General features: G+C 42.8%; 55 protein-coding genes and 2 pseudogenes (1 of these 57 running past the window's edge). 28 read left to right on the top strand and 29 right to left on the bottom strand.

Annotated features, from left to right (window positions below; genetic code table 11):
* Positions 1-485 (top strand): RNA-guided endonuclease TnpB family protein (locus CUN85_RS10140; protein WP_205804425.1); only part of this gene is annotated, 485 nt, incomplete at its 5' end.
* A 243-nt stretch (positions 486-728) separates the two neighbouring features.
* Here the strand turns inward: CUN85_RS10140 and CUN85_RS10145 are convergent.
* The 7 genes from CUN85_RS10145 to CUN85_RS10170 form a co-directional block, all read right to left on the bottom strand.
* Positions 729-2,066, bottom strand: a complete 1,338-nt coding sequence (locus CUN85_RS10145; protein WP_135390212.1) for an RNA-guided endonuclease InsQ/TnpB family protein — start codon at positions 2,064-2,066, stop codon at positions 729-731.
* A gap of 151 nt (positions 2,067-2,217) precedes the next feature.
* Complete coding sequence (locus CUN85_RS10150) at positions 2,218-3,477, bottom strand: ATP-binding protein (protein WP_135390213.1); 1,260 nt, start codon at positions 3,475-3,477, stop codon at positions 2,218-2,220.
* Positions 3,478-3,649: 172 nt separating this feature from the next.
* Complete coding sequence (locus CUN85_RS10155) at positions 3,650-6,544, bottom strand: TOTE conflict system archaeo-eukaryotic primase domain-containing protein (RefSeq protein ID WP_135390214.1); 2,895 nt, start codon at positions 6,542-6,544, stop codon at positions 3,650-3,652.
* Positions 6,545-6,608: 64 nt separating this feature from the next.
* A complete protein-coding gene (locus CUN85_RS10160) occupies positions 6,609-7,583 on the bottom strand; it encodes an ATP-binding protein (protein WP_135390215.1) in 975 nt (324 codons plus the stop codon).
* Between the two features lie 82 nt (positions 7,584-7,665).
* Positions 7,666-7,896, bottom strand: a complete 231-nt coding sequence (locus tag CUN85_RS10165; protein WP_135390216.1) for a hypothetical protein — start codon at positions 7,894-7,896, stop codon at positions 7,666-7,668.
* Entirely contained in the window at positions 7,896-8,063 is a 168-nt protein-coding gene (locus CUN85_RS13015; protein ID WP_167848856.1) for a hypothetical protein, read from the bottom strand. The genes CUN85_RS10165 and CUN85_RS13015 overlap by 1 nt, the downstream gene beginning before the upstream one ends.
* Entirely contained in the window at positions 8,060-8,398 is a 339-nt protein-coding gene (locus tag CUN85_RS10170; protein ID WP_135390217.1) for a hypothetical protein, read from the bottom strand. The genes CUN85_RS13015 and CUN85_RS10170 overlap by 4 nt, the downstream gene beginning before the upstream one ends.
* 140 nt (positions 8,399-8,538) lie before the next feature.
* Between CUN85_RS10170 and CUN85_RS10175 the strand changes: the two genes are divergently transcribed.
* Positions 8,539-8,760, top strand: coding sequence for a hypothetical protein (locus CUN85_RS10175; protein WP_135390218.1), 222 nt, complete (start codon positions 8,539-8,541; stop codon positions 8,758-8,760).
* On the opposite strand, the gene CUN85_RS10180 is transcribed toward CUN85_RS10175, so the two are convergent.
* The 4 genes from CUN85_RS10180 to CUN85_RS10195 all read right to left on the bottom strand — a co-directional run bounded on the left by CUN85_RS10180 (position 8,751) and on the right by CUN85_RS10195 (position 11,466).
* Positions 8,751-8,951: a hypothetical protein gene (locus tag CUN85_RS10180; protein ID WP_135390219.1), complete on the bottom strand. Its 201-nt coding sequence runs from the start codon at positions 8,949-8,951 to the stop codon at positions 8,751-8,753. The genes CUN85_RS10175 and CUN85_RS10180 overlap by 10 nt on opposite strands.
* A 126-nt stretch (positions 8,952-9,077) precedes the next feature.
* A complete protein-coding gene (locus tag CUN85_RS10185) occupies positions 9,078-10,094 on the bottom strand; it encodes an isocitrate/isopropylmalate family dehydrogenase (RefSeq protein ID WP_135390220.1) in 1,017 nt (338 codons plus the stop codon).
* Positions 10,095-10,098: 4 nt separating this feature from the next.
* Positions 10,099-10,962 (bottom strand): DUF7714 family protein, encoded by an 864-nt coding sequence (locus CUN85_RS10190; protein ID WP_135390221.1) that lies wholly within the window; start codon positions 10,960-10,962, stop codon positions 10,099-10,101.
* 9 nt (positions 10,963-10,971) lie between these two features.
* Entirely contained in the window at positions 10,972-11,466 is a 495-nt protein-coding gene (locus CUN85_RS10195) for a 3-isopropylmalate dehydratase small subunit (RefSeq protein ID WP_135390222.1), read from the bottom strand.
* Positions 11,467-11,756: 290 nt separating this feature from the next.
* Between CUN85_RS10195 and CUN85_RS10200 the strand changes: the two genes are divergently transcribed.
* Positions 11,757-12,920: an RNA-guided endonuclease InsQ/TnpB family protein gene (locus CUN85_RS10200; protein WP_135390223.1), complete on the top strand. Its 1,164-nt coding sequence runs from the start codon at positions 11,757-11,759 to the stop codon at positions 12,918-12,920.
* 137 nt (positions 12,921-13,057) lie between these two features.
* Here CUN85_RS10200 and CUN85_RS10205 read toward each other — a convergent pair whose 3' ends face one another.
* Positions 13,058-15,511, bottom strand: a complete 2,454-nt coding sequence (locus CUN85_RS10205; protein WP_135390224.1) for an oligosaccharyl transferase, archaeosortase A system-associated — start codon at positions 15,509-15,511, stop codon at positions 13,058-13,060.
* Positions 15,512-15,592: 81 nt separating this feature from the next.
* Positions 15,593-16,516 carry a glycosyltransferase gene (locus CUN85_RS10210; protein ID WP_135390225.1) on the bottom strand — a complete coding sequence of 308 codons (924 nt, stop codon included), beginning with the start codon at positions 16,514-16,516 and terminating at the stop codon, positions 15,593-15,595.
* A 189-nt stretch (positions 16,517-16,705) separates the two neighbouring features.
* On the opposite strand from CUN85_RS10210, the gene CUN85_RS10215 reads away from it, so the two are divergent.
* The 6 genes and pseudogenes from CUN85_RS10215 to CUN85_RS13400 all read left to right on the top strand — a co-directional run.
* Positions 16,706-17,692 (top strand): glycosyltransferase family 4 protein, encoded by a 987-nt coding sequence (locus CUN85_RS10215; protein ID WP_135390226.1) that lies wholly within the window; start codon positions 16,706-16,708, stop codon positions 17,690-17,692.
* 276 nt (positions 17,693-17,968) lie between these two features.
* Entirely contained in the window at positions 17,969-18,907 is a 939-nt protein-coding gene (locus tag CUN85_RS10220) for a hypothetical protein (RefSeq protein ID WP_135390227.1), read from the top strand.
* Positions 18,908-18,977: 70 nt separating this feature from the next.
* Positions 18,978-19,121: a transposase gene (locus tag CUN85_RS10225; RefSeq protein WP_135390228.1), complete on the top strand. Its 144-nt coding sequence runs from the start codon at positions 18,978-18,980 to the stop codon at positions 19,119-19,121.
* Positions 19,122-19,127: 6 nt separating this feature from the next.
* Positions 19,128-19,346 carry a transposase gene (locus tag CUN85_RS10230; protein WP_135390229.1) on the top strand — a complete coding sequence of 73 codons (219 nt, stop codon included), beginning with the start codon at positions 19,128-19,130 and terminating at the stop codon, positions 19,344-19,346.
* 14 nt (positions 19,347-19,360) lie between these two features.
* Positions 19,361-19,831 (top strand): transposase, encoded by a 471-nt coding sequence (locus tag CUN85_RS10235; protein ID WP_235856293.1) that lies wholly within the window; start codon positions 19,361-19,363, stop codon positions 19,829-19,831.
* A 25-nt stretch (positions 19,832-19,856) separates the two neighbouring features.
* Positions 19,857-20,039, top strand: a pseudogene (locus CUN85_RS13400) (hypothetical protein); the annotation flags it as partial.
* 116 nt (positions 20,040-20,155) lie between these two features.
* Here the strand turns inward: CUN85_RS13400 and CUN85_RS13020 are convergent.
* Both CUN85_RS13020 and CUN85_RS13025 read right to left on the bottom strand, forming a co-directional pair.
* A complete protein-coding gene (locus CUN85_RS13020) occupies positions 20,156-20,689 on the bottom strand; it encodes a group II intron maturase-specific domain-containing protein (RefSeq protein WP_167848855.1) in 534 nt (177 codons plus the stop codon).
* A 182-nt stretch (positions 20,690-20,871) separates the two neighbouring features.
* Positions 20,872-21,180 (bottom strand): annotated as a pseudogene (locus CUN85_RS13025) (transposase); the annotation flags it as partial.
* Positions 21,181-21,329: 149 nt separating this feature from the next.
* On the opposite strand from CUN85_RS13025, the gene CUN85_RS13660 reads away from it, so the two are divergent.
* Both CUN85_RS13660 and CUN85_RS13665 read left to right on the top strand, forming a co-directional pair.
* Positions 21,330-21,704 (top strand): hypothetical protein, encoded by a 375-nt coding sequence (locus CUN85_RS13660; protein ID WP_394346222.1) that lies wholly within the window; start codon positions 21,330-21,332, stop codon positions 21,702-21,704.
* Positions 21,701-22,150 (top strand): transposase, encoded by a 450-nt coding sequence (locus CUN85_RS13665; protein ID WP_394346223.1) that lies wholly within the window; start codon positions 21,701-21,703, stop codon positions 22,148-22,150. The genes CUN85_RS13660 and CUN85_RS13665 overlap by 4 nt, the downstream gene beginning before the upstream one ends.
* Positions 22,151-22,194: 44 nt before the next feature.
* Here CUN85_RS13665 and CUN85_RS10255 read toward each other — a convergent pair whose 3' ends face one another.
* Genes CUN85_RS10255 through CUN85_RS10270 form a run of 4 tightly spaced genes read right to left on the bottom strand, consistent with a single transcriptional unit; the run spans position 22,195 to position 27,284 of the window.
* Positions 22,195-23,190: a glycosyltransferase family 2 protein gene (locus CUN85_RS10255; RefSeq protein WP_135390231.1), complete on the bottom strand. Its 996-nt coding sequence runs from the start codon at positions 23,188-23,190 to the stop codon at positions 22,195-22,197.
* Positions 23,174-24,397, bottom strand: a complete 1,224-nt coding sequence (locus CUN85_RS10260; protein WP_135390232.1) for a polysaccharide pyruvyl transferase family protein — start codon at positions 24,395-24,397, stop codon at positions 23,174-23,176. Before CUN85_RS10260 ends, CUN85_RS10255 begins: the two co-directional genes overlap by 17 nt.
* A 3-nt stretch (positions 24,398-24,400) precedes the next feature.
* Positions 24,401-25,774 (bottom strand): Coenzyme F420 hydrogenase/dehydrogenase, beta subunit C-terminal domain, encoded by a 1,374-nt coding sequence (locus CUN85_RS10265; protein ID WP_135390233.1) that lies wholly within the window; start codon positions 25,772-25,774, stop codon positions 24,401-24,403.
* Complete coding sequence (locus CUN85_RS10270; RefSeq protein WP_235856290.1) at positions 25,758-27,284, bottom strand: oligosaccharide flippase family protein; 1,527 nt, start codon at positions 27,282-27,284, stop codon at positions 25,758-25,760. Before CUN85_RS10270 ends, CUN85_RS10265 begins: the two co-directional genes overlap by 17 nt.
* A 573-nt stretch (positions 27,285-27,857) precedes the next feature.
* Here CUN85_RS10270 and CUN85_RS10275 point away from each other — a divergent pair.
* Entirely contained in the window at positions 27,858-28,919 is a 1,062-nt protein-coding gene (locus CUN85_RS10275) for a glycosyltransferase (RefSeq protein ID WP_235856291.1), read from the top strand.
* 63 nt (positions 28,920-28,982) lie between these two features.
* Entirely contained in the window at positions 28,983-29,618 is a 636-nt protein-coding gene (locus CUN85_RS10280; protein ID WP_135390236.1) for a class I SAM-dependent methyltransferase, read from the top strand.
* Between the two features lie 66 nt (positions 29,619-29,684).
* On the opposite strand, the gene CUN85_RS10285 is transcribed toward CUN85_RS10280, so the two are convergent.
* Positions 29,685-31,058 carry a mannose-1-phosphate guanylyltransferase/mannose-6-phosphate isomerase gene (locus CUN85_RS10285; protein WP_135390237.1) on the bottom strand — a complete coding sequence of 458 codons (1,374 nt, stop codon included), beginning with the start codon at positions 31,056-31,058 and terminating at the stop codon, positions 29,685-29,687.
* 426 nt (positions 31,059-31,484) lie between these two features.
* On the opposite strand from CUN85_RS10285, the gene CUN85_RS10290 reads away from it, so the two are divergent.
* The 8 genes from CUN85_RS10290 (at position 31,485) to CUN85_RS10325 (ending at position 43,936) form a co-directional block, all read left to right on the top strand.
* Positions 31,485-32,327: a sulfide/dihydroorotate dehydrogenase-like FAD/NAD-binding protein gene (locus CUN85_RS10290; protein WP_135390238.1), complete on the top strand. Its 843-nt coding sequence runs from the start codon at positions 31,485-31,487 to the stop codon at positions 32,325-32,327.
* The gene (gene gltA / locus CUN85_RS10295; RefSeq protein WP_135390239.1) at positions 32,327-33,712 is read left to right on the top strand and encodes an NADPH-dependent glutamate synthase; all 1,386 of its coding nucleotides are present in this window, start codon (positions 32,327-32,329) and stop codon (positions 33,710-33,712) included. The genes CUN85_RS10290 and gltA overlap by 1 nt, the downstream gene beginning before the upstream one ends.
* 98 nt (positions 33,713-33,810) lie before the next feature.
* Positions 33,811-35,799, top strand: a complete 1,989-nt coding sequence (locus tag CUN85_RS10300) for a phosphoadenosine phosphosulfate reductase domain-containing protein (protein ID WP_135390240.1) — start codon at positions 33,811-33,813, stop codon at positions 35,797-35,799.
* Between the two features lie 105 nt (positions 35,800-35,904).
* Positions 35,905-36,993: an AI-2E family transporter gene (locus tag CUN85_RS10305; protein ID WP_135390241.1), complete on the top strand. Its 1,089-nt coding sequence runs from the start codon at positions 35,905-35,907 to the stop codon at positions 36,991-36,993.
* A gap of 111 nt (positions 36,994-37,104) precedes the next feature.
* The gene (locus CUN85_RS10310; RefSeq protein ID WP_135390242.1) at positions 37,105-39,015 is read left to right on the top strand and encodes a threonine--tRNA ligase; all 1,911 of its coding nucleotides are present in this window, start codon (positions 37,105-37,107) and stop codon (positions 39,013-39,015) included.
* Positions 39,016-39,036: 21 nt separating this feature from the next.
* Positions 39,037-39,339 (top strand): acylphosphatase, encoded by a 303-nt coding sequence (locus tag CUN85_RS10315; protein WP_135390243.1) that lies wholly within the window; start codon positions 39,037-39,039, stop codon positions 39,337-39,339.
* A 104-nt stretch (positions 39,340-39,443) separates the two neighbouring features.
* A complete protein-coding gene (gene thiI, locus CUN85_RS10320) occupies positions 39,444-40,613 on the top strand; it encodes a tRNA uracil 4-sulfurtransferase ThiI (protein WP_135390244.1) in 1,170 nt (389 codons plus the stop codon).
* 461 nt (positions 40,614-41,074) lie between these two features.
* On the top strand, positions 41,075-43,936 hold the full coding sequence (locus tag CUN85_RS10325; protein WP_135390245.1) for a FlaD/FlaE family flagellar protein: 2,862 nt from the start codon (positions 41,075-41,077) through the stop codon (positions 43,934-43,936).
* 121 nt (positions 43,937-44,057) lie between these two features.
* Here the strand turns inward: CUN85_RS10325 and CUN85_RS10330 are convergent, their stop codons facing one another.
* The 3 genes from CUN85_RS10330 to CUN85_RS10340 form a co-directional block, all read right to left on the bottom strand.
* Positions 44,058-44,636: a hypothetical protein gene (locus CUN85_RS10330; RefSeq protein WP_135390246.1), complete on the bottom strand. Its 579-nt coding sequence runs from the start codon at positions 44,634-44,636 to the stop codon at positions 44,058-44,060.
* 120 nt (positions 44,637-44,756) lie between these two features.
* The gene (locus tag CUN85_RS10335; RefSeq protein ID WP_135390247.1) at positions 44,757-45,245 is read right to left on the bottom strand and encodes a type IV pilin; all 489 of its coding nucleotides are present in this window, start codon (positions 45,243-45,245) and stop codon (positions 44,757-44,759) included.
* A 26-nt stretch (positions 45,246-45,271) separates the two neighbouring features.
* Entirely contained in the window at positions 45,272-45,478 is a 207-nt protein-coding gene (locus CUN85_RS10340; RefSeq protein ID WP_023844559.1) for a DUF5371 family protein, read from the bottom strand.
* A gap of 430 nt (positions 45,479-45,908) precedes the next feature.
* Here CUN85_RS10340 and CUN85_RS10345 point away from each other — a divergent pair, with 430 nt between their 5' ends.
* From CUN85_RS10345 to CUN85_RS10355, 3 genes are read left to right on the top strand one after another with little or no spacing between them, the layout of a single operon-like run.
* Positions 45,909-46,187, top strand: coding sequence for an ACT domain-containing protein (locus CUN85_RS10345; protein ID WP_135390248.1), 279 nt, complete (start codon positions 45,909-45,911; stop codon positions 46,185-46,187).
* Complete coding sequence (locus tag CUN85_RS10350; RefSeq protein WP_394346224.1) at positions 46,153-47,562, top strand: PFL family protein; 1,410 nt, start codon at positions 46,153-46,155, stop codon at positions 47,560-47,562. The genes CUN85_RS10345 and CUN85_RS10350 overlap by 35 nt, the downstream gene beginning before the upstream one ends.
* Before the next feature lie 58 nt (positions 47,563-47,620).
* Positions 47,621-48,145 (top strand): shikimate kinase, encoded by a 525-nt coding sequence (locus tag CUN85_RS10355; RefSeq protein WP_135390249.1) that lies wholly within the window; start codon positions 47,621-47,623, stop codon positions 48,143-48,145.
* A 34-nt stretch (positions 48,146-48,179) separates the two neighbouring features.
* On the opposite strand, the gene CUN85_RS10360 is transcribed toward CUN85_RS10355, so the two are convergent.
* From CUN85_RS10360 to CUN85_RS10380, 5 genes are all read right to left on the bottom strand, one after another.
* Positions 48,180-49,037 (bottom strand): class I SAM-dependent methyltransferase, encoded by an 858-nt coding sequence (locus CUN85_RS10360; RefSeq protein ID WP_135390250.1) that lies wholly within the window; start codon positions 49,035-49,037, stop codon positions 48,180-48,182.
* Between the two features lie 36 nt (positions 49,038-49,073).
* Entirely contained in the window at positions 49,074-49,835 is a 762-nt protein-coding gene (locus CUN85_RS10365; RefSeq protein WP_135390251.1) for an ABC transporter ATP-binding protein, read from the bottom strand.
* On the bottom strand, positions 49,832-50,902 hold the full coding sequence (locus CUN85_RS10370) for a FecCD family ABC transporter permease (protein ID WP_135390252.1): 1,071 nt from the start codon (positions 50,900-50,902) through the stop codon (positions 49,832-49,834). The genes CUN85_RS10365 and CUN85_RS10370 overlap by 4 nt, the downstream gene beginning before the upstream one ends.
* 51 nt (positions 50,903-50,953) lie before the next feature.
* Positions 50,954-52,114, bottom strand: a complete 1,161-nt coding sequence (locus CUN85_RS10375) for an iron ABC transporter substrate-binding protein (RefSeq protein WP_135390253.1) — start codon at positions 52,112-52,114, stop codon at positions 50,954-50,956.
* Positions 52,115-52,411: 297 nt separating this feature from the next.
* Entirely contained in the window at positions 52,412-53,050 is a 639-nt protein-coding gene (locus CUN85_RS10380; protein WP_135390254.1) for an FmdE family protein, read from the bottom strand.
* Between the two features lie 484 nt (positions 53,051-53,534).
* On the opposite strand from CUN85_RS10380, the gene purC reads away from it, so the two are divergent.
* Both purC and CUN85_RS10390 read left to right on the top strand, forming a co-directional pair.
* Positions 53,535-54,302, top strand: coding sequence for a phosphoribosylaminoimidazolesuccinocarboxamide synthase (gene purC, locus CUN85_RS10385; protein ID WP_167848857.1), 768 nt, complete (start codon positions 53,535-53,537; stop codon positions 54,300-54,302).
* A 37-nt stretch (positions 54,303-54,339) separates the two neighbouring features.
* Positions 54,340-54,630 (top strand): sugar-specific transcriptional regulator TrmB, encoded by a 291-nt coding sequence (locus CUN85_RS10390; RefSeq protein ID WP_135390256.1) that lies wholly within the window; start codon positions 54,340-54,342, stop codon positions 54,628-54,630.
* Between the two features lie 51 nt (positions 54,631-54,681).
* Here CUN85_RS10390 and purE read toward each other — a convergent pair whose 3' ends face one another.
* Complete coding sequence (purE, locus tag CUN85_RS10395) at positions 54,682-55,161, bottom strand: 5-(carboxyamino)imidazole ribonucleotide mutase (RefSeq protein WP_135390257.1); 480 nt, start codon at positions 55,159-55,161, stop codon at positions 54,682-54,684.
* A 313-nt stretch (positions 55,162-55,474) separates the two neighbouring features.
* On the opposite strand from purE, the gene ppcA reads away from it, so the two are divergent.
* Both ppcA and carA read left to right on the top strand, forming a co-directional pair.
* Entirely contained in the window at positions 55,475-56,923 is a 1,449-nt protein-coding gene (gene ppcA, locus CUN85_RS10400) for a phosphoenolpyruvate carboxylase (RefSeq protein ID WP_235856292.1), read from the top strand.
* Positions 56,920-57,671, top strand: the 5' portion of a protein-coding gene (gene carA / locus CUN85_RS10405; protein ID WP_328591266.1) for a glutamine-hydrolyzing carbamoyl-phosphate synthase small subunit. The gene runs 352 nt beyond the window's last position; the window shows 752 of its 1,104 coding nt (coding positions 1-752); it begins with the start codon at positions 56,920-56,922; the stop codon falls past the right edge of the window. The genes ppcA and carA overlap by 4 nt, the downstream gene beginning before the upstream one ends.

Raw genomic sequence — 57,671 nt, forward strand, 5'->3', positions numbered from 1 at the left:
AACTAAAAAACCGTGAAAGTAGAATTGTCCGTGATATTAACCACAAAATCAGCAAGAAAATAGTGGATAATGCCTATGAAAATGGCTACGGAATCAAGCTCGAAGAACTCAAAGGTATCCGTAATAACAAGAACCAAGTAAAGTCATTCCGTTATTCCTTGAATAGTTGGTCTTTCTATCAACTTCAAATGATGATAGAATACAAAGCCAAACTACTTGGAGTTCCTATCGCTTATATCGACCCTGCATATACTTCTCAATCATGTAGCAGATGTGGTCATATAGGGAACAGAAATGGCAAAAACTTCCAGTGTCCTTCTTGTGGACACGTTGAACATGCGGATGTTAATGCTGCTTTCAATATCGCATTATCTCCAAACATAGTTCGATTTGTTACAGAAAGTGATGTAGCAAAGGGGAATACTGGCATCCCCAAAGCGGCAATGGTTAGAAAGCAATCAACCGTAGAACTCCACGCACTTTAGTCGTGGGAGTGTGTCAGTTTACAGTTGTACTCTTGTGTACAATTGTATGCAATTAATATTGCACAGATCATCTTTGTCTTGTCCTGATAAGAGCTGAGAGGTCCAGTTTCCGTATTCTTGTTGTTAAGCTTTAACAAAGCGCATACAAGAGGGGATACACGGCTCTGGTTATTGTTCTCTCGTGAACTACTCCTCCCTGCCTGCTAACGCAGTCGAGGGAGGAGCTTCTTACGAGTATCTACATCATTTTAGTATCATTCCCTTTGGAATGATCCCAATCCATAGACCTGTTTGTCGCAGTTTACCAACGAGATGTTGATAGCTCGTCCACAGAGCATTATGTTCGTAATACCTCAACAGAATGTTCACTGAACTGTTGTAATCCCTATCGAGAATGTTTCCACAGATCGGACATATATATGTTCGCACATCAAGTCCAATGTCCTGTCTACTTTTGCAAACACAGCAATCTTTTGAAGTATATGATTCATCAATTCTTGTTACTCTCTTACCCAGCCTTTCGGCTTTATAGGTCAAGAATTGAGCAAATCTTCCCATATGTCCAGAGTTATGGGTACCTCTGTTCTGACTTCGTTCTTTCCTACTTGATCTAGGCTTCTTCGAAGCCATTTGTTTTATATCAAGTTTACCCATGATGATATCATTGACATCGTTATTTTCAACGATATGCCTGGTTATCTTGTGTTGATTATCTTTTAACTGGTTAGATGATTTTCTCTTCATCCTGACCAGATTTGCATTCAATCGTGTCCATTTCCTGCTATGTTTACGGCAATGGTCACGTTTTGACTGAATGGACTGGATCTTAGGCTCCCAGTACTTATCAGGACGACGATTCACCAATTCTGTGAATTTGCCATCTGAATCAACCATTGCTTGTTTACCAACACCAATATCAATGGCCAGGTACGAACCAACATGATTGTATCTAACTATAGGCACTTCGTAGGTAATTGATATATAGAAATCCTTGTTGTCTTTTTGATACAGATTAACCTGTTTGATACCAGTAGCATCCTTGAGTATTTGGTTGCTGAACACATCAACAGGTAGCTCAAACTTCAAAGGTATCCTCGATGGATGTTTATGTGAAAAATTAATGTAGATTTTATCCTGGTCCGAATATACCGCACCGGGCGTATGAATACAGGTATCCATGGATTTACTTATGATAACATTATCATCTGAATCGGATATCTCAAATCCAGACTGATTGAATATCATCGTGGTAAAATACTGTTTACCTTTGAACTTAGGTGTTCTTGCTCTGATGTCCTTGTTCTTTCGCAAATTGAAAAAAGATTTGTAATCATTGTCAAGACACTTAAGGGCTCCCTGTAATACTTTGGAATATACCCAATTATATTCAGGAAATCTTTGTTTAAGATTAGGTAGATCATCCTGTTGTTTTCGGTAACTGATTTTAATTTTGTTTTTATATGCATCCTTACGTTCACTTAATCCAAAATTATATACAAGCCTGCATTTTTCAGACAGGTCCCACATAACAGGTTCCTGTTCTGGAGTAGGCTGTATTTTGACTGGTAAGGTTAACTGCATATGATATACCTATTTTATATAACGTACACAATATATTTAAAAGTTGGTATCTGATACTGTTTGCATATGACCTAGAACGCTTTCATCCCCCACCTGTCGCTCCGCTCCGAGGAGGGGGACTTCCCGCTCTAAAAGTTAAATATCAGATCATCTACTCAAGCAACCATTTCCAGATAGGCATCACAATTATTTTCCGACCACCCTTTTCGAACACATCTTCAGTGTCTTCCGTGAGTATAAGACCTTCCTGAAGTTTGTATCTGTCCATGGCTTCCATAAGACCCCCAACCTCTCTTCTTTCATTAGACTCCTGTAATATCTGAGTCACCTGAATTGCCTTTGTGATACTTTGCTTTTCCATTATTATGAAATCACATTCGTTCTTACCTGCATGATAATAAACATCATGTTCTCTGTTCTTCAGCTCAAGGAATACTATGTTCTCAAGCATTTTGCCGATATCCCTTGAAAATTTGAATGCAAGGATGTTCATAAGACCTGTATCGATCACGTAGACCTTCTTCTTTGAGTACATCTGCTTTTTAAGAGAATAGTCAAAAGCATTTATGGTAAATATCAGGTAAGAGTTCTCCAGATGATCAATATAATTCTTTACTGTGGTCTGACTACCAATATTGAGAACATTTTTCAGTCGATTATAACTTATCTCAGTTGCGGGATTGGTTATGATATAATTTGCAAGCGACCTTATTGCAGCCTCATCCTTTATTCCATACCTTACGATAATATCCTTATATAGAATATTATCATAAAGATTTCTTATTATATCCTTGTTCCTGTAAATATGGTATTCGGGAATTCCACCATTTTCAAGGTACTGAACAAACTCTTTTTTTATCCTTGCTCTTTCCTCGGTAAGATAGAACTCCTTCCCTGTCTCAATACCCTGCGATGCTATCAGCTCTTTGAATGAGAACGGATAAAGCTCAAATTTCACATGTCTTCCCGTAAGTTTTGTTCCAAGTTCCCTGCTCATCAATGAAGAATTAGACCCTGTGATATAGAACTTGAAACCACGGTCATACATTCGCCTTACAAATGCTTCCCAATTAGATATGTTCTGTATCTCATCAAAGAAGAATATCCTGCTCTCCTTTGATACTTCCAGAAATGATTCGTAAAGGGTATTAAAGTCACTAACATTAAAGTCAAGCAGTCTTTCATCCTCAAAGTTCATATAATATACACTTTCTTCCGGATAATACTGCTTTTTTATTTCCTTTAGAAGAGTACTTTTTCCAGCCCTTCTAAGACCAGTAATAAGCACAATGTGGGGGATCTTGGACAAACTATCTATCTTTTCGATCTTCTGACGTCTTATTATCGGCTTTTCCCTTTCAAATTCATGTTTTTGTTCTACTATAAGTTCCTTCATCTGTCTCGTATCCATGAATAGTATTTAACAATAAAAACATATATAACTTTTCATTACAAATGGAGATTTTATGCATTAAATATCCACCAATATTGGAGATTTTGCGCAAAATACCTCTATTGGAAATAGAAACTATGTCAACTACCACCTTACTCATAGGGTGTTGTTCACGATACCGGAGTGGAGGTCATTGTACTCCCTTGCAATCGAACCTATCGCAACTCTCGCAGTTTAAATACTGGGGACATCTTTCAAGCAGGGTCTGTTGGGGCCAGACATTGTACTCTTTTTCGATGACCTTGTTGACATGGTACTCTGCTTTGTCGTATCTAAAATCAGCTTGGCCTCTGAACATATCGATGAGCTGTTGCTTATCTTTCATACCAAAATTGTAGAACTCCCGAACAATAGCCACTCTCATCTTATTGCCCTGCTCCCCGGACAACTCCTTTTCAAGGGCTGCCAGGATGCATGGTCTGACACCTTTGAGCTTTATGTTAAAGGGTTTTGCAGATCTGCTCCTGTTCTTTCTGACCTTTGGGATCTCGATATCTGAGATATCATAGACGCCAATGTTCATTGTTTCACCTTCCCATCCATGAATATACGAGAATACGTTGTGTTTTCTGTGCAACGCAAAAGGCAGCTTCACAAGGTTGCCATACTGGTTCTTCCTGTTCCATGTCCTCTGTTTAGGGTTCACCTCGCCATCAAAACCTGCCTCCTTGGCAATTGCATTGGCAAAGTAGTAGGCCTTCTCAACCTCCACCTCCTTTATGAGCAACCATACATGGTACGAATGAGGAGAACCGGAGGACTCTACCAGGTACTTTAGCTGCATACGGTCCATGAAGGATGTCAGGTTCTGCAGGTCATCCTCGGCCTTTATCTCCTTTTGGATAGCATCCTCTTCTGTATCATCGTTTTTCCTATGGGCATCAATATCAAAACATATCCACTTGCAAGTACCGTTTTCACTCGTTGAATACGCTCCGATTGTAACTTTGCCTTTGAGATGGTTCTGGATCAAGGTCTTTGTCACAGGTGCTGATATCCTGAAATAGCTGCCACCAATTCCCTGCTCAGCAAAGGTGTCATGGCGGTTTATCAGGTAACCTTGTAGAAGCTGGAACTTCAAAACATTGTAAAAAATGGTAACTTTTTGCCAGATCTCCCCTATAATATAATTAATAGGGGAGTTCTGGCAATGTTTTGCCATCCTTTCGGTTTTGACAAAATCATTTTTAAATGTCTTATGTGAATTAGCAAGCTCAAGCATTGTCTTAAAATCACGACACTGTGTAACCTTCGGCGACGTTATCACCTGTCTGTCCACACGGACCTTAACAGATCTTCTACGATGATCATCTCCCTGGACAAGTTCTATAGTTCTCCCAAATCCCCACGTGACAACGTTAGCACATTGCTCCAGACTACAACCCAATGCGAACACAAGGCTTGGAACAATACCTGCAGGATCCTTGGCCCTGGACCACGCCTGCCAGGTGTCACAGTGCATGGCCTCCTCTCGCAGGATAAGAGATTCTTCCTTTGTGTTGCATATGGCATCAAAGGAATTACTCGGTTTATCAGCGACCCCCACAGCGATCATGACCCTGGCATCAGAGGAGACCCCCATCATTTCAGGAGCCTTGTAATAGGTCACACGGTGTGGATGGCCGAAAGCCTCCAGATCCTTCTCAAGCTCCATAGCCTCAGCTATGCTAAGTGTAATGATGGTGCAGTCGTCGTCCCCGTACAGATCGAGCAGGGTGCTTATTCTGTCCAATATCTCTCCTTTTTTGTTGTAGCGGGAGTTCCTGCCAATAGATCCATACTTCTTCGAGTCCGCAAGGATAAGCATCTTCGAGTTGGTTTCCATGGGGTCTCCTCCCGTCCCGAAGGTAATGTCATGTGAACGCGTCTTGCCCATGAAATACTGGTCGTAGTCATGGCTGCAGATGGTGGCCGACGTTAATAGTGTGCGTTTGGCTTTATTTTGGATGCTCATGATAAAGGATCTGAGCATGTCAGTGAAGAGCCGGTCCACCGCAACCATCATTATCTTGATGGCTCCCCGGTCACGGGTGCCGTGTATCACGACCTGCTCACTTGTGACAATGTTCATTATCCTGTACAGAGCAAGCACGTCGGGCATGGACAGCTTGTATTCTTTCCTGGCGATTGTGAGCTTGATTATGTCGCTATACACTGCCATAATGAACTTTGTGCTGCTCTCGCCTCCCATGTCACAATAGCAATTCTTGAGGGTCTTGCTCAGCTTGTGCCGGTAATAGTTGTCATCTGCAGCATTATTGTACGTCTGCATCACAGCATTCTGAACGTCTGCCTCGTCCAGCAGCATCCTAAAGGCAACGAGCACTTTGCGTATATGTTCGAAATCGTTCATCAGTGACATGTACTGAGCAGTGTCCAACCATCGATTGCCCTTTCTGGCATCACTGTAGATAGCTATGCCTGTGGACCTTCCGTACTGGATCTCGTGGACCTCATCGAAAACAGCATTGTGAATACGGGATATGTTCTGCAGCACTTGCTCGGCCGTGGTGTTTGGTCTGCTATTTGCTGCCATCATCAAAGCTACCAGCTTCTGATAGGTCAGTGCGATACCATCACATGTTCTGTGTTCGTGAAGTATACGCGTAACAGGACAGGAATAATAGTTCTCACATCCAGGACAACTATCTGCAAGAGGCAGTATCGGCAGACTTCTCAGGTCTGGATATCGCTCACATAGCTCCTGGTTCTTCAGGCATGCATGGTTGGAAGGGATTCGGATGATATTGCATGCATCCCTGTCAGAGTATTTGATGGAGTCCTCTGTAACGGTCTTGTCAGCAATCTTATTAGTCGGGACAACGACTAAAAACCGTTCCTCCCGGTTCAGGGATTCGGCTATTAACGCTGTCGTACAACCGGCACGTGTGGTCTTATGCACCATATACGGTCCTTCCTGATATGCGTTCAGCAGATTGTATGCTGTTGCAATGCGCTTGTCCTGATTTGTGCGGGGAATGACAAGAGGGGGCTGGAAGCGCGATGTCCGGGTGGTGCTTGACATCGGATTCTAGCTCCTTTCATATCCTGTTTAGTTCTTTCTTAACCCACCCTCTATCATGTTAGGCTCAACCCTGCAGCTCCACTCCATTGCTGCTGATCTTCATGTCTGCGATCTTGGTTCTGTGGCCTACTGATCTACTCCTGAATGCGCTGATGCGGATATTGGTGTAAGCAGGCTTGCGGTCCACGATCTCTGTTTTCCAGATCTCCTTGGCAGCGAACTGGCTCTTGTCGCCGAATGGTCGGAGGATATGGTTCGGTGCCTTGTTGAACTCAGACTCTGGCTGGTTGGTGACAAGCACTATACCATTGTTCTTATATGCCCAGCTCTTCAGATCACCAAAAATAGCTATGAGCTTTAACAGAGCGTCTCCTTTTTGTTTGACACTAAGCCTTGCATATGATGTCAGGATAGGAAAGCCGATGGAATCAACAATGATCACGTCCACTGCAGGAAGCTTCTGGCATATGGAATCTATCTCATCGATAATAGGCGTGTATTTGTACTCACATCCTTTCAGACCTGCAATGTCTGTTTCAGTGAGATTCCTCTCGGTGTCGAGATAGAACACCTTCTTTCCAGATGCAATGACCTCCTTTGCAACGGCCATGGCAAACTTTGATTTACCACTGCCAGTGTCTCCGAACACCTCGAGTACATCGTTTCCGACATAGCCGTGGATGAGGTCTAGTAAAGCGTTATTTTCATAAGAGCTGGGTGCATTGTCTTCATTGGTGGGCTCTTGCGGACAATCCTCTCTGCTTTGGTCGGCTAAGGTTTCGTCTTTTGGAGCTTCACCACTTTGCTCTTCAATACTTTCTGCAAGGGTCTTAAGCTCCATGAGAACAGGATCTGCATGTGCGTCATACTCTCGATGGTCTTTTACCCATTTGAAGACCTCGTTCTTCTTGAAGTCCACACCCCAGAATATGGAGTCGCCCGGGTCTTCACTGGCCTTTTTCCAGACATCGGTGTTACCGATCGTGTTATATCCCAATGTTTCAAGGATAGGTACGAGTCTGTCTTTTTCAATCTTCATTTTCTTACCTCAATGCAATTTATATTACCCTTCACACTGTTTTGCACCATATGGAGCATTTGATCACAATACCAGATCACCATCACTGAGCACCTCTTTTGAGGATATCATGAATTGCGATCATTACCTCCTCGATACCCCTGGAAATGTCGGCATGTATCAGCTCTTTGATCTCATCCCCGCTCTCAAGCCTCCTGCATATGCTGATCTGTGCATTCGGCTTGATGTTACCCTTGGAATCAACCTCTGCACCAACCTTTGTAAAGATCTCATAGGCTTGGGTGTAAGCTATACGCGTTTCTGTATCGCTCATCAAACATTTCCCCCGGGATTTCCTGGTAAGACCTTTTCATTACATTCAGGGCAGTAGATGGCTTGGATCCTGTATTGCCAATCAATATTGAACATGTACCCGCAACCGTCACATACACACTCGGCCACTATACTGCCCTCTACAAGAGCCATGTTGTTGATGGTCATAATGTAGCCTCCCTAGCATTGGATTCGATCATCCTCTTGAGATCCTCAGCATAGTATTGGACCATCTTCTCAGGGGTTATTGATCTGGTGAACTGATGCCCACAAACACATCTCCAGTTTGATCGCGCACCAAGGGACTTTGTGACATGTGCCTCGATGCATTTTGCACCCAGGCGTTGACAGACCGGACATATTGTGATCTGGTCTATCGTAAGCTCGCAGAAGTCCATAGCATGATTATATCTGCTTTTTCGATGCCCTTCACTTAGCCAGTAGCGGTCCTTTGTGGATCCTATCGGTCGGCCTTTGTATCCTCCACTTTTAGCTATTCCCATGTTTCAAACCTCTTACTAACAATTACATTACAATTGCTAGTACAAACTGTAAGCATATATAAATTGTCATTGCATAGTATTTGTATAACAATTGTTAGAACAACGTATATATCACAATAGTTTTACAATAGTAATGTAATATGGCAGAAAAAATTAAGAGAAAGAAGAACACGATCTGTGCGACCGTGAGCCCTTATACGAAGAGACAGGTCGATGCTTTGGTCGAGGCCGGGGACTTTTCCAGTATGTCCGATCTTGTGAACGTGGCATTAACGGAGTTCCTTGTTAAATATGAAAGTCTCAAGAAAAAGGAAGCTGCTCCCAAGGACGTGCCTACTTGTATAGAGCATGTCTATGAATAGGCTTTTTTTGGGCTTGGTGAAAACGGTGGGTGAACTACATCTCGGCTAAAGACCGAGACGCTTCCTGCTTCATTCCTTCCTCTTTTAAGGACAAGTCCACAGGCTCTTACCGCTGATGTCCTGGAAACAGTTGATGTCTTGTTCTCGATGAATTCTTTGTTCAGGAAATCTCTATGAAGAACAATCTTCATCCAACCAATTTTAACAGGAATAACAGAAACGCGAAGACACTAAGGTGCAGAGTTAACGTTTCTTGCACCTTTGCGTCTTAAATGGAATATAATACTCGAATAATTAAGGGACATATCCCGGTCAGCTCAATCGGTTCCGTAAGTGTTTTTGAATTTGATTCTGATGTGGTCTACAATGGATTCAGCCACTTCCTCTGTAGTGAAGCTTCCACCAAGATCAGGTGTTTTAATTCCCCGGTTGAGTGTGGATTCTAGGGCCTCTTCAATAAGTGCTGCCTCTGTCATATTACCATGCCATTCAAGGAGCATCTTCAGGCTCAGGATGGCTGCTATGGGATTTGCGAGATCTTCTCCTGCAATGTCCGGTGCGCTCCCATGAACCGGTTCGAAGAACGCATGTCCTGCACCGATGTTTGCACTCGGGAGAAGCCCGAGACCACCCACAAGTGCTCCTGACATGTCGCTCAGGATATCCCCAAAAAGGTTCGTTGTGACTATCACGTCGTACTTTTCAGGGGAGACCATTAACTTATAGGCCATGGAATCCACAAGTTCGTCACCGTATTCAACCTCATGTGCGGCTGCGGTGCTGCGGCATACATCAAGGAAGAGCTTGTCCGATTTCATAACATTGGATTTGTGGACGATGGTCAGTTTGTTCTGCCTGCTCTTTGCAAGTTTGCAGGCATATTCTGCTATCCTTTGCGATCCTTTTCTGGTAACGACCCTCTTCGTATATGAAGCGTCCTCTCCTATCTCTTCGATCCCTGAATAGAGCCCTTCCGTATTCTCACGTACTATGACAAAATTGAAATCGTTCCTGCCAAGGATGCCGTTCACGCAGGGCAAAGGCTTGATGGGGCGTATGTTGGCATACATGTCGAGTTCCTTTCTTATGGTCAGCAGCACACTTTTGTAATCAGGGTCTGGTGGGGTCGTCACAGCTCCGAAGAGAATGCAGTCACAGCTTTTCAGGATATCGATGTCCTGATCGGTAATGGCCGAACCTGTCCTTTCCCATTTACCGTAACCCAGCTCTACGGGAATCTTCTCAACATCCATCCTCAGGGCATCCAGCACTTTGACCGCCGCGGGAATTACTTCCTTTCCTATACCGTCTCCTTCTATTATTGCGAGTTTCATATATTCACCTGTGAGCTGTCCTTTCCCGCAGTTCCTTTACAAGTTCCCATATAGTATTTGCGACATAGAATTCCGATGCTCCCCAGTGGACCACAGCGCCCTTAATGCCGTTGATCGTCACTATCCCTGATTTCTCCGAGCGGCAGCACCTGGTGATAAAGGGCTTCGCTGGCTTGAACACATCAGATTTGAATGGACAGATGTTGATAAATGAATATTCCAGATCAGGAAACCTTGATTCGAAAAGTTCTCTGGATATCTCGCATCCTACAAGCAGTGACCCATCCTCTTTTATCACATCGCAGTCAAGACACTTTCCTTTCAATCCCGAGGATGAACATGGAAAGACCGTATTCTCCCCTTCGAACTGCCGAAGGTCTGTGAGGTTCTCTGAGAATCTGATCGTCAGATCCCCGAACATCCCGCTTTCTTCAAGTCTTCTTAATACACTTGCAAGCCAGGAGGGTTCGGGAGGCACCACATCGACTATCTCTATATCAAGTATATCGTTAAGATCCGGTTTGTGCACAAAGGTCACATGTTTATCTATACCTGTGAATATCACAGTGTTGACTTTCCCTTCACACAGCTTATGCGCGGTTTCAATCAGAAGTGTCCGGTCCTTGATATTGAGTTCTTTATCATACCGGATTATCTCTTCACCGGATGCTAGCTTTTCAAGGTTGGCTATATCTCTTAAGAGCTGTTCTCCGGTATTTTGCACACTGTATAAGGAATAGCCAGTCTCACCTTCCACTATGTCCTCTACAATAAGATATTTAGTAAGAAAATAGATTCGTCTGTCATCAGCATCTTCCGGAATGGCTCTGTTCATTCCTACGTACTTATACTCGTCAGGAAAGATCATGTATCTAAGTTAAATGTTCTCTTGCTTCTGCAACTTTTTCCTGTGTGCCACAAGCCCGCCGTCGGTAAGTATTTCCAGCAGGAAGTCCGGTAACTTATTTCCTTGGCAGGTCTGTCCGTTGACCTCAACGGTGCCCTCAAGAAGGTCTATCTCAACTTCGTCCCCTTCCTGGCATTCCACATCCGCCTCAATCAGGGGAAGGCCGACGTTTATGGCATTCCTGAAGAATATCCTGGCAAAGTACTTCGCGACAACGCAGGAAACCCCTGCGTGCTTGAGTGCCAGGGGCGCCTGCTCCCTGGATGATCCGCATCCGAAGTTGTCCCCTGCGACAATGATATCTCCTTTTTGCACCTTTTGCGGGAAATCCGGATCAACGCCTTCCATGGCATGATCGGCAAACACCTGCATATCCGTTGTGCGGAGGTACTTGCCGGGTATTATTACATCCGTGTCAATGTCGTTACCGAATACCCATGCTTTTCCCTTGATGATCCTTTCCATCTTATCACTTTGACATAGGTTCGATATAATGCTATTTCTAGATAGCGGAGAATCTGCAATCTGCCAGAAGGACTAAAGGCACCATGGAGTCTCCCTGGCCTTTGCATTCATGTATTGGTTCAACAACTAGAGCAGGAGTCCCCCTCCTCGGAGCGTAGCGACAGGTTGGGGAGGAATGCGTCCACCCATCCAACATTTAGGTATTTATAACATAAAAACCATTATTCTAATAACGATTTCCTCCAAAAAAGGCAAACAAGATATTAAATTATCTGAAAGAAGATTGTTGCATGATACTTACTAAAACTGTTATTCTGAAAATAGAAAATCCAGATAACAATCTGGTGGAAACCATGCAAAGATATTCTGAAGGTATGAATCATGCTTCTTCTGTTGTTTTCCATTATGGAAAAACAATTGGTTCTTACAAGCTACAACAAATTGTTTATGGATATCTGAGAGAAACAATCGGTCTGAAATCCCAGATGAGTTGTAATATCCCAAGACAAGTAGCAGGATGCTACAAAACCCTGAAAGAACAGATCAAAGAAGGAAAAGTAAACTGGAAGGAAATAACATTCAGTCCTTATTCGATGACACTTTCTTATAAAAGAGATTTCAGTATCAGTCAAGATTCAGTTGCTATTACAACAATCAACAATGGGAGGAAATCATACAAAATACAAAACTATGATAATGCACAGCAATACTTCGATGGGACATGGAAATTCACAGCATCAAAAGTTCTAAGACATAAAGATGGTAATCATTATTTCCATCTATCCATTGAAAAAGATGTTCCGGAAAAAGAACTGGAAGAAACATCCAATTATATGGGTGTTGATCTGGGAATGAATTATCTTGCTGTTGCATCGACCACTGAAAAGAAATGTAACTTCTTTGCAGGAGGTCATATCAAGGATATCAGGAATCAATACAAGTCAATGCGAACACGTTTACAATCGAAGGGAACTTTATCGGCAAAAAGGATGATCAAACACCTTTCTGATAAAGAGAAACGTCTTATGCGAGATGTAAATCATGTTGTCTCTAAACAAATAATAAAATTCGCTATTGAGAACAATGTTTCCATAATCGGATTAGAGGACCTGAAAGGTATCCGTGAGAACAGAGTAAGGAAAACTCGTAGAAACAATCGATATCATCATAGTAGTTGGGCATACAGACAACTGCAGGATTTCATCGAGTACAAAGCAATAGAAGCAGGGATCAAAATCCAATTTGTTGACCCTGCTCATACTTCGCAGGAATGCAACCAATGTAACCATGTTGCCAAGAACAACAGGAACAGGTTGAACTTTGCCTGTAAGAAATGTGGATATGAGAACAACGCAGACCTAAATGCTGCTATGAATATCGAAAAAAGAACACGAGATATTGGGTATACCTCGTTATCTCAGGGGTGCCTGTCAGCCACCCAGACGAATGCTTGAACAAGACATTCAAGCTCCATCCTCGACAGCCGAAAGCTGGCAGGGTGGAGTAGTTGACTAGGTCTGGATACTGCACAACAGGAATTAACAAAACTAAATAATAAAAAAAAGGATGTGCCAAAAAGGAACGTGACAGATCAGATATCTATCACATTGCCGCTTAGCACGTCAGTCTCACCAACGCTTACTTCTTCTCTTGTGCTACCATAGTTTATGGTGTATGGCCCTGTTGGTGCGGTATCGAACTGTGTCTCACCTTCTATGGGACCCTCTGTGGAATAAGGTACGGTGAAATTATATGTGCCATCTGAGGTTGTCGACTGGGAGTAGACGAACGTGCGTCCCTGGTTCGTCCGGATCGTGTTGCTGATGGTCACGGTCTCGCCTTCGGGTGCTGTGCCTGTTATCTGTGCACCGTCAACATACTCGAATATCTTCACGTAACCAGTATTTATCTCCTCAAGGCTGCCTCCGAAGAGCACGTTATAGACATTTTTATATCCTGGTTCCTGTGTGTTCCCGATAGGTGACTCATGCACCATACGGTACTGTTTCAGACCGTTACCGTCGAATATGTGCAGCCTGGCCTCCATTGAATCATAATACCTCTGCCCAGGCACGTTCTGGTAACCAACATCTGTCTGAACCGGTACGTAATAGTCCGCAGTATCCAGTGTCCATGCCGCCATAGCATAGAACTTGCCTGTAGCCATCTCAACGTCTGAGACAACATAGCGGGCACCTGCCTTATCAGGGTCAGGATGGACTGCTTCAAGGACCGCGGTCGCCTCATCTTCTGACGGGGCTGTGAAGAAGGTTGATGCGCCCGGCCGGTTCTCCTCATCCATACTGTTCCTGCGCCCGCCAACCCCTTGCTGGAACGGATTGGCGTTTGGTATTCGATGTCCTATGACCTCTATCCAGTGGCCGTAATCCCACCAGGACATCACGCCATATGCCTCATCCGGATACTGGTATCTCTCACCAGGTGCAGGCCTCTCGTAGCTTTCGTAGTAATCCAGCCCGGGATCAGGAGTGTTGTACATGAGCCACTGGGTAGCTTCAATCCAGTAACCGTTGGGGCCTCCTGTGCCCTGGTTCTGCTGCATTGCAAGGCTGTATGTGGGGTATATGAGGATAAGCACAATGAACGCAGCTGAAAGGATATGCATCAGTTTAATGTTCTTTGCACTGAACGTCTTTGACCTGATGCTGTCCACAAGATCCCGCCACCCGGAAAGGTCAAGCACCTTGATACCAATCCATGCGCTGAGAATAGCCGCATTCACCGAATAATAATATGCAAAACGGTTCTGCTGCAGCATGGCCCAGATGATCATTAGTGTCCACACAAGCAGGAACGTGTGATCTGGCGTGTTCTTCTGGGTGAATGCCTTATAGATCAGTACTGCAAGTGCGATAAATGAGATGTATCCTAAGGGTCCGAAGTTGTACCAGAGAGGTTCCAGGGAGAACTGACCGCCGACAGATAGGAGGGGGGAGGCTTCTGCGATGGTCAGGCCGCCGCCTGTGCGCATGAAGTAACTGAAGACACTTGTTATGAGGGAATATGCCGATTCTGAGAAGAGTCTTGCTGCAAGGATCACAGCCGTTAACAATACCAGGATTGATACAGGGAAATAATAGCGCTTCAATCCTCTTCTATTTATCTCGATCGATATAAGGGTGAATATTGGGAAGGCGATAATGCCTGCAAGAAATCCCATTATGTACAATGATTTTGTTCCCCCGAGATATGGGGTCACGAGTACCATTAATAGTGCGATGAAAAAAACGACCATTCCACTGATGGCAAGATAATCCGTACTTTTTCCATGCATGTGATTGATTATATGCTGGACGGTTATGTATACGCCAATAATAAAACCGAAAAACAGTGCTCCCTTCCATGCAAGGGTGTATGCTCCCAATGATATGCCTGTGAGTATCAGATATGGGATTGCAGGTTTTATTTGATCTATATTCCTGTTCTTCAGGTCGGAAAAAGCAATTTTCCCATGGTCTGCTTTTCTTATTGCCATTATCAGGAACATCGCTGTTAAAGTGCTCAGTAAGGTTTCAGCTATATGGTGGTCGTTGAATCCTATAATTGATCTTGAGAGGAACTGACCACAGGATATTGCAATAAGAAATGATGCAAGTAAACCAACTTCCCTGTTGAACAGCCATTTTGCAGCAAAATATGTTGGGACTACAACGAGCGCACCCAGAATTACAGGGAAGTAGGCGCTGACAGTGTATATCAGGTTCTGATCAGGATTACCTGCTCCCAATACCCAGATAATCGTGGCCAGTACCATGTCGTAGAGTGGTGCAAATACCTGGTTGGTACCGTTTGGAAATTGCGTATACGCATCGAACCATAGCATGTTTGGGAAGTTATGTATGATTGATTCAACATTTCTTAGATGGTACCAGGGATCGTTACCTCCGAACCTGACAAAGTTGTCGGAGATAAAGACGCCTGCCTTTGGGACTGTTCTGATGTAGAAGGCTATTAGAAATGCACTGATAATGCCTGCTAAATATGGGATACTGTTCTTTATATCGTTCTTTCTTGCATTAGTCATGGATTCCACTCGTGAATTGATTATTTAACATTTCTAATATTCAATATGGTTAGTTCAAGTATTATGAGGAATGGTACAATTTCATCTACTTCTTATTTTAAAGTATTTCTCATAGAAATAGCCAATCGGTTTTATCAGTTTATTTGTTATATCAATTATATATAAAGTAGATTTACTTATTGCAGATATATTGTTCCATGCTTCATTATCTTTTTTAAACGTAAAAAAACTCCATGTTTTATTGCTTTTTCCGGATAATGAACTTGCTATATTTTGGTTCATCTTTTTGTAAATATCTGGATAATAGTATGAAAGCTGATAAAAGCCTCTTCCAATGCGAAATGATTTCTTCATAAGTTGTTTGTAACTTGTTCTTGCAGGATGCTTCATTACTATATCAGAATCATAATGTAATTTATAGCCTGAATTATACACTCTGTTACCAAATTCATAGTCTCCACTTGAAATCAAATTAGAATCGAAAAAACCTATATCGTCAAAAACCTTTTTTCGAACAATTAGGCAGCAAGTAGGTGCAAAATGGCGATTATTAATATATTCTTCAATGGGGAAGCCTGATAATTTGTTGTATGATGCTGATAAGGAATTACTTTCGGAAAAAAGGTCTACTTTGCATGAGAGATAATAGGCATCATACCTATCTATTGATGAACTAACCTTAGTCAACCAATCCTTTTCCACAGACATATCTGCATCTATAAAAGCAATAATCTCTCCTTTTGCAGCCTTTATACCTTTATTGCGGGCGGCATAGGAACTCTGGATTTCGCTTTCAATGACAATTTCCATCAATTTAGGGTATTCTTGCAGAAATCTTTTTGCAACATCTAAAGTTTCATCTATAGAACCATTATCTGCTACGATAATCTCAAAGCTGTCTTGTGGGTAATCCTGTTTAACCAGTGATTGTAATGTGTCTGCAAGACCCTCTGGGTCGTTGTATACGGGGGTGATTACGGATATGAAAAGATTGACTGTCTTCATTTTTCCTCAAAAATTATGATATGTTATTATTAATTATTTGATGAAGTATACATTTCAGACTCAAATGAATGCCTATAGTTTGCCTTATTAATGAAATAGGTCAAAAACGATATAAACATTGGTGTCCTTTAACATTTTTAACCGATTTATAATTTACTAATTAATTGGCAATTGATAGGAGAATATTTAGTGGATAATGCAAAAAATAAAAATAAAGTAAAGATTGCTTATATCTACTACTCATTACAATTTTTTGTAAAACAAGATCGAGATTTGCTTTCAAAACATTTCACAGTTTATGAACTTAATTTTAAATCAATGTTTGACTTGTTTAAGTTGATTTTAGTTATCAGTAAATCTGATATTACATATTCTTGGTTTGCTGGTGGACATGCATTTTTAGCAGTAATTTTATCGAAAATTTTCCGCAAAAAATCAATAGTCATTGCTGGTGGGGGAGATGTTGCATACCTTCCAGAAATTGATTATGGCGCTATGCGAAAATATCAGAGAAGTAGATTTTTTTCTAACTTTGTATTGAAATATGCTGATGTTGTGCTAGCAGTTTCAAACTTTACTAAAGAAGAAGTGCTAAGGTGGCAAAAGCCTAATAAAATGGAAGTTATCTATAATGGAATCGACACAAAAAAAAAACAATGTGTTCATAAAAAGGAAAATATGGTTGTAACAATTGCTAACCGTTACAAACTAAAAGGGATTAAAACTTTTGTTGAAGCATCTGCACATTTTCCAAACTTAGTGTTTGTAGTTATAGGTAGCGCCGGTTATGATATAAAAAATCCTCCAACTAATGTTATTGTCACTGGAAATATAATTAATGATGAAGTTATAAACTGGCTATCAAAATCTAAAGTATATTGCCAGTTGTCCTATTATGAGTCTTTTGGTATGGGACTTGCTGAAGCAATGGCATGTGGTTGTATTCCTGTTGCAACAAACAGGGCTGCACTTCCTGAAGTTGTAGGGGACGCAGGTATTCTTGTTCCTTATGATGATACTTCTGCAGCTGTTGAAGCAATTAAAAAAGCTTTAAATATGGATGGAAATCATGCAAGGAAACGAGTGATTACTAAATTTGAATTGGGAAAAAGGGAAAGCAGATTAGTTGATATAATTACTTTCTTGATGCGGAAATCAACTGAGCCTACGGTATAAACTTAAATAGTATATTTTATAGCCAAGAATAAAAATGCTATAGGATATAGATGTTAAATTATATTTTCTTGGCTCCGTAGAACTCTACTTTATCTTCAATGAACAACAGAAGAAGCATAAAAGTAAACTATTAAATGAATGCATGGTTTTCAACGAACTCTGTGTTTTTCAGTGGTAAGTGGTAATAATTATCCGTTTTCTCGTTTAACGAGAATTTCGACAAAGACCTAGTTAAATTAATTATTAATATTATGTTACTGAGAAAGGAGATAAAAATTGACTGAATTTTATTTTGCTATATCATTAAAACCAAAAGTGAACTCTGTAAACTGGGAGGATGTGTTATCAAATTTAGAAAACACTTTAAAATCCATAAGCAATTCATCAAATCAAAATTATCATATATTGATTGCAACTCGTGATCCCGATGATTTAACTTTATTGATAGATACAAGTAAAACAACTTTAATTACTCCTGATTTTGATTCGCCCACTTCAATCCATGAACGTGATGTAGATAAAATAAAGACTAGACGTTTAATAGGTTCTCATTTGAAAAAAGTAGCAATAAAACCATCTTATGTCATGTTTTTGGATGCAGATGATTTGATTCATAAAGAATTGGTTGATTTTGTATTGTCTGATGATAATCGCCGAGGTTACACAATATTTGAAGGATATGTACTTGATGTTGTTGATGGAGAATTAAGAAGAAAAGATGAATTTAATACTATATGTGGGTCATGTTATATTGGATATTTTTATCCAGAAGAGATGCCGGAATCTCCATATGATATGGAATGCTATTTCTCCAAGCACAGAGGTCACCGTAAACATGTAGAGGTTGCAACTCAAAACGGAAGAAAGCCAGATTCAATTCCTTTTCCAAGTGTAGTATATATTAAAGGACATGATGAATCTTTAGAATCGATTAAAAAGAAGTCAAGGTTAGAGAAAAGCAAAATATTGCGATTATTTTTATTATTGTCTACAGTTGACACAAAATATTATGTGCTTCTAAATAGAATTAGTCCTATTAGATTTAATGACAAATGTGAAGTTGCTAACAAAATGTTATCGGAAAATTTTGGACTATCTACATCTCCTCCTCTAAAAGTAATAATTCTTGCTAAAAGAAGGTTCAGGTTTTTGAGATCTAGATTTAAAAAATACTATGATTATCTATATAAGAAAGTTCAATATTCGGCTCTGTAGAAAATCTATTTACTGAACCCATGTCAAAAGTATAAATACTATCTTCCATAATGGTATTGTGAGGATGTGAATGGAATTCAGAGAACTCTCTGATGAACAATGGAAGTTTATTAAACCACACTTACCACCACCGCCAATAACCGGGAGGAAGAGAGCTGATGACCGCAAGGTCATCAATGGTATTCTCTTTGTCCTGATAACTGGTTGCAGATAGGGAGATATGCCTGAATGTTATGGCTCCTATGCAACTGCATGGAGAAGACTAAAAAGGTGGTCAGAGGAAGGAATATGGAAAGAACTTATGGAATCCCTTCGGGATTCCGCTTATAATGATGGAAAGTTCTCCATTGACATTGTATGTGTTGATAGTACTTTTGTCGAAACTAAAAAAGGGGACAAGATTCCGCATACAACGGTCACAAGAAAAGGAATGGAGTAAAGATCCATGCTTGTATAAGCTGTGAAGGATTTCCTTTGACCATTCAACTATCTTATGGAACAGATCATGATAGGAAACATTTCATTGAAGTAATCGAAGATATCAAGATCAAGACTAACAGAAGATCGAGAACAAGACCCCTAGAGGTACTGGCAGATGCAGCTTACGATGATGTAGACATAAGAAAACATTTAAGGTCTAGAGGAATACAAAGCAACATTCCGATAAATCCTAGGAATACTAAAACAAGAAAAAGAGGAAGACCTACAAGATTCAATCCCGTAACTTATGTTAAAAGAGGAACAATAGAACGATTCTTTGCGTGGTTGAATATGGGATTTAGAAAACTAGCAACTAGGTATGAAAGACTTAACATCGTTTTCAAAGGATTCTTAGATATTGCATGTTTCATGTTGTGCTGGAAAAGAGGATTCAGAGAAGTTATGAAATTGGCTCATTATTTAATTTATTCTGTAGTCGTTTAAAAAAGGTAAAACCCCAAAGTGTTACTTGCCGAAAAACACAAAGGGGAAGAATAGTGTTTTGAGTAACAAGTACTTAAAGTTTGTTGATGCAGCGTTAGCTGCATCAGGAAACTCACATTTGAAGATATACGGTTGTAAATATTCCAAGAAAACTTACACGCAACAGTCGAATAAAAAAGAGCGATTACTCGCTCTCCCTCTTCTAAGAACGGTACGTGAAAGTTTCCCTTCATACCGCTCAAGCATTCTATACCCTTTCTGTATCGGGCAGCGATTCATACTTTAGTTATAGCATTATTAGCAATTCTCTACAATTGCTTTTATTCACTTCAATTGGAATTCAGTTTTCCAGAGAAGCACTGATGCCCCCTTTTTTTTCAAATAATTCCTTCTCCAGTCAAAGTATTCCTTGTCTAAATAAGGATTCTTGTCCAATTTTACACATGGATGTCTGATTATCTTCGTATCCGTGAAGAATTTAAGCTTATACTTACCGGTAGAAAACACCCATTTCCTTGACCCAATCCTGTGCCAATATCTATTAGCTATCCATCGAGATGATTTATCTGGATGTCTTCTTTTAGCCCATGTCCAGAGCATATCCCAAAGCCTAGAATCTAGTTTATTGAATATGTCCATAGATACGGCTGATTGATGGTATCCTGTCCATCCAATAATAATTGGATTTAATTTCAGAATGAGTGATTCCTGAGACCAAGCCTTTCCTTTCTTAATCAATTCACTAATGTTTTTAGTGATTTTCTCTATGGATTTCTTCGAGGGCATGATTAGAAGTTTCCCTTTATATTTCCGGAAATTCCAGCCAAGAAAGTCGAATCCATCGTCTATATGAGACACTAGAGTTTTCTCCTGTGATAGTTCCAGCCCTCTTCCTTTAGGAATTGTCTAATGATCTCAGCAATGTCTTTAGCTACTTTCTCTGAATCAGCAGTGACGATAAAATCATCTGCATATCTCACAAAATTGACTTTATGTGGGTTATATCTGGTTTTATTGATAGTTCCCCTTTTGCTTGTACGGTATTTGGTTGCTATTGCATTCTCCAATGCTTTCTCTGTTCTGGAGTATCTATCAAATACTTGTGTCGTAAACGGAACATCACGTAACTGAGGTTTCAGTAATTCCAGTTTGCCATGCCTGGTTGTAAAGGATCGCTTTTTGTAACCATTACGCTGAGCTTTTCTGTTCTCGTTACGTTCATATTTTTCTGCACCTGATTGCTGTAAGGCCTCAACTTCCATAACCTGGTTCAAGAACCAGGTTATAAGAGTTCTTACAGCATCTTCTCTATCGACAAAATAATCTTCTAATAGGTCATATAGATTCATGGTCCTGTACCTTCTTAGGTGTGTCCAATTATTCTAAGAGGTACAGGACTATTGTATTTTACAGAAAATTAGTTACGCTGCCTAAAGTTGGTTAACGGCCAAGATGGATCCGATAGGAAAGCATATATTCTCATTGGGAATAATGTCAAATGTTCTTAGTTTTGCTTGCATGTCTAGTCAACACAACAAAGCTAAGAACACTTTTATTAATTTTGACTGTCAAAGTTGGGTTAAAGGAGTACCTGAAGACCGATTACAGAAGTATTGTAGAACTTGTTCAATTGATGAATCCAGTCAAATCCAAAATAGGATTAAAACAAGTTTCACATTATACTACACTTCGTAAGTTAGTTAGAAAAATTAAGCCTGTTTACTTCAATGGATTACTGAAGAAAACGCTTGATCTGTTCTATTCATATGGGAAAAGGATAGAAGTTACTGCTATTGATTCAAGTGGATTTACCAGTGGTTATCGTAGCTATTATTATCACTCAGAACAAAGAAAAAACGTAGATCATTCATGAAAGTAAGTACTTCTGTTGATACTAATAAGTTAGTCATTACTGGTTTTAAGATATTAGGTAAACCAAGTCATGATGCAAAACATGCAAAAACGTTGTTAAAGCAATGTCATCAAACTCGAAGATCAAACTACTATGTGATGGATAAGGGCTACGATTCAGAAGTCATACATTCGATAACAAGAGAACAATTAAATGCAGTAGCTATAATTCCTCTAAGACAAAGGAAAAGAAAAAAAATTAAAGGACATTACCGTAGAAAAATGTTATTAGAATTTGATGAAGAGCTTTATCATAAAAGAAATCTGGTTGAAACAATGTTCTCAGTCCTCAAAAGGAAATATGGGGAGGAAACAAAGGCTAGGAAGCACTGGAATCAAGCAAGAGAAATTAAAATCGAGCTATTAATGATCAATATTGGAAGGCATGCCATTATATTTGTTATTTAAATGAGGATTTCTATAGAGCCACTCATTTAATCATATCTAAGAAGTTATTCTATTTTTGTTTTCCAGCTTCTTAAAAGTAAAAATATTTTCGAAGGTATATAAGTCCAGAACAAAATCCAATACTTTTTTTTGTTGTAAATATGTGTTTCACATTCCTTTATATTTGTTCTCGCAAGATCAGGTCTGGAAGCCAACAAATTTCGAAATGCCGTTTCTAATTGTCTTTTTGCCATGTATTCTTTCAAATGTGAACACATTTCAAGAGGCACCTCATTATTTGACATTGCTAAATTTGCTGTTTTTACGAACGGATGATGTTCAATCGCTTCATGTTTTATAAAGTTTTTATTTCGAATTTCGGCATGATATATACTACATTTTTTTCCACTATATGCAATGGGATATCTTAATGCTATTCTACCCCACATATCTGAATCTTCTCCCCAAGATTCGTCCACTGGAAATTTGCCTACTATATCAAAGATTTGTTTTGGAATTAAGACGTTTGAAGAAGTGATTGGATCAGCTCCCTTTGTAGCCGACTCAAAATATGAATGTAAGATTCCAAAACAAGCTTGTGTAGGGATACCATATATTTTTTTCTGTGATTCAATATTAGTATTAATGTAGTGAAAATAATTCGTTAAATATGCTCCTGCATCAGGAAATTTCTGTCGAAGTTCTATAACAGTATTAATAAAATCGGGAAGCCATTCATCATCTGCATCCAAAAAAGCAATTAAATCTGCCTTTGCTTCTTTTATTCCGCGATTCCGTGCAACTGAAACTCCTCCATTTCTCTGTTGAATTAACCTAATTCTTCTATCATTAATATTTTGTACAATCTCTGCACTTTTATCGGTTGAACCATCATCTACAACAATTATTTCAAAATCTTGGGTTGTTTGAATCAAAACTGATTCGATTGCTCTTTTTATATAAAGCTGTTTATTATATAGAGGAATTACGACAGATACAAGCGGCATTCTCTCGTCACAATTTAATCTTTTTATCACAAAAATCTCATCCTGTAATTTCATGAAGAAACTTGCCTGCTAGCAACGCTTCTTTTTGAATATTTGGAATCGTTTCCTTCAGAGTTGCTTTTATTTCAGAATTTTGTCCAATTATTGTTTTTATTTTTTTAGTAACATTTTCCGGATTAACTTCTTTTGAATCCAGACAATAAAAATCATGACCAAATACATCTTTATTAATCCCTTTAGCTTTACTACTGTATGCAAAACTTAAAGTTGGCACTCCCGAGGATAAAGCTGCAATAGTTGAATGAGTTCTTGAACCTGCAAAAAGTTTCATTTTACTAATAATCCATTTAGTTTCTGAGGCATTATATATGGGAGGAATCAAAGTAGTTTTTTCCCTATATTCTTTCATATTTGACTGAACCTTTTTTAAAAACAAATAATCATTAGAATGAGATACTGTAACATGAGGAATTAAGTATATATGTTCATCTATGTTTTTGGCAATTTCAATTAAAATGTTAGTTGCAGTTTTTGTCCATCTCTCTTCATCTCCTCCACTTACATATCTTGCCATAAGTGGACTTAAATTAACTCCAATAGAATTTTGTTCAATCTTTATTTTTTTATCTGATTGTGGTTCACTGGCATCCATTAAGAATGCGGGATCAGTAACTTTGAACACATTGCCTTCAATTCTATTTACCCTTAGATACTCAAGAGTAACTGATTCTCTTGCAAAAATTCCTGTAACAAGTTTGAGATGGTCTACAATATATTTTTCATATTCTGGATTCTTGGTAAATGGCCCGACAGAAGCTCCCCATATTATCAAAGGCCTGTTTCTTTCCAAAACGACGTCATCCAAATGTGTAAATGGCTTAGGTATACCATAATCTAGTGAATAGTTATCTCCACCAATTGATAATACAGCTTTTGATTGCGCGATATAAGGAAGCATTTCTTTATACATCCAATTCTTATATGCTCGCGGATAGATTTTCCTGAGTGGTAACCTAAAAAGCCATCTTGTATCGTATTTACTTTGACGTTTATTTACTTGTTTATGGATAATTGCGGAATCGTATTCTTCCTGGCATTGTTTTTCAAATTGCTCTTTATTTTGGAAAAGACTTACGCATACAAAAGAAGGATTATCATAATATTGCCGGAGAATCTTGACTGTTCCTCTCACTATAGCTTCACAGCCTCTATTTTCATAAGGACCATTTCCTGCCAAAATAAAAGTTGGATTATCATTCATAATTTATCTCCTTATACTTACATATTTTTTAACAATGCGGATTGGAAATGTTAATCTTTTTATTAGTCTTAGATTTTTAGTCTGTTTTAGATATGGATGCATTATAGTTCTGACATTCTTTATGTTCATTGTTTGATTTCTGGTAATAAAAAAATGCTTACTATTTTCCTGCATTTTCAGTTTAAGCTCAACTTCTTTTTGATTAAGAAATCCGATCCTTTTATTTGGATTCACTCTTTTATTGGGTGCTATTAAATTCATTTTAGATGCTAGGTGCAAATGATAAGAGAGAAGTTTTCTTTTGACATTAAGAACTCCCGCCTGACTTTGTATTACTTTATCAACAGGAATATTATTTACATTAATTTCATCATTATCAATAGCTTGATGAACAAGATTTAAAATAGCATGCGACCTTACCAACATCAGACTCGTTCCACTGTTGTCGTTCGAGTATTCAGGTAACCAAGCATCCATAAATGAAACATCTGCCAGCTCTGCAAAAACGTCATCACAATAGTTACAAGCATTCGGTGTGAACCATCTATTAACAAAAGCTTCAGAGACACCATCATTCCAGAACACTTTTCCTTCAGTACCATACTGGTTGATGCAGTGGAAATAATAATTACTTGCAGGTTTATCAGGACTCTTACCTCTGTAATTAACCCTTTGAAGTTTTCCCCCAGCGTTCGCTAATTCAGACAAGTAAGTAGTATAATGTTTGCTTTTCATCTGACCACAAACAAGACCTATAAGAACAGTAATCCTTTCCTTTAATTTTTGGTTCTGAGTAGTTGCAAGTCTGATTGCTTTTATAAAACAAGGTAGTCCTGTGATCGCATACCTGCCGGGTTTGTCGAGAATTGTTTTAATCATGTCGGATAATTCAACAGGATAATATGCTGATCCTGATGAACGAGCAATAGATTCAGCCTCTTCAAATATCTGAAAGCTAAACAATTTCTCTGGAGTGTCTTGAGTAGCAACACATATTACATAGTCGACAACGCTCTTTTCCAATAATTTTGCAAGAAGCCATGTTGCCATACCTCCGGATGCGCTTGTTTCTCTAAATGTGGGTGAATAACCGACGAATGAATCCAGATAATAACCAGTTTCCTCGGAATATTTGATTCCCTCTATTTTCTCAAAAAGTTTCCTTCCAATTTCGGTTTCATTCATGTTTCCCTCATTGAATGGGCAAACTCTCATGCATAAACCACATTCTGTAGAGCAAGGTTGTTTCAAAAAAGGATTGTATTCTCCATGAATATTAAAATTCATTACAAGTAATTGTTGGGGGCAGATTCCAGCACAAACTCCACAACCTATACACAAATCATTATTAACAACATTTTCAGCTATACTGGGCAATTTTAAGTTGCCTCCTTATTTTTAAAGGTATGAATGACACAAGAATACTGCGTTCTTTCTTATTCAAGCAAGTTGTCCACGAAAACCCAAAGTATATTATGGAGATTAATGCACATGAAATCACCAGAGGTACAATGCTTGAAATATCTAAATACGTATAAATTATTCTGCTAATTCCCGTAACAATGATAGCAAGTGTTATTCCTAGGAGCATCGATCCTGTAAATGTGTTCCTCGAAATATCCATTATCTTTGCTGTGTATAGTGGAGTAAACAATGCATTCTTTGCTGTTAGCATAATTGCTCCCGCAATAGCGACCCCATAATAGCCCCAATTTGTGATTAACGGAAGGGCTATTGCGAGTAAGAGATTTCCAATACCCATGAATAAAGTTACCAATCCTGGAATTTTGACTTTATTATAAGCTACATTGATAGAGAACAATGGAAGCACAGACAAATTTATAACAAGATGCAGTAAAAGCACTAGCATTAAGGGCCAAAGTTTTATAAATTCGGGTCCTACCCATATAGATAGTATGATAGGAGCAAAGCCACATACTATACCGATTGGTAAGGCCATTGTCAGTCCCATGAATTTGACAGAACTTTTAGACATGGATATGATTTCTTCAAACTTATCCTTTGCATAATAACTTAAGACCACTGGTGTCAAAACTCCTGCAAAAAGGCCAGCCACACCTCTCAATAGAATGCTCCACATAAGCACTATAGAGTATTCTCCGCCCGCAACAGTATCAAATAACCTATTAACAACAATCAGATCAATCTGCAAATAGAACAGAGTCCCAATTTGTGTGATAGTAATCCATCCTCCAGTGTCTGTGATTTTTTTTAACTGGGATAGCTCAAAATCCTTAAATCTGATTTTTAAGTGAGGATTAACTTTCCTTGAAAAATAAATTGTAATTATAGATGCAATCAATGCACCTAATAAATAAGAAAATCCTATGTAACTTAATTTTGGGGAGAATATTGTAAATAAAGTTATAATTAAGATAACTTGAGTTATAAGGTTGATTGAATCTATGGTTTTTTGAAGATCAAGGCGATTATATGCAAATAAGGATACACCAAAATTACTACTCCATGCCCTTAATAGAAATGCACATATAACACCAATAAATAATAGTGTTGCATCCTGCTTTTGCTCACTGGATATTTCAAAAAACTCAGGTGCATAGTATGATATAATCAAAGCTACAGGAAGCATCAATAAAACTAAGCCAAGTGTTCCAAACAATGCAGTATTAAATGTTTTATTAGCTGTGTTGTAATCTTCTTTTTGAAGATCAATAGTCAAATACCGCGAAACTGAGCTGTTAAGCGATAAAATAACAAGATTTACATAACTGGTCATAGAAGTTGCCAGAGGAATAAGTGCATAACCTGCAACCCCAAGAGTGTCAATAAAATATGGAACTAAAAGTAAACCTATTATTATGTTGATACCAAAATAACCAAAATTGAACACAAGGTTTTTTGGCAATTGTTTAGTAAGGCTATCTCTTTTGAAAGTAAAATTTAACAACTTTACTCCTCACACACATATATCTATTCTATCTGTTTCCTGTAAAATAAACTATTAAGAACTCATGTTAACAAAGGGCTATTCTATTCTTTCTATGTGCTGATTCATTAGTTATAACAATCAATAATTCTGGCATCACTTATAATCACACATAGAAATCAGAGTGAATATTTAATTTTAGACTTATTATTAGGGGATTGTACAAACATCTACGACTCCTATATTAGTGTATGCATTGAACCCAATGAATCTATTTATGGTTTATGCAATCAATAATAATAAATATATAGGTGGGTAATTTGATAAGGCCAATATCCAAAATATTCCAAAATATTATGAGTATTCTCGTTTACCATGCTAAATAAATCTATGTCTTCCATTAAGTTCTATAGGCAAGAGAATATATATATATGTATATATTCTGTGCCTAAAAAACTTATATTGTAGGATCGTGTAATCATACTTATGAGCTCACTATTAATCGCAGCCTTACTAATAAGTTTCTTGCCGATAGTTATCTATTCTATGTATATGGCTGCAGTAATTCTTCAAAAAAATCAGATAATTAAAAAAAATACCACTTTTCCTGTTATATCCGTCGTCGTCCCAACATATAACGAAAGTGAAGTAATTGGTCATCGAATAAAAAACTTGAAAGACATTAACTACCCTACAGATAAAATCCATGCGATAGTTGTAGATGACCAGTCATCCGATAAGACAGTGGAACTCGCAAAATCAGCATTTAAAAAATACAACATATCCGGTGAAGTCATAATAAAAGAGAAGCGTACAGGTACCAATGCATCGGTCAACCTGGGTGTCTCAAAAGCCAAGACCGATATTGTAGTCACAACAGATGCAGACGTCACTTTTGAAGCAGATGCACTTAATTATGCAATTAGTAGATTGCTCAGTGACGAAAATATTGGCGCAGTATGTGGTGAACTTGAGCCTATAGTGAAAAAGAATTCCTTCACCACAAGTTCTGAAAAAGCATATCGCACAGTGTATGGTAAAATATGTAAATGGGAAAGCAACATACATTCCACATACTGTTTCAATGGTCCGCTCATTGTCCTAAGGAAAAAGGCTTTCTCACCGATACCGGAAACTCATGGGGCATCAGATGCAGGTATAGCACTCCGAATTATCCGTAATGGCTACAGATGTGTCTACGAATCTTCTGCTAAATTTTATGAGTACATCACAGGGGACTTCAGTCAACAGCGCCGTCAGAAACTGCGTCGATCTGCAAGACTTCTTGAAGCAACAATTTATAATATGGACCTCATATCCCCAAAATATGGCAAGTTTGGTTTGTTCGTTTTCCCTCTGAGGATTTTGATGTTTTTTGTGGTGCCTATTGCGTTCTTCACAAGCGTGATTTTATGGTCATACTTGTTTGCACAGATTAATTTGGTGTATGGTATAGTTGTCTTAATCGCTTTTTTCCTTGCACTTATTTCAGGTAATTGGCATTCAAATCTGGTGTCTTCTTTTATCTGGCACCAAATATATCTGCTATTGAGTATGAAGCGTATGTTCAGGGGGATGCATGTTTGGAAGGCGATAGAAAGAAAGAAGGTTTAAATCTTAATAATGATTACTTCGTGCGAGAATGATTTTATGGTGTCAAATTTTTTTAAAAAATACATGAATGTATCAGAACCCGGTTCTTTTATCACAAAATTAAGGCTTAAACGTATTATCTTATTTAATGAAATCATTTCAAATATTCAACCGCCTGTGAAGATACTTGATATTGGTGGTACTATGAACTTCTGGGAAAAATGGGGGTTTGCGGGAGATGACAGTTATGAAATTACTGTGCTGAATGTGTCTCTTAGTGAAAGTAGATACTCTAACATTAAAACAGTAGTAGGGGATGCAAGAGATTTAAGTACTTATTCATCAAACCAATTTGATGTTGTTTTTTCGAATTCTGTAATAGAACATGTTGGTACATATGATGATCAACGGAGGATGGCAGAGGAGGTACTGAGGGTTGGACGAAGGTATTTTATCCAGACTCCAAATTATTACTTCCCGTTTGAACCTCATTTCCTGTTTCCATTTTACCAATTCTTTCCTCAATGGTTGAAAGTCTTGTTAATACAAAATTTTAATTTAGGCTGGAGAAAACGTTGTCCAGAGAGGTCTAAAGCTATTGAATGTGCAAAGTCTGTAAAATTACTCAGTAAAAAAGAAGTTCAGGAACTATTTCCTTCAAGTAAGATATATGAAGAGAAGATGCTTATGATGACATATTCTATAATTGCGTATCATTGATTTACAAGACTCTTTTCCTTTTAAAAAATAAGTACTTTTTATCGATTGTTACTTCAAAGTAGTCTCTTAGCTTCTCCCATACTCATCATCAAATCTCACGATATCGTCCTCTTCCACATACTCTCCCAGCTGCACCTCAATGATCTCAAGAGGGAATTTCCCGGGATTGGAAAGCCTGTGCTTCACGCCTGCCCTGATGAACGTGCTCTCTCCTTGCCTTAAGAAGAACTGCTGGCAGCCGTTCTCCACGCATGCCATTCCCTTGACGACAACCCAGTGTTCACTCCTGTGGTGATGTAATTGCAGGCTCAGCTTTTTCTTGGGGAGGACCGATATGTTCTTTATCTTATGTCCTGCGGAATTCTCCAGCAGTGTGTAGGAGCCCCAGGGGCGGTAGACCGTTTCATGGATGTTTATGCGATCGTCATTTCTTTCTTTGAGGATATTGACGACGCTCTTGACCTTTTCGCTGCTCTTGCGCGGGCACACCAGCAGGGCGTCGGTGGTATCGACAACTATCATATCGTTTATATCTATCAGCGAGACCAGCTTTTTATGCTTTGAATATACGAAGTTACTGTTCGAGTCGACGCAGACGTTCTCGCATGAAAGGGTGCAGCTGTTCGTGTCGTCCTTTTCTGACTCTGTGTAGAGGGCATTGAAGTTACCCATATCGCTCCACTTGTACCCAAGCTCGACAACACTAACCCTGGATGATTTCTCCATGATCCCGTAGTCTATGGAAGTGTTGGGCATCTTTGCGAATATGTCCTGGATACTGTCGGAGCTGTCGAACGCATCCCACACCTCAGGTGCCAGGTCCTTTACCTCGTTCAGGAATATGCTGGTGTCAAAAAGGAACATTCCGCTGTTCCACAGGCAGCCCTCTGAAATATACTTCTCGGCATCCTCAAGACATGGCTTTTCCCGGAATTCCAGGACCTTCTTACCGACTTCAAGCTCCTCACCTGGCTTGATGTATCCGTATCCCGTGTGGGGATATGCTGGGACTATCCCGAAGGTCACAAGGTAATCTGACGTGAGCTTCTGTGCATCCGCGATGGTCTCCATGGCATCGCTGTCCAGTACGTGGTCCGAAGAGAAGACGCCCACTACGGAGTTTCCATGGGCCTTCTCAATTTCCTTAATTCCATAACATATCGCAGGGAGTGTGTTCTTTCCTTCGGGTTCAAGCAGCAGGTTCTCTTCGGGTATCTCATGACCCAGCTCCTCCACCTGTCCGATAACGAAATATTTGTGAGATTCATTTGTAATGACATATATCTCAGATATATCCGATACCTGCAGGCATCTTGAAACCGTGTCCTGAAAAAGGGATCTGTTCCTTATCTTCAAGAATTGCTTGGGATACAGCTCTCTGCTAAGTGGCCAGAGGCGGGTCCCCGATCCGCCTGCAAGAATTATCGACTTTATACACATTCCTCCGATTTAACTAAGTGGAAATTGGTTGCTTTGTATAAATAAGCATATGGATGGTACAAAAGTCGCTTTGGGTGGAGTTCTCCTGTCTGCGAATTATGTCAGTTTTCAGTAAATATATTCTGGGTGTTGGGTCTAAGGTACGGTCGATCAGAAGTAATATCCTTCAGGTACAGGTATCTCATAAGATAATAGTGTCTCAAAGATGATCACGAAAGAATTCAACGATTCCTGTAGAGTTGATCCGCCAGATAAAGCACAGATTACAGCATGCTTGCAAAAGGCGTTCATGGTTATTGCCGGGACCCTGCAGATCGGTCAGATGACTGTTTCTCTATCGCCCCCCCTACTTAACTCTTAAGTACTAGAAATCTAATCATAGCACATATTTCTTTCTTGAATATCCAAATCCTATAACGTGATCACATGTCATATAAAATTCTCGAGAAAAAACAGATAGCACCCCAGGTCCACTTGATGAAGGTCCTGGCACCTGATGTCGCAAAGGCCTCAAAGGCCGGGCAGTTCATTATTTTACGTATCGATGAAACCAGCGAGCGCATTCCTCTGACAATTGCCGATTTTGATGCAGAGCAGGGATATGTGACCATCATTTTCCAGGAAATGGGCAAGACCACAAAGCAACTGGCAAAGATGAAGGATGAGGACGAACTGCAGGATTTTGCAGGCCCTCTCGGAACCCCGGCTGATGTAAGGGATCTCGGCACAGTCATCCTTGTAGGCGGTGGCGTAGGCATCGCTCCGGTGTACCCGCAGGTCAAAGCCTATCGCGAAGCCGGGAACAAGGTTATATCCGTGATTGGTGCAAGGAACAAGGATCTGCTTATTCTCGAGGATGAAATGAGGGATGCAAGCGACGAACTTCATGTGGCCACAGATGACGGTTCCAAAGGTCATCATGGTTTTGTGACCGACGTGGTAAAACAGATCCTTGACAGCAGTGAAGATGTTGCAAGGATAGTTGTCATTGGTCCTCCTATCCTGATGAAGGTGGCAGCCGGCATGACCCAACCCTATGGTGTGGAAACCATCGTAAGCCTGAATCCCATCATGATAGACGGTACCGGAATGTGTGGAGGCTGCAGGGTCTCTGTTGGCGGTGAGACTAAATTCGCCTGCGTGGACGGGCCTGAATTTGATGCACATAAGGTAGACTTCAATCTGCTAATGAGCAGGCTTGCACTGTACCGCAGTGAGGAATCCGAATGTCTTCAGAACCATGAATGCACCTGCAAGGGTGATAACTGATGGCATCAAGACAGGCAATGCCTCATCAGGATCCCAAAGAGCGGATCCGCAATTTTGACGAAGTGGCACTTGGTTATTCCAAAGAACAGGCGCTTGCTGAAGCTGCACGATGCCTTGAATGCAAGAATCCCGGATGTGTGCAAGGTTGCCCGGTGAACGTGGATATCCCTGGCTTCATCGCGCAGGTCAAGGCAGGTAATTTCGATGAAGGCATCGCCACCATCAAGCTAACCAATTCCCTGGCTGCGGTCTGTGGCAGGGTATGTCCCCAGGAAGTGCAGTGCGAGGATTTATGTGTACTTGCAAAGAAAGGCGAACCTGTTGCAATAGGCCGGCTCGAACGTTTCTGTGCTGACCATGAAAGGAAAAAAGGCGTAGTTGCTCCTGTACAGGCGCAGCCAACAGGCAAACACGTGGCTGTCATAGGAGCGGGGCCTGCAGGACTCACTGCGGCAGCCGATCTTGCAAAAGCAGGGCATGACGTTACTGTCTTTGAGTCCCTCCATGATACCGGTGGAGTGCTCACCTACGGTATACCTGAGTTCAGACTTCCGAAGTCGATCGTAAAGGAAGAAGTGGACTACATAAAGCAACTTGGTGTTGACGTCAAGGTCGATTATGTGATCGGTAAGATAAAGACCCTTGACGAGCTGAGGGAAGAGTACGATGCTGTTTTCCTGGGTACCGGCGCAGGGCTGCCCAGGTTCATGGGGATCGAAGGTGAGAACCTCAACGGTGTTTACTCGGCCAACGAGTTCCTCACAAGGGTTAACCTTATGAAAGCCTACCGTTTCCCGGATTATGACACACCTATCAAGAGAGGAAAGCGCGTTATAGTTGTGGGCGGGGGCAACGTTGCAATGGATGCGGCACGCAGTGCCCTTCGTCTGGGTGCGGACGAGGTAAGCATAGTTTATCGCCGCAGCGAGGAGGAGCTCCCTGCCAGGAAGGAAGAAGTGGAGAATGCCAGAGAAGAAGGCATTATTTTCCGGCTGCTTATCAATCCTGTACGCATTCTCGAAGGCGAGAACATGGCTGTCAAAGGTGTCGAATGCATCAGGATGGAGCTCGGAGAGCCCGACGGATCCGGGCGCAGAAGGCCTGTGCCGTTAGAAGGGTCCGAATATGTGCTTGATGCCGATATTGTTATCATTGCGATCGGCACCTCTCCCAACCCGATGATCCTCTCCGGTTCGGAAGGTCTGGAAGTAGGTTCCAGCGGTACTATTATTGTGGATGGCTCCGGAAAGACATCCCTGGACAATGTCTGCGCAGGCGGGGATGCGGTAACCGGTGCTGCAACAGTTATCAGTGCTATGGGTGCAGGCAAGATCGCTGCAAGGACGATCAATAAGTACCTTGAGAGTGACAGTTCCATGGGATAAACTATTGGCCGGGACCAGGTTCCGGCTCTGTACGGACTGGTATTTTTATTTTAACAATTTTCACCAGCCTCTAAACGAAGAAGCAAATTACACATCTGATGAATCAAAACAGGTCACACCGGCGCCAATCCGGTAAAAAGCTCAGATCACCTGATAGCAAGGTCATGGAACGCAGTTCCGGAAGATCGACCCCGAGGTATGCGGATCATGCAAAGGATTTCATTTTCTGGTGCAGTGAGTGTAACGTTCCCCTGATTCAGGCAAAATGCTGCACCTGCGGCCAAGATGGACGGCGGATCGTATTGTCCCAGCCTGCTGATGTAAGGTTCTGTTCTCCCTACGAGAGGCAGCTACTGTGCGAGCAGCTGATCAGGTCCTTCGGGTGCGACCCTCTTGGTGAACGCATTGTGCTGCTGAACAAGATTCCCGGGGATGACAAGGCCGATGAGGTAATTGTTGATGGCCTGTTCTTCGGGATACTCAGATTCAGCCTGCAATCAATGGATTACGATTTCGAGCCCATGGTCCTGGGTGCGAAGGTACTGCTCGAACATTGCGCCAAAAAGGTCTTCACACTTAAGAAAAGCAACAGGCACCTAAACGGAAAAAAACTCGGTCCGGATATGGTCGTGGAAATGTCTGCAGGTATCAAAAGTGGTGACTATGTACTTGTAGTTTCGGGAAATCTGACGGGCTATGGCGTTGCGTACTGTGATACTGAAGACCTCCGGAAAGCCGGAGGCACTGTGCTCAGGATCAGGAAAGTGGACTCGCAGACAGTTTCTCTGAATCCCCGGGTGTCGACACTGGATGATGTGATCGCTGCGAATGTTGCGCATCTGCGTACCCTGGGAAAGAATGCCATGAATACTATCAAAGGTATTGCAAACCAGGATCCGTACAGATCTCTTCCTGTGAATGTTTCTTTCAGTGGTGGAAAGGATAGTCTGGTAATACTTGACCTGGCCAGGAGTGCTCTCAGGAACGTCAATGTAAAGGCTTTCTTCCTGAATACGGGTATCGAATTCCCGGAGACCGTGGATTTCGTACATGAGTACTGCAGGGACAACGACATCGAGCTTGTAGAAAAGAAGGCAGCCACCGGTTTCTGGGATAATGTGGAAACCTTTGGTCCTCCTGCCAAGGACTTCAGGTGGTGCTGTAAGATTTGCAAACTCGCTCCTGCGAACGAAGCCATAGAAGAGTGTCTTGAAACCGCCCCGGTCTGCCTGACCATTGATGGCAAGCGAAAGTACGAATCATTCAGCAGGGCAAGGATTGCTACCAGTGAGAAGAATCCTTTCGTACCGGGTCAGCTCAACATCTTCCCGATAAGGGACTGGAGGGCAATTGAGGTATGGCTGTACATATACTGGAGGGGGCTGCAGTACAATCCCCTTTATGCTATGGGTTTTGAAAGGGTTGGTTGTTACCTCTGCCCGGCAGCGCTTTCTGCTGAGTACATGCGACTTGGGGATCTGCATCCTGAACTTAGTGAAAAATGGAACACTTTTCTTCTGAGCTGGGCGGAAAAGGCAGGTGTCCCGGAGCAGTTTGTGACTCATGGGATGTGGCGCTGGAAAGAACTTCCTCCTAAAATGTTAAAATTCTGTGAGGATATGGGAATATCCAGTTCCTTCAGCTTGCAGGAAAGTCCTTTCAGTATCAAGATCAGCTCCGGGATCTCTCCCTGCAAGGCAGGTGGCTATACCATCGAAGGAGCCATAAACGGTCTCTCCATGAAAAGGGCCGGTAATATTATGAACATTCTGGGAAAGGCCACTTTCTCGGAAGAGCTCGGGGTTCTGTTCGCTACCAGGGCTTCCTCGACCGTGAAAGTATTCTCCTCTGGCAGCATGGTGATAAATTCGCAAACTCAGGAAAAGGCGGAAAAGCTCTTTGCAGAAGCCTCGAGGCAGCTGGTGAGAAACCATCGGTGTACAGAGTGTGGAATATGCATCAATGCCTGTCCTTCAGGAGCTATCAGCCTGACTGCGGGAGAAGGTATCATTGTGAATGAGGATTGCACATGTTGTGGCAGATGCACGGACTCATGTGTTCTCATCAAATATGAAAATAAACTTTGAGGATCAGCGGATCCAGTACTTTTTTTGCATTTATGTGGACTATTAATAGGCAGAGCTTATTATAGAAAAAGGATTATTATTTACTAAATATTTTGGCGGATGAAAATGGTTTCAATTCAACAGGACGGTGTATCCAGGATACTTGACTCTAAATGGAAGATAGCAGCAGGAGCTTTCTTCCTGTTACTTCTGATCATTCAGATATTCATATTCCTTCCTATTATCGACGGTCTTGTTCTCGGGCTTGTGTTCGCATACATTTCCCGGCCTATATTCATGAAACTGAACAGGTTCCCTCGTCTGGGTGCCTTTGTTGCAACAATGTGTATTGTCGTGCCCATGGTTTTTATAATTGGCTCGGGTATGTTCGAGATATTCCGCCAGGTGGTCTGGATAATCGAAAACCAGGCAGATGCCCTGAACTTCTTACTTGATTCTTTCAGGACGATCGATATCCCCGACAGGTATGCCAGTGATGTGCAGCAGCTGATATGGGATTTTTCAACTTCCTTCCTCTCCCTGATGGGTAATTCGGGCATTTTTTCCTATGCATGGGACCTGGTGATGTTCGCTCTTAATCTGGTAATATCCATTATAGTATGTTATTTCCTGCTCGCGGACGGCCATAAGTTCTATGCTGCGGTGATAGATATCGTGCCGGCAGACTGTAAAGATTCGGTGATAAGGTATTTCGCTCATCTGGATATCATACTGCAGGGAATATTCATAGGGAACGCATCTGCCGCACTGGTGGTGAGTATACTCTCGCTGGTGGTTTTCTATGCATTCGGCCTCTCCAATATCCTGGCACTTTCGGCTCTTATCTTTATAGCCTCTGTTATTCCGATGTTTGCAGGCTATACGGTCCTGCTGGCGATCTCGGCTTACCGTTATTTTGACATGGGCCTGGAGAGCGCGATCATATTCTTCGTGGTATCATCTATAGTGATCTATGTGCCTCCCGAACTCTTCGTGCGTCCTTACCTTGCCAGTCTGAAATCCCACATACACCCCCTTTTAATATTGCTTGCCTTCCTGGGTGGTGCATTTGTGGGTGGGATCGCAGGATTCTTTGCTGCCCCCATACTCCTTGGTGCTATAGTCGCAGGGTATCGGGTATATGTGGATAAGGAGAAGTCGGTATGCCTTTTCTCCGATGGATCTTCTCATTCTGAAACTAAGACTCCGGAGTGATTCTTTCCTTTTTTCCTTAGCTGGTGTTATTTGGCCGGTTTTTCCGGGAAACCTGAAAAGATTAATAAGGAATGGTCTGATTTAAATTAGCATTTATCTGAAGGTGAACTCATGCAACTACTGTTAATTCATTCCGATTACATTGAATACGAAGTCAAAAAAAGTACTCCGGTTGCTGAAAAGATCGAAGAGTCATTCCGGTCCGGCAGGCTTGATGAGGCTCTTACAGCTTTTATTGCAGTCGAGAAGGTCGATGAATCCGGTGTGGACGAGGTCATAAATAAGGCTCTCACAGAGATCAGGAATGTGGCAGGGCAGGTAAAGGCAGAGAACATTATGCTTTATCCGTATGCACATCTGAGTTCTGATCTCTCTTCTCCGAAAATAGCTGTTTCTGTCCTGAAAGGTATCGAAAAGGAACTCTCCGGTGAGTTCAATGTCAAAAGGGCACCTTTTGGATGGTACAAGGCTTTCAGGATCAGCTGCAAAGGTCACCCGCTATCAGAACTTTCCCGTTCCATTGTACCTGAAGGAGGACCTGTGAGCTGCGGAGAGGCCATAGCCGTTACAGACGAAAAAGAAGAAGTAGTCTCCGAGGCACTCAAAGCCGAAAGCACGGCCAAGTCCTACTGGCACATACTTACTCCCGATGGTGAGCTCCATAGTATTGATGATTTCGATTTCAAAGGGCATGAGAACCTGCAAAAGTTCGTCAACTATGAGATATCAAAGCAAAGAGCTGTGGAAAGGGCTCCTCCTCACGTGGAACTCATGCGCAGGCTTGAGATAGCTGACTATGAGCCCGGCTCTGATTCTGGTAATATGCGCTATTATCCCAAGGGCAGGCTGATAAAATCGCTACTGGAAAACTTTGTTTTGGAAGAATCCTACAAGGTGGGGGCCATGGAGGTCGAAACTCCGCTGATGTATGATATGGAGCATCCCACACTGAAAAAGTATCTTGACAGGTTCCCGGCGCGCCAGTATTCCATTGAATCCGATAAAAGGCACATGTTCCTCAGGTTTGCCGCCTGCTTTGGTCAGTTCCTGATGAACCACGATATGACCATCTCCTACAAGAATCTGCCAATGAAGATGATCGAGATGACCAGGTACAGCTTCCGCAAGGAGCAGCGCGGAGAGCTGGTAGGCCTCAGGCGCCTGCGTGCATTCACAATGCCGGATATGCACAGTCTCTGCACCGATATGGAGCAGGCGGTGGCACAGTTTGACGCCCAGTACAATATGTGTATCGGAGTACTTGATAAGGTGGGCATAAAGGTGGACGACTTTGAGGTAGCGGTAAGGTTTACCAGGGAATTCTATGAAGATAACAGGGACTTCATAACAAACCTTGCAAAAACCGTTGAAAAACCTGTACTTGTGGAGATGTGGGATACGAGATTCTTTTATTTCGTCCTCAAATTCGAGTTCAATTTTGTAGATGCCCTTGCAAAGGCAAGTGCCCTCTCAACTGTCCAGATAGATGTCGAGAATGCAGAGAGGTATGATATCAATTACATCGATACCGACGGAACTGCAAAGAAACCCGTAATACTTCACTGTTCCCCAAGCGGGGCGATCGAACGTTGTATATACGGCCTGCTCGAGAAAGAGGCTATGAATTCTGAAAACGGTGGAGTTCCAATGCTACCTCTCTGGCTGTCCCCCACTCAGGTAAGGATAATTCCGATCTCCGAGAAGCACATGGACTTTGCATTACAGGTGGCAGAAAAGCTTGACTATCGTGTTGACATTGATGACCGCGAGGACACAGTCGGCAAGAAGGTCCGTGAGGCAGGGCGTGAATGGGTGCCTTATGTAGTCGTTGTCGGCGATAAGGAAGTCGAGACCGGCAATATCACTGTGACCGTCAGGTCGGAGTCCGAACCCAATAAACCAAAGAAGGTTCAAATGACGCTTGAAGAGCTTAATGCCAGGATCGGCTCGGAGGTCCGGGGGATGCCATACAAGGGATTACCCCTTGCACAGCTCCTGTCCGCAAGGCCAAGGTTCTTATAATCCACAGGCAAATTAACCTGTATGCAGGATGTAAATACAAATGCAGAGGCACATGTCTCTGCAACAGTTCTTGTTTCCGGAAGGGTGCAGGGAGTCTATTTCCGTAAGTTCACCCGGGATAATGCTACTGATCTCGGACTTATGGGCTTTGTAGAGAACCTCCCGGACGGCAGGGTCAAAGTAGTTGCAGAGGGCAGGCGTGCTGACATTGAAAAGCTGATCAGCTTGCTGGAAAAGGGTCCTTCCCGCGCAGTTGTGGAAAATGTGGATGTCAGCTGGTCTTCCGGTTCAGGAGAATTTGCAGACTTCAGCATACGCAAATGAAATGTCGGGGTACTCTGGTTATTTGGGATGCCTGTCTTTGAGCACAGCCGGGAGGGAAATCCCGGTTGGATATATTTAAGTAAATTTTCCGGAATGGTAAACTGATGTTCGATATAATCATTGTGAGGTATGGCGAACTGGCACTAAAGAGCACGGGTGTCAGGAACTGGTATGAAAAGATATTGATGAGCAATATCGAAGCGATGCTCAGGCAGAACGGAGTGTCTTATTCGGGAATAGGTCGTGAATGGGGCAGGGTATTCATCCATACTTCCGACAGAAATGCAGCCAAAGCAGCTGCGGATGTTTTCGGAGTGGTTTCCGCCTCTCCGGCACAAACGACAGATCCGACGATCGGATCCGCAGCAAAGATGTGTGCAAGTGTGGCAGATGGTCTTCTCCGCAACGGCGAATCCTTTGCAATAAGGGCAAAACGTACGGGTAATCATGATTTCTCATCCCGTGATCTTGCAATAGGGTGCGGGAATGCCGTATGGGAAATGCTTGAATCAAAAGGTATGGAACCTTCAGTGGACCTGACAGATCCTGACAGGGAAATATTTGTGGAAATGCGCCAGACACATGCCTATGTTTTCACGGAGATCGTGCAGGGTGTGGGCGGCTTGCCTATAGGCACCCAGGGCAAGATGGTATCCCTTATATCCGGTGGTATTGATTCACCAGTATCTACATGGCTTTTGATGAAGCGGGGTGTGGAGATAATTCCGGTGTACTGCAATAACGAACCTTTCAACGATGAGCGTGCAAGACAGAGGACAATGGAATGCATAACCCAGCTTCGGAAATGGTGTCCGGGACATCCTTTCAAGGTGTATGAGGTTCCAAACGGTCTCAATCTCAGAGCCTTTATAGATAAATGCGAGCGAGGAAAAACCTGTGTACTGTGCAAGCGTACGATGTACAGGATAGCATTCGAGATAATGAAGACAGAAGATGCCTCCGGCATTATCACAGGTTCATCTCTGGGTCAGGTTGCTTCCCAGACCGCAGCGAACATGTATGCCGAGATATATGGGATCTGCGCTCCGATCTATCATCCACTCATCGGTCTTGACAAGAATGAGATAATTGATATTGCAAGAAGGATAGGCACCTATGACATCTCCATAACACCGGCAGGCAGCTGCATGGCTGTTCCCGATCACCCGGAGGTCAAAGCAAGGTTTGCCTCCCTGCCACTTGAAGAGGAAAAGGTGGATATTGATACGATGGTCAAATACTCGATAGCTAATGCCCGTATATCAAAAGTATGACTATCTGCCGGGAATTCTGCTGGCATTAATCCCTCTCTCTCTTTTTCTTGGATATCTTTGTTCAATTACCTGTACTACCTGGTTCTTTGAAAACATTAATGACACAGTTAAAATAATTGATGAGCATTATAAATTAAGTCTCCTCATAGCATCATCATACTCTGCGTTTTATGAAGTCATGGAGAAGCTTTATATATCATGCTTTCTAATGCACATTTAGGCGCACAAACTCACAACAAATGAAGTTTAGCACAAATTTCATCCTTTATCTCTCGTCCATTCCCTCAATTATTCCCGTGCGCCTAATCTCTTTTTGTATTCCTGATAATGTCGTCCTGAGCATTTTAATCTCTGGCCGTTCTCTGACAAACTTGGATCTGCTGTCGATAGCAAATTTTATATAAAAATGCTGTATATAATTATCTTGTACAAAGCATCTTTTCCTGTTGCAGTTGATTTCTATGAGCGAGTTTCCCTGGGAAGTAAAAAAAGATTCCAGTAAGGAGTCATCAAATAAGGACGGATCCGGTTCTGGTAAACCCGCCTTTGCGCAAAATACGGGTACAGGGCCATCTATTCCTGATATACTTGCCAATGCATTTGCCGAAACTCCTATGGAGGAGGTCAAGCTGGGATCTCCGCCTTCTCCGGAGTTATCTGATAGGCAAAGTAAGCAGCCGGAACCACCCGGTTTTGGAGATATCGCTGATATTACAGAACTCGTATCCAACGGAGCTCAAGCTCCTTCTGCAACACCGCAACAATCAGTGAATGAACTGCCTCCTTTTATGCAGGCCGGCAACGCTGCAGAGGTGCCAGTCAGTAATGAGGAAAGTTCCTCTTCTGATACTTTTAAAATAGGTGATATCGCTTTTAAGCCGCCTGTAGCAGGAAATGCCTCCGGGGAAACTCCTGCAGCCCCGAAGAAAGTAACAAAGAGATCTCCACCGCCACTTTTCAAACCTGTGCTTCCCGGTGATGAGGGTAGAGGATCCGATGTGGTCAACTCGGCGGAGCAGGTATCTGGAGCCGGTCATGATAATATCTTTGCCGATGGGCATGCTTTTGCACCGCAACCTCCTGTTTCCGGAAATGATAACCCACCTGCTGATCCTTTCCCTGATCAGCCTGCTATCACTGATAAGCCCCGGCAGGACATGTTCACTTCTTCTGGTAATTCCCCGAAGAGTGAGCCAAATGCCGGTAAAACTCTATCAGAAACGGTCCTCTCCTCTGCAGACCCCTTTAAGCAGGCATCATCCCAGCAAAATCCGTTTTCAGCTCCTGGATCTAACTTTGACGGTCCTTTGCTTGATTATGTGGACCCCTCTCCTAATCCGTTCTCTGCTCCCTCTTCCATTTCACCGGATATCGGGCCGGCTTCTACTCCTCCGGACGATAATCCATTTTCAGCTTCTTCCGGCCCTTCTGAAGGTATAACACCTGACTATCCGGGGAATTCCGCTAATCCTTTTAACGCTCATGCTCCATCTCCTCCGAATACGCCCCCGGAATCTGCTCCCGGGTCCGAAGATCCCTTTTCCGGTCTTACACAACAATCTGCCAGTCCTTTTCCAGAGTTCATTCCACCTGGTATGAATCCGTTTCCGGAACAGGTGCAATCGTCCGGAAAGCAGATGTATTCTTCCGGCTTGCTTGGTTCGATAGGCGCTTCGATAGATGTTGATAAGCTCCTCAGGAACTTTGACGGGGTCGGTGGGAAAGTAAGATCGCTGTTCAGTGATCTGACAAGAGGAAAGAGCCTTATTGAAAGGATGGAGGAATTAAATGACAGTGAAGCTACGGCCGCCGGGCAAAATGGCTCTTCTCCGCTCGATGGGACTGCTTCTATGAATACGCCGTTCCCTGCACCGCAATCCCCTGAACAGGATCCGGTCTTTTCGCCCTCTGGTGGAATAAATGCAGGTCCGGAAGGTCCTGGTACGGGTGGACATGCTGAAGGGTCCCCGTTTGCCGGGACAATGGGGCAGCCTGTTTCCGGAGATATCCGAAAGGTCACGCCTGTATCGGAACCCCTGATGGAGATAAAAGAAGAACACCGGATAGACTTCTCTGACCGGGCCCCGGCTGAAAATGAGAATGTTACAACTCCTGGTCATGCGGATGGTATCTCAAAGACGATCCCTGTGGGGAATCCGGAAAAAGGAACCGGTTCCGATTCACTGGCAGGTGCTTTGCCTGTGAATGAAGGGGATGATTTCCGGAACATAGCTGAAGGCATGGAAGATCTGTCTTCCGGGGAAGGTTCGGTTCATGCAGGAACTTCTTTGGATAATGAACCTGCCCGGACGGAACAAATCTCGGCCGAGGTCCTGGGTCTAAGGACAGAACTTGAAGGAATGCTCTCCCGTTTTGAGGGTGTCGAGGGTAATGTATCCAACCTGTCTGAGACTGTATCCGGTTTTGGTCCGCTCCTGTCATCTGGCAGGGAGAACGAGGAGCTTCTGGCCGGCACTGCAACAAAGGTTGGATCCCTTGACGGGAAAGTGGATATTCTTGAAGATAAGGTGTCCGGCCTTGAGAGTTCACTGGCAGGCGTGCAGTCCGATAATAAGGATATCAGGTCGAGCCTGGCAAGGATCGAAGAGAACATCGGGGAGCTTGTAAGTTCCTACACTGCCCTGCTGGTGCAGGTGCACGAATCTTCCCAGGAGAATGATTCAAGGTTCTCACAAATTGAAAGTGCACTGGATGTACTTGAGCCACTTGAGGCTCGCTTCTGTGCAATCGAGAATGTCCAGGATGAGGCAAGGTCCACGTCCATGGAACTTGCACGGTCGGTCAGCTCCCTGGTGGATGAAATCGGGACAACGTCTTCAGGTCTTAACAATCTTAAGGAGAGCTGTGAAATAAGGCAGGACAAACTCGAGGAAAACCTCGGTTCTGTTACCGAGTATCTGGATTCCGAACTCACAAAGGTCGGTGCACGCAGTTATAAAGGATTTGGCAATAATGTGCATCTTTCCAATATAACGAAAAATTCAACCAATATGAAACTCTGCATGGAATGGCTTGAATTCCTGATGGGCCTTGTAGGCAGGAACAATCTCCCTGACATATTGTCCTACTACGAGGAACTCAGCTGGATCACCGAGCAGGTCAGGTCGGAGTTGCTGCACTATGCTGAAGGCATTGATTTCTACATGGAAAAACCGGACTGGAAACTCACTCCCGATGACCATGTCAAGTCGATCTGGTTCATTGAGAGCCTTGCAGGGATGAAGGTTGACAAGAACAGGCTTTCTGTCATTGACCGTGACATCGAGAAGGTCAAGAAAGGCACCGAGATATACGGTATTTAAGTTTGCTTAAAAAAAGATCTCTTTTTCAGATGACTATAAAAAATAAATGTTTGTGAACCATCCGGGTTCACAAATAACTGGCTTTTCTTTTTTACCAGTCTTGTTGTTCACAAAACTTATTTTATGCTGTTTCTGCTACGTAGTTTTCGGTGGTCTGGTGGGTTTTCCCTGACAGTTCCAGGGTCGCGTTTGCCAGCATTATCTGGCTGAGAGGTGCTGTTATGAGCAAGCCTATCAGCAGTGCGATTGCACCGATCACGTTGAGTACTGCTATTATCACGTAAAGTATCAGGCTTTCCACCGGGTTCTCCTTCACGATCTCAAATGTCTCCTTGACGGCATCGACACCACTGTATCCTTTGATAACAAGCAGGGGCAGACCGAAGATGAAAACGATACCTACTATGGTGCTCAGGATCGAGTGTATCTGCCCGGCTATTCCCAGAACGACCAGGTATATCAGCATATATATCCAGCTTCGGATAAAGTTGCCATTCCTGAAACCCTCGAACACATCGTTGATCTCGACTGGCTCTTTCCTTGCTCCCTTCACGGCCATGTATGTAAAGCCATACGCAAGGGGAGCTATCGTCACTATCAATATTGAACCGACAAAAGCGATCAATGCAGCGACTGCATAAGTAACAATATTGTCTTTCTGGAAATCCCAGGAATTTTTCAATAAACCTTCATAATCCATTATAAACCACATCCTTAAATTGGTTATATAAGTGCTCACATGGAAAGTATATATACTTTTTGAATTTTTAAAGCAAAAAAAGAAGAAAAAATGACGCACGATGCGCCATTAAGTTTGTGTTTAGAACCTTACGTTCATGTCAGCAATCATCTGCTGGCTTGCGGTGTCAACAACTTTGACGTTGACCGTTGAGCCTGAAGTTGCGACATCTTTGAGTTCAGTGGCAGCTACAGCTTCTACGTTATTCTTTGTACCTAGTGTAAGAGTTGCATTGTTGCTATCGTTGTATAAATACACTGTCTTACCTGCAGCAAATTCGTAATCTGTAGCTAATGCTGAAGACTCGACAGTGGTTCCGTCAACTACTATTCTCGAATTGCTGAAATAGAAGTTGTCTCCGCCCTGATGTTCCAGTTTGATTGTCTTGTTGTCTATTGTTTCAGCGCTCGCTCTCAAGCTAGCCTGTGGTGCCTGTTCTGGTGGTCCCATGCCGAATACGAATGCTGCAATAACTGCAGCAAGGATGACAGTGATTGCGACCATCAGGATTACGCCGATGACCGGTGATACTGCATCCTCTTCCTTTAGGAATTGGTTTGCTTTACTCATGTTCTGTTCCTCTCTCATTCAAAAGTCTACACTTTTCTTTGCTTTTTTTTCTGGACTACTTTTTCAAGCTTCTTTGTCCACATTTTATCATCGAGGTCGGTATATTCGCACTCGAGATAATGTTGCACTGCCATACTCAGAGCTTCTTTTGTAGACGACTCATTGCATTTCTTCTTGAGGGCCGCCAGTTCATCCTCTGTGAGTACGGTTTGTGCATGTACGATTTTTACCATTGTTTCGCCTGAGTGTTCGACTTTGAATCATTTGATGAGCACTGTTGCTCAATCATCATCATCATTATAATAATAATGTAATTTCTATAAATAGTTTTTTGCTAATGATGAATGAGCTTTATGCCTCTATATGGATATGGAGTTTATTTTATATTAATCTTATTATATTCACAGAGAACTAAATCTTGCTTATAATCCTATGATCTGCTTTGCTCATCAAAGCTGCCACTCTGTATTTAAGTTGTATTTCCATTTATATTTATATTTAGAGTAGATATCTTGCTCTTTCTTTGTTTATCCATGTTTTTATCGGAGTTACTCCTTAGAGCCTGTTATACGAAGATATCTCTATCATGGCAAAATCAGAAATACAACTTGACATATTATACATGCAAGTAATCTCATTGTTTGTAACTAAGAAGGAAATATCATGGTTCCCAGTCGTTTTATAATCACAGTCATTGGTGCCGATAAGGTTGGTATCGTCGCAGGCGTTACCAGGGTGATGGCAGATTTCTCTGCCAACATTGTGGACATCAGCCAGACCATCATGGAAGACCTGTTCACGATGATCATGCTCGCGGAAGTAAAAGAGGACAACTTCGATCTTGCGGCGTTCCAGAAGACCATGTCTGAAAAAGGTCATGAGCTCGGCGTCGAAGTAAGAGTGCAGCATGAAGACACTTTCCGTTTCATGCACAGGATATAACGGAGGGCTACCTGTGTTTATTCATCTGGAAGAGATCGTTGAGACCATCAAGATGGTGACCAACGAGAATCTTGATATCAGGACCGTGACCATGGGGATCAGCCTGCGTGACTGCAGCAACCCTGACATAGACATCCTGAACGAGAATATCTACAACAAGATAACCACATACGCACGCGATCTCGTGAAAACCACGGACGAGGTAGAGAACCTGTACGGCATACCCATAATCAACAAAAGGATCTCAGTGACTCCCATCGCAGTCGTTGCCGAAAGCTGTGATGTGCCTGATCTGACCTCCGTGGCCATGACACTGGACAGGGCTGCCGAGGATGTGGGAATAGATTTCATAGGAGGTTTCAGTGCCCTGGTACAGAAAGGTATGACGCCTGGTGATATGAGACTTATACAATCGATACCCAAATCACTCTCGAGCACAAAAAAGGTCTGCTCCTCTGTCAATGTTGCAACAACCAAAGCCGGGATAAATATGGATGCTGTGGCACTCATGGGCAGGATAGTCAAAGAAACAGCAGAGATGACCCGGGACCAGGGCGGCATCGGCTGTGCAAAACTCGTAGTCTTTGCAAACGCCCCGGATGACAACCCCTTCATGGCAGGAGCATTCCATGGCATCGGCGAGCCTGAATGTACTATCAATGTGGGTGTGAGCGGTCCCGGAGTTGTGAACTCAGCAGTAAGGGCGCTGGAGGATCCCTCACTTGGCGACATATCCGAGTGCATCAAGAAGACAGCGTTCAAGATAACCCGCATGGGAGAGGTCATCGGAAAAGAGGTTGCAAAACGTCTGGATGCGAATTTCGGCGTACTTGACCTGTCCCTTGCCCCGACACCTGCCATAGGTGACAGCGTAGCTTCAATACTTGAGGCAATGGGCCTGGAGAGCTGCGGCACACACGGCACCACTGCTGCACTGGCCCTCTTGAACGACGCTGTCAAAAAAGGCGGAGCTATGGCATCTTCTTCAGTCGGCGGCCTGAGCGGGGCCTTCATCCCTGTAAGCGAGGACGAGGGTATGATCAGGGCGGTTAGGAGGGGTTCGCTCAGTCTGGATAAGCTGGAGGCTATGACCAGCGTATGCTCTGTAGGTCTGGATATGATCGCAGTTCCGGGTGACACGCCTGCATCAACCATATCAGCCATCATTGCAGATGAGATGGCAATTGGTATGGTAAATAAGAAAACAACTGCCGTGCGTATCATCCCTGCTCCTGGGAAGGTCGTAGGGGACACACTGGAGTTCGGAGGCTTGCTGGGCACAGCACCTGTAATGGCCGTTAATGGTTTCAGTTCGGAGAAGTTCATTGGCAGGGGTGGAAGGATACCCGCACCGATACATGCATTGACAAACTGAGAAAATTATGCCCGAAACTATGTCAGGACAAGGTAATATGAAACTGGAGGAATGAACAATGATCATAACTCTCATAGGTATGCCGGGTGCAGGCAAGAGTTCCGTAGGTAAAGCACTTGCCAGGCATCTGGATTACTGCTTCATTGACACTGACACCCTGATCCGGGAGCATTCGGGAAAAGCACTTCAGAAGCTCATAGACGAAAAGGGGGACTTTGCTTTAATAGAAGTGGAAGAGGAATGTATCCTCTCTCTTGAGCTGCAGGACAATTGTATTATCTCCACGGGCGGCAGTGTGATCTATTCTGAAAAGGCCATGTACTTCCTGCAGGGCCGGTCGTGTATAATCTTTCTGGATGTGCCGTTCGGCATAATCAAGAACCGATTGTCCAACATCGACACACGGGGAGTCGTCGGTTTAAAGAGTAAAGGACTGTATCAGCTTTATAAAGAGAGGTCCCGTATCTATGCGGATTTTGCTGATATCAGGATCAGGGTCAAAGGAAAGAACAAGATCCGGGATGTTATGGAGAAAATAGTGGCACGTACATCTGTTGAGCCCTGCATGTCAGACGATATTTGATCTCACTTAAATTTGCTTTTTGCATGCAAACCTGTTAATTCTTTTTTTTCTCGCTGTTTGTTTTCCACCATATCTTCACTCTGGTTGACCTGGAATGATATTTGAAGTTCCCGTTCTCTCTTTCAAGCTTATGCTCCAGATAATCCGACAGTGTTTTCCTCTGCATGTTAGTAGCCAGTGAAAAATGGCTTGACAGGTTGTTCACGGCCTCGTCTATTGTCGGATAATTTTCCGTATGTTCCAGTTTAAAAGTCTGCATGTCAGGATAGATGCCCATATTGTAAAGTACATTATAGAGCACATCACACTTCGGATTGGGGAAATACTCCGATCCATGTAGCTCGGGCCATATCTCCCGGGAGAAGCTGTCCCATGTGGTATCGCCTGCGAACCAATAAAGATATATGTATCCGCAGGACACTGCTTGCATGTCTTCGATAGCCTTGCGGATGTCGGGCATTCCTAGGGAAAATGATGCGATAATGACATCGTACGGACCATCGAGATCTTTTTCAGTGTCGATATCTTCCCACCTTTTTCTGATAACGGTGATATTATCGCTCCCCTGCTCTTCAATGTTCTCCTGTAGTACCTCGACCATACCGGAGGATGGCTCCACAGCAGTCACATAGCTGACCTTTTCTGAGATGGGTATTGCAAGTGACCCCGGACCTGCACCAATATCAAGCACTTTTGAATCTGGTGTGATACTCAGGGATGCGATGGTTATTCTTGCCCTTTTCTGTCCGTCCTTCTGTGACATCTCCCAGAACCTTTTTGCATTCTCCTTATCTTCCCATATAGAGGCGCATTCTTTTTTGTTTCCGCTCTCGAGATGTTTTCGCATCTGCTCTGCCCAAACATCGTTCCAGTCTATATCCTGCGCATTCATCTTCAGTTCCTTCCCGGTTTTTATGTTTTTTTTCAGTTAGGCTGTGTGGGTGGGGATAACAACTGCAACGTCCATGTAATTCTGTATCGTTACCGGGACGCCATAAACCTCCTGTATGATCTGCGGTGTTATATCTGCCATGGTGCCGGCTGCGAAGATGGTGCCGTTCTTCAGGAAGAGGAATTTATCAGAGTATCTGAGGGCAAGGTTTAGGTCATGCATGGTCATGATCGCGGACACGTTTTCCTTTCTGACGACCTCACGGACGGTGTCCAGTATCTCCAGCTGGTTTCTGAGGTCGAGACTGCTGGTAGGCTCATCCAGCAGAAGCAGTTTCGGGTTCTGTGCGATCGCACGTGCGATACCCACTTTCTGAAGCTCGCCTCCGCTGAGTTCGTCAATGTACCTCAGAGCCATGTCCTCCAGATGCAGTTTTTTGATCGTTGCTTCCACAAGCATAACATCCTCGGGGGTTATGTTCCATTTCATGTGGGGCATCCTGCCAAGCAGGACCGCATCAAAGGCTGTCAATCTGGCAGGCTCGCAGCGCTGAGGCACGTATCCCATACGCCTTGCGACCTCTATCTGTTCGAGTTTGAGCACATCCTCTTTATCTACAAGTATGGTGCCGCTTTTGGGTTTGAGGATGGCGTTCATACATTTGAGGAGTGTTGTCTTTCCCACACCGTTTGGTCCGAGTATTGATAATATCTCGTTCTTCTCCAGGTGGAACCTGATATCCTTCAATACTTCCTTACTTTTATACTGGAATTCTATTCCGTTCACTTCTAATATCATATTCGTTTCCCCCTGAGTATAAGGTAAATAAATGTAGGTGCACCTAAAAACGATGTGAGAACAGCAACCGGTAACTGGTAAGGCTGCATCAGCACCCGGGCAGCTGTGTCTGCAGAAAGCAGAAGCAGTGAACCTATGACAATACTTCCTGTTATCAGGAAACGGTGGTCGTCACCTATGATTCTGCGCGCCATGTGCGGGCATATCAGTCCCACAAACCCTATCACTCCCAAAAATGCTACTATGATGGCAGTAACAAAGGATGCGCACATCATGCCCCAGAGCCTTACCTTCTCAACATTGACTCCAAGACCTTTTGCAGTTTCATCACCTGCATCGATTGCGTTATACTTCCAGCGGTTTAATGTGAAGTAGATGATGGAAGCCGCTACTATTACAGTAATAAGTATCAGCTCATCCCAGCTCGCTCTGGATGTGTCTCCAAAGGTCCAGAACACCATGGACGCCAGCTGCACATCATCAGCAAAGTACTGCAGGAACATGGTACCGGCTGTGAACAGTGAACCCATTGCCACTCCTACAAGTATCATCACCTCGGGACTTGTTCCTCTTATCCTCGAAAATGCCAGGATGACCAGTGTGACCAGCATGGCAAAAACGAATGCTGCTATGGTGGTTACATAAGGGCTGTTTATGGTCACTGCATCGCCTAGCTGGCTGCTGGTGCTGCCTGCTCCCAGTATGATGACCGAGAACGCTGCCCCGAAGGCTGCAGCATTGGAGATGCCGAGTGTGAAAGGGGAGCCCAGGGGATTGCGCAGTATGGATTGCATGACCACGCCGGCAACTGCCAGGCCTGCACCGGCAACAATTGCTGTAAGGACCTGAGGCAGCCGCACATTCCATATGATGCTGTCCAGTGTTACGGATACGCTCTGTCCTGCAAGGGTCCTGATGACATCTGCCGGGGGGATATCCGCGGATCCTGTGGAGATGGACAGCACTGTTATTACAAGCAGAAGCGCTATGCCGGCAAGTATCAATGTTAGCTTTCTGCCGGTATGTTCCCTGTACCTGCGGGCGATCTCTCCTTTTTCACTGTTCATTCTCTGTAACCTTCTGATCTGATATCCGGAAAAAGATCCTCTGTGGTCCTCTCAGACATCCATCTTTGTAAAAGCAGGGACTGAGAAGGTATTGATCATTTCCTCGTACACCTGCCGGCCCGCTTCCTCATCACCCCTGCCGACCAGGAACGTATAGATATCGATGGTCTTGTCTTCCAGGTCTACATCCCCGAACCTTTCAGGATGAAGTATCTTACCTGCAAAATAGGCGTTAGCAAGCACCGAACCATGGTTCTGGTTGTACCAGTTGTAGGGCAGTACCCCATATACTTCTCCATTCTTCACTGCTGTGAGCTTCCTGTAGGATGCATCATTCTGCAGCTGGTACAGAGCACTTGACTTGTCTTCGGACTGTGTTGTCGAAAGATCAACAAATATTATCTCCGGGTCCCATCCGAGTATGCTCTCTTTGGAAACCTCAGCAGTGCTCAGGTCCTTTGGATCATGTGCCACATTCCTTGCATTGGTGAAAAGGAAAGGAGGGTAGGTCGGCTCTGTTGACCGGAATCCGTGAGGTCCTGAGCGGGCTATGCCACCTACGTAACATGTTATCTTATCTTCATCCGGAACATCCATGGTACGTTCATTAAGATCTGCAATGGTTGTCTCAAAGAAGGAAACGACCTCTTCGGCACGGTTCTCTTTACCTATGACCTGACCCATTATGCGGAGTGCCTGGTACATGTCATCCCTGTTGTTGACCATGTCTCCATAGTTGAGAGCTACCACTGGGATGCCTGTCTTTTTCTGCAGTTCGGCAGGGTCATATCCCGAAGCTGAGTACATCTTGAAGATCACCTGTGGCCTGGGGTCGAGTGTCAGTATCTTTTCCGGGTTATCGTTGCCCCTGAATTCTCCGAAAACGGAGTACTGTTTGAACCCGGGGTTTGCAATTGCATAGGGCCTGGGGTCGTATTTATCTTCCCTGGTCTCGATGCTGTCCACAGCAACGATCCTGTCCTGTGCTTCCAGATAAGTGAGGTATCTAAGGGCTCCTGAGCCGGAACATATGACATATTCAGGTGAAACCGGTACTTCCACGGTTCTGCCAAGGGCATCTGTGATCGTAATTGTGTCAGCAGCTGTGTCTGTTGTCTGCCTGGTTGAAGTCCCTCCCATGCAGCCTGCAACGAGTATTGAGGCAACTAATAGTATGAAGGGGATTGTCACTTTCTTTTTGTCCAGCTCCATGCGTACTTCTCCGGTTTCTGAAATGTATGTGTAACTGTGTACGCATGGTATTAATATATTACTGTTTTGTAACACTAGATAGGATGATTTGTAACATTTATCTTAAAAAAACATGTCCGGAATGAAGCTATATGTTAATATTGAACGCTGATCTGGTGCTTCGATCCTATTGCGCCTGGCCGGCGTGTGGAACTTATGAATAGTATACGCTCAAAGCAGCCGGAAATTGTAAGTAAGGATCAGGAATTAAAAGAGCCGGGAATCATCTCAGCTCTCTTCAGGCGGGAATGTATCTCTTTACCATCCTCTGGAGTATTCTTCATAACACGGGATACAGATATATTCTCCGTCCTGTACTCTGGCACGTGATTCTGCCATCATTTCCCCACATTTTGCACATTTGACAGAGTTGAATATCCTTGCCTTCTTCGGAATGTCCACATCAACGAACTTTAGATCAAACATTTCCCGGACAGGCGTTTCTCTCATGGTCCGGGATATTCCATCCATACGTTGCCTGAACTCCTTTGTTTCTTCTTCTGTTGCCGTACCTGACATCACCTTGGGACGCAGGCTGCTGACCTTCGGGTCGATAGCATCGATATTGAAACTTGCCTTGAGTGCGATCCTGACGGCTTTGTTGCTATCCCTGCATATGAATGTGAATACCTGTTTTGCATGGTCGCGATAGATAAGGTTACCTTTGCCGATGGTGCATCCGGTGAGAACCTGCACTGCATCCACTCCGCATGCATCATTCTCTACGATTGTGACGAGTTCCTCGTCGACATCTCTATCGGTTTCCAGTTCCTCGATTCCTGCTTTCGCAGCTATGTAGCCTATAGTGAGTCCGGGGCAGACATGGCCATGGAATTTTGCGGCTTCTTCAAAGGTGGGTATTTGTGTTTTCTTGGTTTCTGTTGGGCATTCGGGCATTATTATCACAGGGATTTAAAGCAGGTATTACTTTTAATATTTTTCGTGTGATTTATTTTTACGTATGTAGTGAGAAGTCTGATAAATTCCTTTAATTCAAAAATATATTCCTGTTAAAAAGCACTCTTAAGGATTATTTCAATGAATATGTTTAAAATGCCTGCATTCAGTTAATTAGGCAAGCAGCAAAATTCGCCAGATATGAATGAATTAAGACTTACCCATTTTAAATATGTCTGTATACAAACTTCTTTGGTGGACTCGGCGGGTCTATTCTCCAAAAGTTGATAGTTACCATAAAAATATTATTGATACCTTGGGTAATAATTGTGCCTGCTGGGTTTGGGCTATAGATACTGATTTCAGCAGGATTTCTACAGAGCCGGAAAGTATAGTACTTTTCTGAGGGGCTTGAAAAGGATTAGATTCAGGTATATTAAAACATATGACAAGTTATTTAAACAAGAGGTGCAATCTATGGCATATGCAGAAAGAGAATCTCAAGTATGTCTCTTCAGGAAAGGCTAAGGACATCTATGAAAACTCAAGCGGGAACCTCGTTTTTGAATTTACTGACAGGGTAACTGCTTTTGATGGCAAGAAGAAATCGGAATACGATGAAAAAGGAGAAATTACGTGCAAAATAGCGGAATACTGGTTTAAGATAATGGAAGAAAATGGTATTCCTACGCACTACATTGAATGCCCTACACCAACAAGCATGCTCGTCAAACGTCTGGACATAGTGCCTGTCGAGGTCATCTGGCGAAATTACGTTGCAGGCTCTCTTTTGCGCAGATATTTGGCAGGCGACATTACACTTCCCCAAGGCGTGGGAACAGAAGAAGGTTCGCCAATACCCGGCGGAATGATAGAGTTCACCACTAAGTTCGAAGCCGTGGACCGACCAGTAGACACAGACGAAATACTGTCCAATGGCTGGTTAAGTGAAAAGGAAATAGAATATATAACAGACCTTACAAAAAGAATAAATAATATAATGAGCCAGGAACTGGCTTCCAGTGGTATAATACTGGCAGATTTCAAGGTAGAATATGGTAGAACTCCTGATGGTGAAATAATCCTTGCTGATGAAGTGGGTACCCCGGATGGATGTCGTTTCTGGAAAGGGGATGATTTTGAGAAAGGGGTTATAACGAGTCTTGACAAAGATGTGTTTAGAAAAAGCATCGGAAACCTTACCGTTGCTTACAGGGAACTTTTCAGCAAGTTACAGAGAACCAATATCTGAAACATAATACCAGACAACCATATTTGAGGAGATCCTTATGGAGAATCTGAATGGTAATTCTTTAGAAGAACTGCTTATATGGGTCATAAGTGTCGATCGACGTCTGGTACTACTGGAGGCCATGAAAGATCATACTATCATCAAGGCCTCCGATATCGCCCATGAAACAAAGAGATCGACACAGAATATAAGTCGTGCTTTGAAAGAGTTCGAGGATAAGGATATGATAAAATGTCTTACTCCTGAAAAAGCAACCTGGAAAAAATATGTTTTAACGAGCACGGGAAAAGAAATATTGAAGAAGATGGAAAATGAATATTATGATTGATATTCATCTTTTCCTTAACATACTTTGAGTTACTACTGATTGCACCTGAATCTATTCGAACAGGCTGAGTGCATCCTTCTCTACTTTATCTACAAGTTCTTTTCTATGTTCCGCCAGTTTTGCTTCCAGTTTCTTATCAGTGACTGCCATTATCTGAGCAGCGAGAATGCCTGCATTGTCGCCCCTGCCGATGCCCACACATGCAACCGGGATACCCGGAGGCATCTGAACGATTGAGAGCAGAGAATCATTTCCATCAAGCTCGGCATTCACAGGAACTCCGATAACCGGCTTTGTTGTGTGTGCTGCCACCACACCGGGAAGATGTGCTGCGAGCCCTGCCACAGCTATGAAGGCCTTGACATCGTTCTTATGAGCTTCTTCGATAATCTCAATTACCCTGCCGGGCGTTCTGTGTGCTGATGCAACTGTAATTGCATAATCGATTCCGAATTTATCGAAAATACCTATCGTTTTTTTTGCTATATCCCTGTCTGATTTGCTTCCTAGTATTACCACTACATCAGTCATCGGCTCACCTTTTAATTCCATAATATGGAAGTATATGCAAATATATGATGGCATATTTAAACATATGCATATTCCTGTAATCTTGGACGCTCTTATTTGTCATAAACTCCTCTCTAGACTCATATGTTGCAATAATTTTAAATAATTTGTCATAATTACTCATAGCAGGTGTGATTCAAATATGAGATCAAAGATTGAATTTCCAAAAGTTATGTGCACACAGCACCCGGATTCAGTGTCAAAGTACATCTCTACCCAGGAGGAGATCACATAAGCCATTGAAGCTGTCACACGATATGGCTGTGATGAATACATGCCTGACTACGAAGGAAAGACCACACCATATCATCAAAATGTCCAGATCGTATCAAAGCTCATTGAGGAAACCGGATCCATTCCTGGCCGGGATGTATTCATCACCCCCAGAGCGCCAAGTGCAGTTCACGAAAACAGGTTCAGACAGCTTATGGTTATGATGTCTGTTGCTGAAGCCAACTACAACGCCTGTGAATATTCAGACATTCAGGCAATTTCTGAGGTGGTACATCCCATGACAAGTACTATCAAAGAGATCACAGAGGCGCAGCAACATATGATAGACGTAAGTCAATTAGCCAAAAAGGAATTCAATTTCGAAATGGAGCCTCCGCGTATAATACCTTTGATCGAAGATGCACCTGGCCTCCTGAATGCAAAGGACATTATTTACAACACGATACTCGGCTGCCAGGAACAGTTCAATGATACATTTGAAAGGTACAGGGTATTTATCGGAAAATCCGACTCTGCACTCACATTTGGCCATGTTGCAAGTACTCTCTCATGTAAATATGCCATAAGTACCCTGCATGAATTAGAGACAGGAATGGATACAAAGATAGGTATCATATTCGGAGGGGGTGCCCTTCCCTTCAGGGGACATGTGACCCTTAAGAATGCCGAGAAATTTTTCGAAGAATACCGTGGGATAGACACTCTGACACTCCAGTCCGGCTTGAGATACGACCATGAAAAAGGAGATGCAGAGAGTTTAGTGAAACTGGCTAAAAACAAACTCTCAGCACATCCTAATGAGTTCTCAGATGATGAAAAAGAAGAGCTCATCAACATTATAGCAATATTCGGTGCCCGGTACAACAGAGCAATGAAAAGTGTAGCACCGGTTGTGAACAGTATATCGGATCTTCTTCCCCAGCAGCGTGATCGTCTGACACGTGGCGGAAAGACCGGATATTCGAGGGATGCACCTGATATAGCACAGATATCCTGTCTTTGCCGCAGTGATATCAAAAAGGAACTTGAAGCTTGCATGCCTTCAAAGGATCTTGACCTACCACGGGCTATCAAGTTCACAGGTGCATTTTATTCGATAGGCCTGCCTCCCGAGATAATCGGAACAGGATGTGCTATAGCGGATGTAAAGGAAAAGATGGGCGAAAACGCTTGTGAGCGATTACTGACAAAATATTTCCCTTCTCTGCGGTCAGATCTAAAGTTTGCCTTTGATTACCTGGATATGAGCACGGCATCTAAATTCCTGCCAAAGGATTTCATGGAATCTGTTTCTCAGGATGTTGAAATACTGAGGGAGATATTCGATTTGGAAAACACATGCAACCCTTCCTATGAGATCCTGCTTGAGATGATGCCGGCAGGGGTTCTATTGGCAGACAACGGTGCCTGTGATACGGATCAGGAACTGTTGCAGCTCGCACAGTCAACGCTTTTAAAAATGGGAAAAATTCGAAAGTCACTGGGATGATCATGAAAAGAGCAATGTTGGTACTCGAAGACGGCACTACGATATATGGAAGAGGTTTCGGGGCAGTAGGTGAAACCTACGGGGAACTGGTGTTCAATACAAGTATGACTGGCTATGTGGAGTCACTTACAGATCCCTCTTATACCGGACAGATACTCATGTCGACATATCCGCTGGTCGGAAATTACGGAGTATGCAATGAGGACTACGAGTCAGACAGCATAAAGGCAAGTGGTTTTGTTGTGAAAGAGCTCTGCAAGACCCCAAGTAACTGGAGGTCGCAGATGGACCTTGACACATTCATGGAACAGAACGGTGTCCCGGGAATAGAAGGAGTGGATACCAGAGAATTGACGAAAAGGATTCGTGAACATGGCACATTGAAATGCAGGATAGCTGTGTACGGAAATGAAGAGCCTGACATAGACTCTCTGATACAGAGAACGATCGCACAACCCGGGATCTCAGAGTGCGAGGTCGTAGACCGGGTGTCCACCAGGACATACAAAAGGGTCTATGACGGACAGGGTCCTGAGATTGTGGTCATTGACTGTGGGATAAAGAACAGCATAATCGAACAGCTCAAGGCTAGGAATGCAGGCGTGTTACTTGTTCCATTCAATTCCACTTCCGGTGAAATACTGAATGCCGGACCTGATGCTGTCCTGATATCGAACGGACCAGGGGATCCATCTACATTGAAGCATACTATAGCCACCGCGAGAGAACTGGTAGGGAGAGTACCATT

The organism is Methanolobus halotolerans, assembly GCF_004745425.1.
Classification (GTDB): domain Archaea; phylum Halobacteriota; class Methanosarcinia; order Methanosarcinales; family Methanosarcinaceae; genus Methanolobus; species Methanolobus halotolerans.

Excerpts from the sequence above, each read along its gene's own strand:
- CUN85_RS10145 (WP_135390212.1), bottom strand. The coding sequence starts at position 2,066 with ATGCAGTTAACCTTACCAGTCAAAATACAGCCTACTCCAGAACAGGAA.
- CUN85_RS10150 (WP_135390213.1), bottom strand. The coding sequence starts at position 3,477 with ATGGATACGAGACAGATGAAGGAACTTATAGTAGAACAAAAACATGAA.
- CUN85_RS10155 (WP_135390214.1), bottom strand. The coding sequence starts at position 6,544 with ATGTCAAGCACCACCCGGACATCGCGCTTCCAGCCCCCTCTTGTCATT.
- CUN85_RS10160 (WP_135390215.1), bottom strand. The coding sequence starts at position 7,583 with ATGAAGATTGAAAAAGACAGACTCGTACCTATCCTTGAAACATTGGGA.
- CUN85_RS10165 (WP_135390216.1), bottom strand. The coding sequence starts at position 7,896 with ATGAGCGATACAGAAACGCGTATAGCTTACACCCAAGCCTATGAGATC.
- CUN85_RS13015 (WP_167848856.1), bottom strand. The coding sequence starts at position 8,063 with ATGACCATCAACAACATGGCTCTTGTAGAGGGCAGTATAGTGGCCGAG.
- CUN85_RS10170 (WP_135390217.1), bottom strand. The coding sequence starts at position 8,398 with ATGGGAATAGCTAAAAGTGGAGGATACAAAGGCCGACCGATAGGATCC.
- CUN85_RS10175 (WP_135390218.1), top strand. The coding sequence starts at position 8,539 with ATGGCAGAAAAAATTAAGAGAAAGAAGAACACGATCTGTGCGACCGTG.
- CUN85_RS10180 (WP_135390219.1), bottom strand. The coding sequence starts at position 8,951 with ATGAAGATTGTTCTTCATAGAGATTTCCTGAACAAAGAATTCATCGAG.
- CUN85_RS10185 (WP_135390220.1), bottom strand. The coding sequence starts at position 10,094 with ATGAAACTCGCAATAATAGAAGGAGACGGTATAGGAAAGGAAGTAATT.
- CUN85_RS10190 (WP_135390221.1), bottom strand. The coding sequence starts at position 10,962 with ATGATCTTTCCTGACGAGTATAAGTACGTAGGAATGAACAGAGCCATT.
- CUN85_RS10195 (WP_135390222.1), bottom strand. The coding sequence starts at position 11,466 with ATGGAAAGGATCATCAAGGGAAAAGCATGGGTATTCGGTAACGACATT.
- CUN85_RS10200 (WP_135390223.1), top strand. The coding sequence starts at position 11,757 with ATGATACTTACTAAAACTGTTATTCTGAAAATAGAAAATCCAGATAAC.
- CUN85_RS10205 (WP_135390224.1), bottom strand. The coding sequence starts at position 15,511 with ATGACTAATGCAAGAAAGAACGATATAAAGAACAGTATCCCATATTTA.
- CUN85_RS10210 (WP_135390225.1), bottom strand. The coding sequence starts at position 16,516 with ATGAAGACAGTCAATCTTTTCATATCCGTAATCACCCCCGTATACAAC.
- CUN85_RS10225 (WP_135390228.1), top strand. The coding sequence starts at position 18,978 with ATGGAATTCAGAGAACTCTCTGATGAACAATGGAAGTTTATTAAACCA.
- CUN85_RS10230 (WP_135390229.1), top strand. The coding sequence starts at position 19,128 with ATGCCTGAATGTTATGGCTCCTATGCAACTGCATGGAGAAGACTAAAA.
- CUN85_RS13660 (WP_394346222.1), top strand. The coding sequence starts at position 21,330 with ATGTTCTTAGTTTTGCTTGCATGTCTAGTCAACACAACAAAGCTAAGA.
- CUN85_RS13665 (WP_394346223.1), top strand. The coding sequence starts at position 21,701 with ATGAAAGTAAGTACTTCTGTTGATACTAATAAGTTAGTCATTACTGGT.
- CUN85_RS10255 (WP_135390231.1), bottom strand. The coding sequence starts at position 23,190 with ATGAAATTACAGGATGAGATTTTTGTGATAAAAAGATTAAATTGTGAC.
- CUN85_RS10260 (WP_135390232.1), bottom strand. The coding sequence starts at position 24,397 with ATGAATGATAATCCAACTTTTATTTTGGCAGGAAATGGTCCTTATGAA.
- CUN85_RS10275 (WP_235856291.1), top strand. The coding sequence starts at position 27,858 with ATGGCTGCAGTAATTCTTCAAAAAAATCAGATAATTAAAAAAAATACC.
- CUN85_RS10280 (WP_135390236.1), top strand. The coding sequence starts at position 28,983 with ATGAATGTATCAGAACCCGGTTCTTTTATCACAAAATTAAGGCTTAAA.
- CUN85_RS10285 (WP_135390237.1), bottom strand. The coding sequence starts at position 31,058 with ATGTGTATAAAGTCGATAATTCTTGCAGGCGGATCGGGGACCCGCCTC.
- CUN85_RS10290 (WP_135390238.1), top strand. The coding sequence starts at position 31,485 with ATGTCATATAAAATTCTCGAGAAAAAACAGATAGCACCCCAGGTCCAC.
- gltA (WP_135390239.1), top strand. The coding sequence starts at position 32,327 with ATGGCATCAAGACAGGCAATGCCTCATCAGGATCCCAAAGAGCGGATC.
- CUN85_RS10300 (WP_135390240.1), top strand. The coding sequence starts at position 33,811 with ATGAATCAAAACAGGTCACACCGGCGCCAATCCGGTAAAAAGCTCAGA.
- CUN85_RS10305 (WP_135390241.1), top strand. The coding sequence starts at position 35,905 with ATGGTTTCAATTCAACAGGACGGTGTATCCAGGATACTTGACTCTAAA.
- CUN85_RS10310 (WP_135390242.1), top strand. The coding sequence starts at position 37,105 with ATGCAACTACTGTTAATTCATTCCGATTACATTGAATACGAAGTCAAA.
- CUN85_RS10315 (WP_135390243.1), top strand. The coding sequence starts at position 39,037 with ATGCAGGATGTAAATACAAATGCAGAGGCACATGTCTCTGCAACAGTT.
- thiI (WP_135390244.1), top strand. The coding sequence starts at position 39,444 with ATGTTCGATATAATCATTGTGAGGTATGGCGAACTGGCACTAAAGAGC.
- CUN85_RS10325 (WP_135390245.1), top strand. The coding sequence starts at position 41,075 with ATGAGCGAGTTTCCCTGGGAAGTAAAAAAAGATTCCAGTAAGGAGTCA.
- CUN85_RS10330 (WP_135390246.1), bottom strand. The coding sequence starts at position 44,636 with ATGGATTATGAAGGTTTATTGAAAAATTCCTGGGATTTCCAGAAAGAC.
- CUN85_RS10335 (WP_135390247.1), bottom strand. The coding sequence starts at position 45,245 with ATGAGTAAAGCAAACCAATTCCTAAAGGAAGAGGATGCAGTATCACCG.
- CUN85_RS10340 (WP_023844559.1), bottom strand. The coding sequence starts at position 45,478 with ATGGTAAAAATCGTACATGCACAAACCGTACTCACAGAGGATGAACTG.
- CUN85_RS10345 (WP_135390248.1), top strand. The coding sequence starts at position 45,909 with ATGGTTCCCAGTCGTTTTATAATCACAGTCATTGGTGCCGATAAGGTT.
- CUN85_RS10350 (WP_394346224.1), top strand. The coding sequence starts at position 46,153 with ATGAAGACACTTTCCGTTTCATGCACAGGATATAACGGAGGGCTACCT.
- CUN85_RS10355 (WP_135390249.1), top strand. The coding sequence starts at position 47,621 with ATGATCATAACTCTCATAGGTATGCCGGGTGCAGGCAAGAGTTCCGTA.
- CUN85_RS10360 (WP_135390250.1), bottom strand. The coding sequence starts at position 49,037 with ATGAATGCGCAGGATATAGACTGGAACGATGTTTGGGCAGAGCAGATG.
- CUN85_RS10365 (WP_135390251.1), bottom strand. The coding sequence starts at position 49,835 with ATGATATTAGAAGTGAACGGAATAGAATTCCAGTATAAAAGTAAGGAA.
- CUN85_RS10370 (WP_135390252.1), bottom strand. The coding sequence starts at position 50,902 with ATGAACAGTGAAAAAGGAGAGATCGCCCGCAGGTACAGGGAACATACC.
- CUN85_RS10375 (WP_135390253.1), bottom strand. The coding sequence starts at position 52,114 with ATGGAGCTGGACAAAAAGAAAGTGACAATCCCCTTCATACTATTAGTT.
- CUN85_RS10380 (WP_135390254.1), bottom strand. The coding sequence starts at position 53,050 with ATGCCCGAATGCCCAACAGAAACCAAGAAAACACAAATACCCACCTTT.
- purC (WP_167848857.1), top strand. The coding sequence starts at position 53,535 with ATGCAGAAAGAGAATCTCAAGTATGTCTCTTCAGGAAAGGCTAAGGAC.
- CUN85_RS10390 (WP_135390256.1), top strand. The coding sequence starts at position 54,340 with ATGGAGAATCTGAATGGTAATTCTTTAGAAGAACTGCTTATATGGGTC.
- purE (WP_135390257.1), bottom strand. The coding sequence starts at position 55,161 with ATGACTGATGTAGTGGTAATACTAGGAAGCAAATCAGACAGGGATATA.
- ppcA (WP_235856292.1), top strand. The coding sequence starts at position 55,475 with ATGCCTGACTACGAAGGAAAGACCACACCATATCATCAAAATGTCCAG.